Consider the following 57,671-nt stretch of genomic DNA (forward strand, 5'->3'; position numbering starts at 1 on the left):
TGAGTTTGCAACATTCTTCAGTTCATTCGGAGTGAAGACTACTATCGTCGAACTTGCAGACCATATCCTTCCATACGAGGATAGAGATGTTGCCGACGATATTCGAAAGTCATTGACAAGGCAAGGAGTAGAGATAATAGAGAGAACAAAGGTGACAGAGGTGGAGAAGGAGGAATGTACCTTCATTCTGAATGCCGAAGGTGAACAGGAGCTCTCACTCCAGGCTGAGAAAGTTCTTGTCGCAGTCGGTAGGCGACCGAGCATTAGCGAAGACGTAAGAAATCTTGGCCTCGAAATTGAAAGAGGAGTCATTACGAACAGCCGAATGCAGACAAACATTAAGGGCATTTATGCTATTGGCGACATAAGAGCCGGAACAATGCTTGCTCACGTGGCCAGCTACGAGGGGATAGTAGCGGCTCACAACATTGCTGGAGAAGAGATCGAAATGGATTACTCGGCAGTTCCCTCGATTATTTTCTCCAGCCCAGAGGTAGGATCAACCGGGATAAGGGAAGACGACATCGAAGACATGGAGAAAGTAAGTATCGCAAAATTCCCTTTGAGCGCAAATGGTAGAGCAAGAACTGTACTAGAAAACACTGGGTTTGTGAAGGTAATAGCAGATAAGGAAAGTGGAAAGGTTCTTGGTATGAGTATAGTTTCTCCTTCAGCTACAGAGCTAATAATGGAAGGGGTAATTGCGGTCAAGAACGGTTTAACGGTAGAAGAACTTGAGAACTCAATACATCCTCATCCTACGCTATCAGAGACAGTACTTGGTGCCCTAGAGGGTATTGATGGAATGAGCATCCATATCTAAAGTAGTTCCTTAGTTAAGGGCATCCCTTTACAGTCAATGCTTTGGGATGCCCACATTTGCTTTTCTAATGCTGGAAATTCTATGCTCTTCTCTACAACCTTGATTTCTTGATTATGGCTCTTCAGCCTTTTCGTAAGGTTCCTTTCTCTAAATCTTTAAGCAGTAACTAGATGAATATTATCAAAAGGATTCTGAACAGTCTTAGAAGTCTTTCGAATAAATATTCTTCGTCTGGCTGAAGACCTCTGTCTTAGCAAAAGTATGCTTGTAAAACTTCAGATCCAGCTTAATCATTATATGGCCCTCAGTCTCAAAATCGAGTTCAGCCTTAGTTTCGTTTACTCTTGCAGAGAAACCGACTGGCATCTCCATCTCCGGACGAAGGACACAGGCAATAGTTACTCCCGGATAAAACTTGAAGCCAAACTTTCCTTCTATCTCAGGGGATCCGTCAAATTCGATCTTATCAACAAAGGTTGCATTGTGGTCAATAGAGCCCCTTGAATAGCATCTGTCATGAACGCCGTAGAAGTCGATCTTTGCCTCGACTTCATAATGAAATTTCGGAGAAATCCGAATCTCGGGACCGAATTGAAGATCAATGCTTGCGACTTTTGCTTCCATTCCATAGAACAGCTTAATCGGTACGCTGATTTTTACGGGGATTCCGCATACGCTAATGCTTACCTGTGGTTCAGCAATTTTCTCCGTTTGTCCAGTCTTAAACCCTTCCTCTCCAACTATCTCGAGTATCGAAGAGAGTGTTGCCGGAAAGCGAAACGTTCCATTAGAGCTGAATTTGTTCAAAGAAAGATGAAAATCAAGGCTGATATTTGCGTCAAGGATCAGTTTGTTCTTGATTGCAGCCTTCATCTCATCCTCGTCAATGATTGATACATCCCATTCTTTTGTGATCAGGTTTGTTGTTACACTCTCTGCAAAGGCACGATCTCCTTCAGTTCCAAATTTCTGTATGATTTCTGATACATCACCCTCAATGTTCAGTATCAAAGTGCCCAGCGCCTCTTCTACAAAAGCTTCTTCAGTTCCTAGTGTTACTTTTGAAGGGTCGGTATCATTCACGGAAATAACTCTTCCGAAAGAGTCGTTCATTGTGTCAAAAATGTAATCACCGAGAGAGAAGTGAGGGATAGAAGACGTCTTCGAAAACACTATTTGGTTTTCCGATTCACAGGGCTCTTGTAAAAGAAGAGAAGAGTTGATCACAAGCGATCTGGGCACAGAATTGCTAATTGCAATGACGCCTCTTGGAAATCTGGTTGAAGAAACCATTGGCGGTTGCTGGACTCTGAAAAGAACTTTTCTGAAGGAATGAGGGCCGGAGTTCTCTTCATCTGGTATATCGTGTCTAAAGGTTAGAAGATATCCATCGCTAATATTTGGATTGTGCACGCCGGCACCAGACTGATATAAGGCACCGGAGAACAAATCAGTATCAGATAAACTCGAGAAATCCTGAGATCCTTCAGAAACCGGGTGAAAAACAGAGTCAACGCGCTTGATGATTGTACCTTTTGAATCGTAAATCAGATACTCATATTCAATGCCTGTCACATCTATGGATTTGATATAGAGGTAACCAAAGTTTCTCTCTGCAATAGAAGAACCTTCTTCAGGTGTCCACTCCATTCTAAGATCCTGAAACGCAATCAGAGTTCCTTTTCCCAAATGTGAGATCGACATGTCTGAAGGCGAAAAGAGGAGACCACCTCCATAATAAGCACCGTCGTTAAGTTCTTCAAAGGGGACCCTAACGACAACCGGATTATCCACAACAATGCACGAAGAAATAGAAAAGACAACGAAAAATGCTGCTACAAACAACAAAATCGTTTTTGTTAAGCTCTTCACAGCCCACCTCCAGGAAACAAATAAGTCAATGATAAGCTTAAATTCCGCAAGATTAAAAAATAAAGATAATGAAAAAACTATACTATTTGATCAAAAAATATCTCGGTAAGAACCAAGAACATTTATTCACAAAATTACAATATATATTTTAACACATTTTCAAGCCCACGATGAGAATAAAGATAGTCCGAATACTCAAATTAGAAAGCCTTTATTGCCAGCTCTTGCTCTCGAAGTCGCTTACTCCCTTTTCCGCAAGATCCTTGTCAGGAAATTCCTCGATTGCCTTCGCTTCATCGCGTGTATCGGTTGTGAAATATTGTTCCGCAGGAGCAAATACACAGATCTGGGCGGCTCTATATGTTCTAAACCTCATTCCACACTTATCGCAAAGCCCTATGTCCTCAACGTCTCTCCTGAAATTCACTTCCCTATTGTACCTTCTGCAGAAGGATTTGTTCCTTTCGTCGGCAAAGAAATACAAGGCTTGAGGTTGCCTCGAATTCTCCCCTCCGGACAATTCCGCTTCTTCTGAATTCAACCATTTCCAGGACGTTGCGTGAAGCCTTTCAAGATCAAGATCACTCTTTCTCAAAATATTCACCTCTCGTGGCACACCATTTCCTATGAAATGTTATCATGAATGTACCTAATACACGAGGGGGAATGATTTTGAAGAAGTTACTACTAGTTTTCCTGATGGCGATTTTCTCACTGACCCTGTTCGGAACAGAGTACGCCGTTAGGATTACCAAAGATGGGGAAGACGTTCCAGAAGAGTTTTGGATAACCAGAGAAGAAATCGAACAGGCATTTGGCGCGACCGTTGCGAACGCAAGTAGCCAGGGGATAACTCTTGATCCGTATTTCGATAGCTATTACATCCCTAGCGAGATCGGTCTAAAAACGATGATAATACCATACATAGTTGACCAGAAGCTCATCGATTTCTATGCAGAGGAAAACAATCTTCTTCCTTCTGATGAAGAAGTTGAGGCCGAAACGGATACAATGATGGAGATGTACACATCGAATCCTGGGCTGATCGAGCAAATTGAGACTATCTACGGCTCGCTTGAGACCTTCAAAGATGAAATGAGGAGTTACGTATATGCTGCCCTCAAGGCCGAACTCGTTCAGAATTCGGTTGCTCCGCTTACTGAAGAAGCTCTAGCGGTTTACTTTGAGGAGTTCAGGACCGAAATCAAGAACCAGTATGAAACGATTAGGGCACGACACATTCTTGTGACCGATGAATCCACTGCTACTGAGCTCATGAGTAGAATCGAAAGTGGAGAAATCACTTTTGGCGAAGCTGCCCTTCATTACTCCATTGATTCAGGAACGGCTGCCAATGGTGGGGAGCTTGGATCGCTGCAAAGAGGGCAAACTGTGCCGGAGTTTGAAGAAGCTATCCTTACCGCACCAATAGGTAAGCTTTACGGTCCTGTAAAAAGCGAGTTTGGTTTTCACTTAATAATCGTTGAAGAGAGAACAGAGATTAACAGTCTGGCCGATATGGTGAGCTCTCGCAGATATAATGATTTCGTTTCAGGTTATCAGAACGATTCTTACAATCGTTGGTTAGAGAGGTACATAAGCGAAAACAACTTTGACTATGTGATTCTTGATGGTGAACTGCTGTTCTACAAGGAATACGCGGAAGCAATAGGGACAGAAGAGACGGCTAATGAATTCTTCGTCGAAGTTGCCGCAAAAGTCTTCGGTGAAGGAGACTCATCTGCGCAGGTCTCACCCGTGGAGTATGCTGTCTACATCGAGTTGTCTCAAATGTTGGGATACACCGAGAGCATTGACTACGAAGTGGCCGTAAGGTCCTTGTTTGAGATAGGAGAGAAGCGAGGCATGATTGTCCAGATGATGTATGAGCTTGATAGCAACGTTCCTGAAGTTGCAGCTGCTTATTACAACTCCTGGCTAGAGGAACTAGAAATGACGTTCATGAATCAACAGCTTCTTCAGCAGCAGCTGAGCAACTACGGGCAAAGTTTCGTAGATTATGTCTTCAGTACAATTGATGAAATCGAATCGGGACTGGAAGCCACGTTAGAAAGGGAAATGTCTCAGGAAGTCAGAGCAGATATTCTTTACGTTTTGATAAGGAACAACTCTCTATCTCTAGATCTTGACTACAGCCCAGACTGGATTGAAGAGAAGCTCAGTAAAAGGCTCACTTACATGGAAGCGCTAATGGAAGTCGATCCTTCTGAAGAGGCTCAGTTAGAGATCGATTCAATAATCTCAGAACTGGAATACCTTGCTGCAGAAAGGGATAGCCAGAGCGCAACAGACTAAGTTTTCATCAATATGAGTGAAGAACCGGAGAATCAAGCTCCGGTTCTTCTTTTACCGATTTTGCTTCAGCCTGTCAAGCGCAGAGGAATCTGGGGAGGGCTACGATGATACTTGAGGAACCTATGCACCAATTCCTTCTCTCACAGGCTCGACGGCCTTTCTCTTTGAGCCATTGCTGTTATCTGTTCTCTTTTCTTCGAAGAGTCTCGACATGCCCTTCATCAGAAATACGATAGTTAGAATAGCGTTGCCAATGCATGACAAGAGCACAAGATAATGGACAGGGAATCGATCAACAGCAAAACCAAAGATCGCAGAACCTAAAGGAGTTGCAATCTGAGAGAGAATTGAGATCACGGAGAACACCCTGGATCTGTAGCTAGTAGGAACAATCCGGTGAAACAGAGTTTGAAGCGGGGTGTTAACAAATGCATTAAATACTCCCATCACGAGAATCGGCACTCCAAGTGCTGCAAAATACAACCATGAAGCGCCGCCAAAAAGATTCATGAAGTAGGGAAAGAAGAAAGCTGCCAGAACGAAATTGATGACTGTTTCCGTTGCTAGACCTCCAGCAAAGAGACTTCCCTGTCTTCTCTTAGAAAGAACAGTCCCCAGGAGAATGTTTCCTATAAGAACTCCGACCACCCATCCAGACTGAAGGAACCCATATTGTTGGCTGGAAAAACCGACCACAGTTCGCGCGAAAAACGGGAACACAACCGTAAACACCGGTGCCAAAAGGAAATTCGATACCATAGCAAATATCAGAACCATCATCAGTCCCTTTATTCTTCTGAGATAGCTGATTCCCTCAACAATATCGACAAAGACACTCTTTACGGAGACTCTAGATTTCTCAGTTGTTTGTTCGTAAACTATGAAGATCTCACTGATTGCGGATGCGACGAAAGACACTCCGTTCAGAATGAACACTACTTCGATTCCGAAAAGTCCGTAGAGCACTCCACCCAGCGCCGGTCCCACAATATAAGAGATTGAATTTACTGCTCCAAGGATAGAATTTCCTCTCAAGAGCTTGTCTTCTTCGATAATATCCGGAAGCATTGCCGCAGTTGCGGGATCGAAAGAAATATCAAGTGTCGAAATCAACAGCTGAAATATGAAAAGGATAGATATTGTAAGGGTTTCTGCATTTGCCATATAGGCCATGGCGAGAATAGCTGCCCCTCTGGCAAAATCCATGTAGATCATTATTAGTTTCCTGTTGAACCTGTCACCAACTACGCCTGCAATTGGTCCGAAGATAATCCTGGGTATCATAGTAATCACTGCGAACGTGCCCATAATTGCTCCGGAACCAGTTAGGTCAAGGATGTATAGGGGAATTGCCAAAGCCTGAACGCCGCTTCCTATGAGAGAAACTAACCTTCCAACTGAAAAGAGCCAGAAATTCCTTCCCATATCTTTCGCCGCACCACCTTGAATTTATTAAATTATTAGTACATATTATCACATACAGTGCAACAAAATCAAGCTGTAATTTAATAAATATCATTACAAGTAAAAACAATACTAATTATAGTTCAAATTCAGTTATGATTATCAAATGAGTATGAAGATGTCTGCTTTCGGACAGTGCTAAAGTCTGGATGGTCTAAGAGACCGGTGTGGCAGTCGTCACAACACATTAGCCAAATGACTTCACACATTGTATATGTGTTCTGCATCGAAGAGGTTATACCAATATGTCCGCGATTCTGTCGTGTTCTTGTATAATAAAGGCGTTCGAGTGATTTCAGGGTTTGCCTGGAAGAACAATTGAATTTTGAGGATCTGTGAAGTGCGCTTCAATACGAAAGAGATGCGATTACGAACGAAATCAACTCCAGATAAGGATTTCATTCACTACTGGCGAACAGTATGTTTGGAAGAGAATCGTAATTGTGCTGACGAAGTGAGTTCTTAGACCAATTCTTTCGACGGATCTCTGTGAAGATCAAAAGAATACAACAGGCTTTCAGGACAGAATCACTTTTGTTAGACCGACTAAGCAACAGTAACTCTTTAAATCACGTCACTTCGGACGATTCTTTTTCATATAATAGTGGAGAAAAGGCATCGGCAATTACCGCGAAATGATAAGTTTATCCATGAGAGGTGATAAACGTGAAAGCGCTTTGGAAGGGAAAAGTCATTGCAGAGAGCAACCAGACAATCGTAATTGAGGGTAATCACTACTTTCCTCCCGGGACAGTAAACAGAGCTCTTCTTGAACACAGCGATTTAACTACCATATGCCACTGGAAGGGTGAAGCTCACTATTACAACATCATTGTTGACAGCGAGAAGAACGAGAACGCTGCCTGGTACTACCCCGAACCACTTGAAGGAGCATCAAACATCAAGGATTTCGTTGCGTTTTGGAAAGGTGTAAGAGTTGAGTAGACTCTTTGGAGAAGAAAAGCGATGCTCATAGGCATCGCTTTTTTGTTCTTCCTTACAAGACTATTCTTCTGTTTTGTGTTTGGAAAAGCCCTTCTTTAAGAGGTTCAAGGCGGGACCGCCCAGAAAGACCAACACTATCAGAATAAACAGAACTAGTGAAATCGGTCTTGTGAAAAACTGACCCATGCTTCCTCCGGTCTTTATAAGGCCAACTCTTAGATTATCTTCGACCATCGGTCCAAGAATCAAGCCTAGTATCATTGGAGCTAAAGGAACTGATAACCTTTCAAAAAGGAATCCAATCAGACCAAAGATAAGCATTACATAAATATCAAAATAGCTGTTTCTTATTGCAAAAGAACCTATCATTGAAAAGAGGACTACTGCTGTTAAGACTACGCTAGTTTTCATTTTCAGAACGAAGGCGAAAGCCTTTATTCCAAGGTAGCCAATCGGAATTAGCAGAATATTCGCAAGAATCGCAATACTGAAAACGCCATTCACCAAATCGGGGGATTCCGTGAATATTAGTGGTCCAGGCTTCAGACCGTACATGAGCATAGCCCCGAGGACTATAGCGGTTATTGTGTCTCCGGGAACGCCGAAAACCAGCGCGGGAATCCATGTTCCTCCGAGAGCCGCATTGTTCGCGCTTGTTGGAGCAATTACTCCCTTGATATTTCCCTTACCAAAGTCTTCACTGTTTCTTGAAGTCTTTTTCTCTACGCCATAGGCTACCCACGACGCAATATCTGCTCCAGCTCCAGGAAGCGCTCCCACAAAAGTGCCGACAAATGCAGACTTAATAAGCGTCCACTTGTTTTGCCAGATTATTCGAAGAGCTTCGAGCGGAGATATCTTCACCTTCTCTGTAATTGGAGGTAGCTGCAGCTTTGAAGCGCCTTGTTGAACACGCTTCAATACTTCAGAAATGCCGAAGAGCTCAATCATAACTGGGCATAATGCTGAACATCTCGTAACTTGTTGACTCTTAACTGGAGCTCCAGGGCTTTCTTGAATTCTCCTTTTATCGTCTCGTTGTACAGTTCGACTACCGGTTTGGGAAGGGCGTTCGCCAGACCGCAAATCGCGGCATCAGCACCTAACGGCACTGAAGGGATAATGAAGGCTTCGGTACCGCTTATAACAGAAGTCATTCACATCCATGCTAAATTTCGCCGTAGAAGTATAGAAGATCAAACGTGCTGTCTTTTATACCGTAAAGCCCTGCCTCTTTAAGGTTCTTCAGTGTCTCGACATCGATTGTTACACCGGTCGCCTTTGGGTTGTTGTAAATGAAGACGGGAAGTTCAGACACCTCTATCAGTCTCTTGAAAAACCTGATTATGTCTGCCTGAGAATAGGGAAAGTAGAATGGAACAACTGTGGCTACCGCTTTTGCTCCTACATGATTGGCATGTCTAGCGAGTTCGAAAATGTCAGCGAGATTGCTTGCTCCTAATATGAGAAATAACCGGAACTCTTTTGGCAGCTCCTCTTACTGAAAGTTCCGTAACTTTCTTTCATTTACTGTCATGAGTGGACATGATCCATAGGTTCCACAAACTAAAAGGCCTTGAATCTTCTTGGAAAGAAAGTCTATGAGATTGAGATATCTCTTCTCGTCAATCTTTCCCTCTGAGTCAAATGTTGTTAGTACTGGTGGAATAATGCCTTTAAAAGCTCCCATGTTGAACCTCCGAGATTAGAATTTTAGGTATGATAATGATCTTCTAGATAATGAAAGTGTATCGAGTGATTTTTCACCCTCTCTTACCGCAAGGCAAGCGAAGAGCGAATCAACAACCACCATCTGAACACATCTGGAGACAATTGCGTCGGTACGCAAATTCATTTCTTCTGGTACAGATGCAATAATGCTAAGATCTGCTATTTTGGCTAATGTTGAATCCCCAAATCCCGTCAAGGCGATGATTCTTACAGAGTTTTCCACTTTCTGCAACGGTAAAACCACGTCTTTGCTTTCTCCCGAATGAGATATTGCGAAGACACAGTCGTTTTTCTTGAGCTTAGAAAGAGTGACAGCATTCGTATGTGAATCGGGGCAATAAATAGCATCCTTACCGAGAAGATTCAATTTGAAAGACAGATTGTTTGCTATCGATCCCGATACTCCGTAACCGATGCAGATTATTCTTCTGCATTGTTCGATCAGATCGACTGCATCGGGTATCATTTTTCCGATAGAGCTTTTGGTGTTTGCTCTTAAAGCCATAATGCAGCCGTTGAAGATTTTTCTCACGACATCTGACGGTGAATCTTCTATTGTGATGTCTTCGTAAGGGTGATAGAAGGACGACCCAGCGATTTCCGAGGCAAGAGTGACTTTGAATTCATGAAAGCTTTCATATCCTAGCTGTCTGTAAAACCTCACTACTGTTGATTCACTTCCCACTTTCGATCTATTCATTAGCTGAGTTATCGAAAGATTTACTGTTTCGGAGGGATTTTGAAGAATCGCATCCGCTATCCTCTTCATTGTTGGAGTGAAATCAACACTTTCCCTTGCAATTCTGTCAAGAAGATTTCCCAATTGAATCACCCTACATAGAAAAAATTTCTACTATAATCTATCACGATCCTTAGATTTGCCCAAGTCGATTAAGAGAATGTTATTGACGTTTATGAGTAATTATGAGTAATAAGGAGCAAATAATGCCACTTTTGCTCGCCAGGTTGAATTTGATGGGGCGCAATCATCAGAAAAAATTTTTTTTATGATCCGAGATTCTGGCGATTTTTGCACAGTTCTTCCAAAACTGTCGTGCTATTATCTTTGTAGGAATCGATTGCCAACTTTCCCTGGTTGTAGTGATGGACAGGTTAGGCGTTGAAATCTGTAGATTCATATAGTCATGTATTGATAGGAGGAGGATTGACAGTGTCTACTGTTGTGACTTTTGGGGAAATAATGATGCGACTTGCAACTCCATTAGGAGAGAGGTTTGAGCAAACTAAGAACTTCGAGGTTGTCTATGGGGGGGCGGAGGCTAATGTTGCTGTCGCGATTGCGCGTTATGGAGGTAAGAGCTGCTTCGTCTCGAAAGTATCGGACGATCAGTTTGGAGATGCGGCCAAGGGAAACATTTCGATTCATGGGGTGGACACCAGTCATGTTCTGAAAGGCAGCGGTAGATTAGGCAAGTACTTCTACGAACCCGGTTACTCTCAAAGGCCTTCAAAAGTGATCTACGACCGCGACGACTCGGTTTTTTCGAACTCCAAACCCGAAGATTTCTCGTGGGAAGAGATCTTCGATGGAGCGTCTTGGTTCCACTTTACTGGTATCACTCCGGCTTTAAGCGACCGGTTGATCGCCATCTGTGAGATTGCCCTAAAGGAGGCAAAGTTAAGAGGACTAACCGTTTCATGCGATCTAAACTACAGAGCGAGGCTTTGGACCAAGGAAAAGGCGAAGAAAGTGATGACTGAGCTGATGAAATATGTCGATGTTCTCTTTGCGAATGAAGAGGACAGCGAATCTGTCTTCGGTATTAGAGCCGAAGACTCAGACGTGAGCGATGGTCGCCTGAGTGTTGAAGGTTACAAAGATGTCGCAAAGAAACTCAAGAAAAGGTTCGATCTGAAGGCTGTTGCGATTTCTCTTAGGGAGAGTGTTAACGCAAATTTCAACAGATGGTCGGCTTCTCTTCTTTACGGTGAGGAATTCTTGCTTTCAACGAAATACGACATAAACATAATTGACCGTGTCGGAGGAGGAGACGCATTTGCTGCGGGACTTATCTTTGGACTTGATAGCTTGTGGGAGCCAAAGAAAGCGCTTGAATTTGGTGTGGCCGCTTCCTGTCTGAAGCACACGATAAAGGGAGACTTTAACATCGTTTCCAGAGATGAGGTTGAGAAACTACTTGGAGGAAATACCTCGGGAAGAGTAGTCAGATAGGATGGAGACCCAAGACTACCTGCAAAGGTACGACAGATGTGGTTTTGAGCACAGTAATTCGAAGGGGTTAGCACGCTGTCCGGAGTGTAGAAGAATGCTCAAATATATGTACGAAAGAGTTGGAGGGGTAGCTCCTTCTGATTTTTCCGACAGGGGTATCCGTGGACTCTGGAGGTTCATCGATTGCTGCCAGTTAGTGATCTGCGATCTATTGTGACCCTCGGATAGGATGGTTCTCCGTTGGATGAAAGTCAAAGACTCCCTAGGACGCTTGGCTTTTCGGGAAGACTCTCCCTGAAGGATGAAACACAGAATTGCACGGGTACTTACAAAGATCGCCCGGCTACCCTTGAAGTCACCAAAGCTCTTGAGAGCGGAGTTGAAGCTATCGATGTTGCTTCAGATGGCAATGCGGGGCCGCCAGTTGCCACATATTCCGCTAGAGCAGGTCTCGAGTGTATTGTAGTAATGCCGGACAACACACACCCGTCGAAAGAAATACTCAGGTGATGTTATTTGGCGCGAGACTTGTTCTGGTTAGGGATAGTAGTGTGAGTGAATGCATAGATCTGATAGAAGAGCTCACAGCTTCTTCCAACTGGGAAAACCTGACAACGGCGACTTCGGTAAACCCATACCATATCGAAGGAACAAAAACCGCCGCCTTTGAAATAGCAGAGGACTTTGGGTAATACACCCCCGATTGGGTGATAGTTCTGGCAGGCGGCGCCAGTTTGGCAGCCGCAACCTGGAAAGGCTTCACGGAATTGAGGAGCGCTGGGATTATTGACAAGGTTCCGAGAATCTTGATCGTTCAGGCGGAAGGATGCGCACCGGTAGTTAGGGCATTCGGAGGAGGAAGCGACAGGACCGAGAGGTGAGAGCACCCGAATACGAGTGCAACTGCGATAGGTGTGCCTTATTCTCTCGACGGCCATTTGGCACTCGAGGCCATATTTAGCTCTAACGGATTTGCACTCTCTGTGTCTGATGAAGAGATGGTAAAGGCAGTTAAGCTGTTGGCGAAGTACGAAGGCCTGTTTGCCGAACCAACCGGAGCCGCGTCTGTTGCAGGATTTATCAAAGCCCATCGAGCTGGAATAGTTGGTAAAGATTATTCTGCCGTTGCAATAATAACTGGGACTGGGCTGAAAACCATTTTGGCTTTCAAATCAGTCCTTGCTCATTCGAAGATTGTCGGAAGAGACAGTTCTGAGCTTAAAAGGGCCATAGATGAGAATTAAGAAAGTCGTAAAGACGGAACTCTCATGGAAGTCTGGAGTAGCCTGGACAATGAGCTGAAACAGTTATCGTACATTCTCGAGCAAAGGAGACCAGGGAATCGTGGTTTCATGAAGGAGTCGCGAAATAACGCTCCAGAGTCCTGGCTCTCGAAGAATCATCGCTTTGGGGCGGGAGGTTCACTGGTATTTTCCCGCAAGAAGTCTAGTTGATTTATTTCCATACGAAAATCGACCTGAGTGAACTGTCGGTGCTATCACATCCTATTCTTTCTGTTTTCAAGAACCTCGACTATTGCGGAATCGATGTTCGACATCCCTTTGGAGAGCAGAAGCTGAATATTCTCAATAGATCTGTCTAGAGTTGGAGCTATGAAACCCTGATCTGAGTCGATTCCAAGGTTGTTCAGTGAAAGCATCGCGGAACAATAGGCTTCATGTCCTCCAAGGCCTGCCTTCAGGGCGCAGCCTTCTTTGGCACCATCACACATTATTCCCGTTGTGCTCGAAAGGATTGTAAGCATTGCCTGTTCAATGTGCTGTCTTGATCCTCCAAGAAGATATACTATGCCCGCTGTTGCCCCCGTTCCGGCAGCTGTTACACATCCACAGATCGGGGCTACCCTTCCCAACTTCTTCTTGATATAGCCGGAAAACAGGTGGCTTATGGCAACTGCTTTAGCGATATCCTCCTTCCTTTTCTCAAAGTGCAGACCCGTGAGCGCAACAGGGAGAGTCGTAACTATTCCCTGATTCCCGCTTCCTCCGCTACTCATTACTGGAAGCGGAGCACCGGACATTCTCGCTGCCGATGCTGCAAGACAGTATCTTCGAATCTTATATCCAAGACCTTCTTCGTTGTAACTACTGCCTTCTCTTGAAGACAGGATTTTATCAAGTCCAAATCTTGCGATATCAAGATTCATATCTATCCCTTCAAAGATCTTACCTATCTCTCTGTTGTTGATTGCTTCGACCGAATCAAAAACTTCATCAGGAGTGAAATCAATTGTGGCAGAAGGTATTGCCTGCTCCTCAATTGGGAGAGGCATTCCATCGATCTCGATCATCGAGACATTGGTGTGACTACCGGATATCGTGCACCGCACTACATGGTTCTCATCTTCTACGACCGCTTGTATAAACACCCCAGTACGATCAGGATCGCACCTAACGGAGATTGCGCCGTCCTCAATCAACTTTCTGGCAGACTCCACTGACTCAATTCGGCACGGCTTAAGCGCTTCCAGCTGGAGAGCAGCATCTCCACAAATAGCTCCCAACGCAGCCGCAAACTCATTTCCCTTCTCGTTGGTCCCAGGTATTCCAACATACATCCCGTTCTTGTAGATACTCACACTTGTTACAACGCTAATTCTTCTAATGCTACCTTTCAGTTTGCTTGCCGCTGTTGCTGTGCAGAAGGCGACCGCGCCGGGCTCAGTGCATCCGAGTGCAGGCTTCACCTCAGTTTCAAGGTACTCTTCGAGAAAACGCATTCAACACCTCCTCGTCCAGATAATCAAGTCTATCACCGCCCTCAAGTCTAAGGTGACACGATGATCCTTTCATGTTATTACCTACAGAGCAATATACGTATTGTGATCATTGGATCGTAGAGGATCTGAAGCCTTCTCATCCAAGCGGAAGCTATAGAAGAAGCTTTACAACGCTGAAGTAGATGAAAAGTCCAGTTGCATCGACAACGGTTGTAATGAGAGGACTACTGGCGACCGCAGGATCAAGAGATTTATTTGGTCTTAGAGTTGCGATGATATATAATTAATTAATGACGATCAACCGTCTTTTCTGTACTTGGTGGAAGCTATGAGAGCCAATTTCTCTGATCTTTTCACTTCATTAGAGCAGATCACTGAGATCATTACTTCTGGCGGGAGACGCTTCGAGGCTCTTATGATAGCGGGCAGATCCATATCTGCGGATAGTCTGCACCTTTTTAAGGTCGAAAGCTCCCCAAAGGGCTCATATTCTATCGAGCCAGTCTGCGAATGGAGAAGTGAAGCCTCTGATGTTATTAGAGTGGGGAACGGAAGAGTAGAGAGTGGCGAGATCTATAACCTTAAGAAGGCCATCGAAGCAAAGCTTCCCGGCAATACTTCGGAGATCACAGAGAACTCTATGACGATAGATTATTCTGCAGGACAATGTAGATTAATTCTTGTATGCAGAGCTGATTCAAAGAGCAGAGAGTGGAAGGAAGAGGAGAAGAGGTTCCTCAAATTAGTACTTTGTTCAATTCTACTAGAGGCAAGAGGGCGTATCACTGAAAATCATCATGAAGACTGTGAGTTGGCTCTTCAAGAGAGGCTTTTGAGAAGCGATGAACTGCTTAAAAACTTCGAGGGAAATGTTCTTGACATTCTAGCAGTTGCGGATCAACGCTTGATTTTCAAGTATGTGTCACCTTCCGTTTTAAGTACTATGGAGTACTCCCCAGAAGAGCTTTTAGGTACCAATGCGCTTAATCTTGTCGAAAAGAACGATGTTGAAAGGGTTATTGCAGAATCGAAAGCACTTTTTCGAGAGAAGAGACACGGTTCGTTCAGGTACAGAGCAAGAACGAAGAGTGGTCAGGTAATTTGGATGGAGACGGCAGTAAGCCCGTTGTTCGAGGGGGAAAATATCGCAGGTTGGACCATGTCGTCAAGAGAAGTTACGGACGAGATGAAGCTTCAAGCGGAGCTGAAAGCAAGAGACAGTATGATGCTTTTCATGAACGACTTGTACGTTCTCGTCCTGAGCGGAGATAACCTTCAGGAAGCTGCCTCTAAGATTGCAAACCGAGCCTACGAAGAAAAGGGAGTTGTAGGTTGTCGGATTACCTTTAGCGAAGAAGAGCCCTTTGATCTCGAGGTTTCACGAGGAGACACCGAAGTCTTTCCGACAAACGTGAGAACGGACGAAAGAGTGTTCGGTAAGCTTATCAGCAACCACATCTTCGTAGATAATCTGATAGTTGAAGGGAAGGAGTCAAGATACGTCTGCATTGCTCTTGAGTCAAACGATGAAATTGTAGGAACTTTTGAGAGTCTTACAGAAAGAGTAACTGGTCTCACAGAGGAAAGCATAGACCTTTACAGATTGGTCGGCACAACGATGTCGCTCTCACTTAGCAAAATTAAGAACCTTGTTATCACAAAGAGGAATCACATCACCTCAGAGTCCTTAAGAAAGGCAACAGAGGCGATTACAAGGGACTTGAACATGAGGACAGTAATTGAATCTATCGTTGAAGGTCTTAGGCAAGTTATTCCGTTTTACAGCGCCGCAGTTGAACTTGTCGACGGGGACGAGCTTCTCATAGTAGGAGGCAGCTGGCCGGGCAGAGACTGTTTTGTTGGTACAAGATTCACTATGGAGGAGGGAAGTCCAGGTTTCGACGTAGTGAAGAACAAACTGATAGTTCTTGCTGCTGACGCTCAGAAGAAATACCCGCAGTTCAACAAACCGGATTTCTTCTTTATCAAATCGTGGATGGGTGTACCTCTGATTATTGAAGATGAGCCAATCGGGATGATCGCAGTGGACAGTGAGGAAGCGGAGGCCTTCAAGATCCGTCATCTGGAGGCCTTGAAGGCCTTTGCAGATATTGCCGCGATAGGGATAAACAACGCTCGACTCCATGAAGAGGTAAGAGAGCTCTCAATAAGGGACTACCTCACCGGTATTTATAATAGGCGTGGGTTGTTCGAGCTTGGAGAGAGAGAAATCGAAAAATCTAAGCGATACGGAACAGATATGGGGCTCATAATGTTCGATATAGATAATTTCAAGAAATTGAATGACAACCTCGGTCATTTAGCAGGAGACTTTGTTTTGAAGAGAGTGGCGCAGATTTGCAGCAGGATTCTTCGGGCAGCCGACATTTTCGGTAGATACGGCGGCGACGAATTCATTGTTCTCTTGCCGATGACGGATGCGCAAAGAACAGAAGAGGCAGCACTTAGGATATGTCATTCACTTGAAGAATCGGAAATCGTTTTCAACGGTACGCCTATCAATGTGAAAGCAAGCCTTGGAACAGCCTCTCTGAAAGAACACGAAAACGAACTCGAAGATATGATTAAGAGGGCGGACAGGAATCTGTATACATCAAAGGGGCGCGGAGGAAATCGAGTAACCGGGGAACCGGGCAATGGCTAGCAGGGAATGGTAGACTATGAGTGAAAAGCTTAGTGTCGAAGCGCAGTTAAGAGAGAGGAAGAAAGAACTGAGTCTCCTACACAACTTCTCGCGACTTGTGAATGAAGCAGAGGATTCACCTGAGCAAATACTGAAGGGACTTCTAAGGATGTTACCCGACGCATTTCTTGAACCAGAAAATACTTGTGCGGTGATTCTCTTAGAGATAGGGTCTTCGTATCAGAGGTCTTCATGAAGAGCGAACGTTTCATTCGCGAACCAATAAGGATGAGAGGAAAAGAGGTTGGAAGCATCTCTGTATTCTATCGCGGAGAGGGAGAGATAGCTTTTCTTTATGAAGAGGGTCAGATCGTACTTTCGTTGGCGGAACGACTCGGGAAGATTCTTCAAAGAATAGAATCGATGAGAGCTCTTCGTGAAAGCGAAGAACGTTATAGAGTTACGCTTTCAAGTATAGGAAATGCTGTCCTTTCGACAGACGAGTTCAAAATAGTGACATTTGCAAATGATGTTGCATGTGACCTAATCGGTCTGAATGAAGACAAGATAGTCGGCAAGAGGGTTGGAGAGATCATGGATATCTTCAGTGAAGATACTGGAGAACCTGCGAGATTCCCGTGGAGTTCGTTCTGAAAACAGGTAAGAAAATAGGGTTGGTAAATCACACAGGACTAAGATCCAAGAATGGGAAGATTTATTCAATCGCTGATTCGGCAGCACCCATAACAAGGAAAGATGGGGAGACTGCCGGGATAATACTGATCTTTAGAGATATCACTGAGGATAAGAAAGATAGAAGATCAGATCATTCAGAGCGAAGCCAGATATCGCGAACTGATAGAGAAGATGGATGGTGGTCTTCTGATTCTAACAAGTGTAGATGGCGAGACTTTCTTCCTGAAAGACTTCAAATCTCCAAGTAGCGAGAGGAAAGAAGATAATTTGAAACCCATTGGCAGAGAATTGAAGGCCGTCTTTCAAGGTATCGAAAGAACCAAACTGTTTGAAGCTCTTAAGAGAGCCTGGGAGACCGGTATACCAGAGAAGGTTGAAGCTGAGAAGTATCACATGGAAGAGAGCGAGGGCTGGTGGACGAATTACATATATAGACTATCTTCAGGATAGGTTGTACGCTTTGTTACGTCGTAACTGAAGCCATGAGACTTCAGGAATTCAAGGACGAAGGGCACAGTCATCTTTTGAAGTCTTCGAAAGCAGCAGGCGGGAAGGATTTTTCGCTTGATGAATTCATGAAGAAAGTTTTTGAGATTGTGGGTTCTTTTCTGCAGGTTGATCGAGTAGGGGTGTATATGCTGACCGATCTCGGTGAAATTCAACTTGCAATCAGCTTTGACGTCAAGAAAGATAAAGTCAATACAGAGAAATACCGCGCAATGAACAGAGAGTATGCAAATGAATATCTAGATCTGATTAGACAAGACAGAATTCTGAGTGTGTCAAATCTTGAGATTGAGGGAATTAGCCCGTTCATCGATGGTCTTAAGAAAGTCAGAGTACGATCATTGATCGACATTCCTTTGAAGAGAAGGGGTAATATAATCGGCTCTCTATTTTGTGACATGAATACGAATAGAGAATGGACTCCTGATGAGAAGCAATTTGTTGCATCCGTCGGGGATATTCTTACGCTTGCACTTGAAGAAGACGAGCTGATTACCAGCGAGCAGCGTTATGGAGACTTCTTCAGAATGAACGAAGCACTTATACTGCTTCTAGATGCACCTACGGGAGCCATTATCGATGCAAATGCTGCAGCCTGCGAGTTTTACGAGTTCTCAATTGACGAACTGAAAAAGTTTTCCATTGGGGATCTCGCAACGGATAGCAAGGCGTTGGCAGAAGTAGAAAGACTAGCCACTGGAGAGACGCTTCATGCGGTTACCCGACAAAGACAAGCAAGCGGTACTGTCATAGATGTTGAGATCTTTGCCTCGCCTCTAGGTTCTCCTGGGTTGGAAATGCTTATCCTGATTGTTGTGGACATTACAGAAGCGCTCGCCGCAAAGAGCAAACTGGCTGAAGCTCTTAGACAGGTAAACGTTGCTCTGGAGGAGCAGTTGAGTTGGTTAGCAAAGTAGTAGAAGTAAGAGATCCCTATACTGCCGGTCACCAGGAGAATGTTAGACGATTGGCAACCGAAATAGCAGAGAGACTAAGGCTTGGAGAAGATTCCGTCAGAGCTGTAAGAATCGTCGGTCTGCTTCACGATGTGGGAAAGGTTTCTATTCCGGCTGAGATTCTATCTGAGCCTGGAAATCTAACCGATCTGGAGTGGTCTTTGATAAAACGCCATCCAGTGATGGGTTACAAAATCCTTCGCGATGTGAAGTTGGGAGGTCCAATAGCCGATATCGTTAAGCATCATCACGAGAGGGTCACGGAACCAGTTATCCTGAAGGCCTCGCAGGATCTGAACTCTCGTTGGAATCCAAAATCGAGGCTGTCGCCTATTTGGTGGAAGTTATGGTGTCACGCAGACCATATAGGGCATCAAAAGGTTTTGGGGAAGCAATCGAAGAGATAATGAAGAACTCAGGGATACTCTACGACAAAGAGGTAGTAGCAGCCTGTATTGATTTAATAGAAGCCGGGTTCAACATTAAAAGGTCTAACTACAGTAAACTCTAGGTGATATGGAGGTAATGGCATGGATGTAGCGATACTGATTCTTGCGATTTTCGTAGGGTTGGTTTTTTTAGGTCTTGCTGTGAAGCTTGCTTTGTTTGGTCTGCGTGTTATCTTCAGCCTTGCTTTTGTCGGGCTCTTGGTCTTTGCTGTGATATGGCTGCTTTCAAAGATCCTTACACTGTTTTAGAAATGATCGTAGCCACAAGAGTTCTATAGATCTTCATCCGTCCTGAAGAGGTTACTCTCCTTCATGAGTAACCCTTTGGCTAGCAGGCCACGAAACTTTTCCATCCGGTTTTTCTTAGAATAGGTATGCGAATTGGTCTTACTTTTCCTTTTTTCAGGGATCATTCAGGAACCCCATTTTGATGATCGTTTTGTTGAAGGCCGTGAATAACCGAGAAGTAGATGCAACTCCTGATGCCCTCCGTTTCATATGAGTTGGGTACTGTATCTCTGGTGACTGGACCATGCTAGAAGATAGTAGGAAAATGTTGAGAAGAAAGGGAAGAGCAAATACCTGTTTGATCATTCCTGGAATTATAGCTGCGAGTTACACAGCTGGTACCGCGTATTTCTTAATGCCCTATGAGGCAGTGGGGAGAGTCACAAGAGCCTCTCGTGAGTTCCGATGGTTTTGAATGCAGATTTGACAATAAGATTTCTATTGACAAAGTGGCAGGTCGAGACTGGGACTGTTTTCTATCTTGGCGGTCGGAGGTAAGAACCGTTGTCTCAGCTTCTGAATAGGCTCAAGTTGAAGGTATCGTAAGCTTTCTTGTAGAGATGCCGCCAAGTCTGGCTGTTCTTTCTTTGAACATGACTAAGAAAGTTCTTGATAGGAGTTTCCGGATCAACTTTAATTTCGACAGGCCGTTCTCTCGACGGTTCGATGACTTTGGTCTGCGAGTAATGGGGAATCTTTACAGAGCCGACGAATCCTAAAGTAACTTGAACCGAAAACATCTTTGTAAGCAATTCAGTGCGAGTTATCTGTAATCCACTACCGTGGTTCAGAATTCGTCGTTAGTCCCTGTTCTCACAATAAGGATGTGAAACCATCTCTGGTTAAACCTTGCCGACCCTCAGCGATCAAAAGTCAACGGATGTCCAGTTTGCTTGTCTTCCGTTAATTTCTTCTGATATCACGCCCACAACTAGAAGCGTATCCGAATCGATCTCCGTAAATGATCGTGGTTCGAACAACCTAGTACTGAATGCATACTCATCAACTACTTAGCCATTTCCGTCTATCCTAAGCAATCCATAACCTTCATCATTAAGTGCATTATATAAGAGCAGAGCCACGTAGCTCTCATTGCTTTTGAAGAGTGAGATCTTCGCGGGAAATCTCTCATCAAGAACAGTTTCTCTTATCATTTCTCCAGTTGTGTCTATCCATGCGAGAAATCTAACTCCAGCTAAGTCGCTTGCAACTCCCACTACAAGAACAGCGTTTTCAAATTCGATAATTGCCTTTCGTTCAAGATTCAGATACTCAGCACTCACGATCGATTTCTCCAGACAGTCTTTCCAGACTGATCCAGGAGCGCTAACCAGAGTGATTGACTGTCATCCTTCCAGGAATAACTTGTAAGGAAAATGCTTCTGCTTGAATCTGTGCTAACATCGAGAGCCGCATCGAAATTTTTCTTTCGGAAGTCTCTTTCCCACAAAAGCTTCCCCGAACTGTCGGTCTTGATCAGAAAGGCTTGGAAGTAATTCTTGTCGGTCAAGCATTGATCGGCAATCAAGAAGTCATCTCTCGTGGTACATGCCTTCCTTGGCAAATAGTCTCTGTTCTTACCATAGAATGTCTGTCAAATTTGATCCCGTCTTTCTCGACAAGAGTTGCCATAAGCCTTTCACTGCCTGCATTTTCGACACGCGAAACCAGAAGAATACTGCCTTCGTCAGTGACGGTTAGGCATCTGCCGATATCATCTCCGGGAGTTCCGTACTTCTTTACCCACAAGACTTCACCCGAGAAATCGATCTTCAAAACAAGAGTCTCTATATATGGCTCATCGTATTTCTCGAAAGACCGATCATGACTAATCTTTCAGATACTCTGATAACACCGTTGATTTCTTCGGTTCTTGCCGTCTCAAAACTTCCCGAAAAAGCGAGAGTTGTGCGAACAACCGCTGTTGCGTACATAAGCAAAGCGAGTATTCTCATCTTTCGCCTCTCATCAAAGATAGATTACACGCCACATGACTCTTTCTATCTAGAGGTAGTAAAGAACAGCCTCATTATCGGATTGTGATGACTTCTCGTTTGCAGTGAGAAAAACCAGTATGGTAGCGACCTAGAAGCGGCTCTTGCTTATGTATCAAAAGTGGAGTTTTGTTCGCAAAAAAGAAGATATCTGGAGCCGGTAACAAGAATTTCAGGTCTTTGGTAAAGAGTTTCTTGGATTGGGTTAATGAGTAATATAATGGGTCTATAGCCTGTTGATTCCATTTTGAGAGGGTGATTCTCAATGCTTCAGCTGAAGGAAGTATCAAAAATCTACGAAACCGGTGAACTCAAACAAGAAGCACTGAGTGAAGTCTCAGTTTGTTTCCCAAAAAGTGAGTTCGTTGCCATACTCGGTCCCAGCGGTTCAGGCAAAACTACATTACTGAATATTATTGGAGGTTTAGATAGATGTGACTCGGGTGATCTGGTTGTAGAAGGCAAATCAACCAAGGAGTTCAAGGATTGGGAACTTGATTCATATAGAAACAAAAGCGTTGGGTTCATTTTTCAGAGTTTTGGCTTGATTCCTCACCTTTCCATCCTTGACAATGTTGGGTTGGCTATGACTCTCGGTGGAGTGTCGTCTTCAGAGCGAAAGAAGAGGGCTCTCGGTTTGCTTGAAAGAGTAGGCTTGAGCGATCAGGTTCACAAGAAGCCAAGTCAGCTCTCAAATGGGCAGATGCAGAGAGTGGCTATTGCAAGGGCTCTGGCAAACGACCCTGAGATAATCCTGGCCGACGAACCTACTGGATCTCTAGATTCTGTGACTGGCGAACGGACGATTAGGCTAATAAAGGAAGTAGCCAGTGACAAGTTGGTAATCATGGTTACTCATAACGAACAGATTGCAGAGGATTTTGCTGACAGAATCATCGCGCTTCAGGATGGTCGAATTGTTTCAGACACAAGACCATGCTCGGAAGATGATCCCAAGTCAGAACTCAAACTTAAGAAGACGAGTATGGGTTTCTCGACAGCTCTCAAGCTTTCCGCAACCAATATTCTCACTAAGAAGTGGCGAACGGGGCTCACGGTTCTAGCTTCAAGCATTGGAATTATCGGAATTTTTCTTGTTCTTTCGCTTTCAAGCGGTTTTGGAAAACAGCTATCGGGTTTTGAAGCTCAGACTCTATCTACGTTTCCAATAATGATTAGTCAGACAACTATTGACATTGAGTCCCAGAAGCCCCAATTGCTAGAGTATGACGGTCGGTTCGTCTATCCGTATGATCCAAGCGATGAGATCTTGATTCACAACAACGATCTGTCCGAAGAGTATTTGAACTACGTTGAGAGCATAGATCCAAAGCTTCTTTCGGGGTTCACTTACACGCGGCACGTTAACATGAATCTGGTTGCGAGATTCGGAGATATGGCGAAGACGGTAGATCAAACACAGGTGAACTTCACAGCATATCCGGAGAACCGGGATCCCGACACCCCTGGGTATCTGGAAAGCAATTTCGATCTGGTAGCCGGCTCACTCCCAGTAGAGCCAACTGATCTGCTGCTAATAGTAGGCCGAAACAACAGGTTGTCTAAGGAGGTCCTTCAGGCCATAGGAATTGACTATGAAAGAGAGAGAATCGATTTTGGAGATATTCTTGGACTCGAGATTAAGGCAATCTACAACGATGACTTCTACGTGAGGAATGGAATGCGTTTTTCTCCCAGGACGTCTTTGAGCGATCTGATTGAACTGTACTACGGTGACTATGGAATCACTTTACGGATTGTAGGAATTATTAGGCCAAAGAAGCACATTGAGTTCTCGGTTCTTGATGAAGGAATTACTTATTCCGATCGACTGGCTCAGATGTTTATTGAGAATGCACGGCAGTCTGAAATAGTACGAACTCAGAAGGATCTCTACATCAATGTTTTCACTGGAGAGCAATTCGCTTCAGATCTCTTCAACGTTCTTTCGGTTATCCCGCCCGATATCACGGCCCGTCTTGTCGGGGGGATTTCATTGCCTGTGACAAAGAGAAATACCCTTCAGAAGCTCGGAGCATTTGAGACACCGGTTTCCGTAGTACTTTATCCGAAGGACTTCAAATCCAAGGAAAAGATTCTCCAGCATCTTGATGCCTGGAACGAAGGCAAAGCGGAAAATGAAAGAGTTGTCTATATTGATCTCGCATCAACAATTTCAAGATTGCTGGATGGTGTGTTGAACGCCTCGACACTAGTACTGCTTTCGTTTGCTGCGATTTCACTGGTAGTCTCGTTAATAATGGTAGGAATCATAACGTTCATCTCAGTGACAGAGAGAACAAAGGAGATAGGCATTCTCAGGGCGCTTGGAGCAAGGAAGAAGGACATCGGTGCTGTATTCAACGCAGAGAATTTCGTTATAGGGTCATTTTCGGGCGTGATTGGAGTAGCTATCGGCTCATTGCTGGTGCCGGCGATGAATTCGGTAATCGAAAGTTTAACGGGTCTTGCCAATGTGGCTTGCCCGGATCTGATTCATTTTTTTGGGCTCAGTGGAGCAACCATTCTGCTGACAGTTATTGGAGGGTTGATACCCTCAAGGATAGCTGCCAGCAAAGATCCTGTGGAAGCTTTGCGTACTGAATAGGACTCTGCGGTTGAGTCTTAGTCATTTGCGGATGGTCTTCTCCATTTGTTTGGAGTGGTTTCAAGGGCTCTTCGTGGAAAACGTTTGCTGTTACACTTCGCCCAAGACTTCCTTCAGAATGGCTTGAACGAGAGTTGGATGATCATGATCCGGGTATATACAGATTCAGGTCCTTTGAAAGATTTGTGATCTCGACTGAGGGCATCCTGACAAGTTTGCCCGAATCAAATCCGAAAAAAATGAGATAGACTGATTCCGGTGCACCTGCCCTTAGGTAGGCGTCTTTTCCGACCATGATTGTATACTTGGTCTCTACCTCTGGATTCTTGAAGTAGTAGAACTTCTCTTGAGAAAGGCCTGGTTTGAAATTCTTCTGAAAGAAATACCCAGAGTCAGTAGAAGCTTTTTTTATTCCAACCCAGATATCTTTGGTGCCCGTTACGAAAACCCTGAAATACGGTCTATCGCTCGCTTTCTGAGCCTCTGTGATTATGGCTTCCAGATCTACCGTTGTGTTCGAGAGAAAGTTCTTTGCAACTATATACTGCTCCAGTGTCCCTCCCGATCCAAGAAGTCTTTCAACACTTGCGAGCTTTGCCTTGAAATCATCTTCTATTGACAGCAACTCCTGATCATACTGCTTGCGCATTTGAGTAAGCTCGGCTTCCATCTGTCCAACTTTGTTGATGGCAATTAGCGAGAATATGAAACCGATTATCGCCGCCATTATCAGGAAAAGACCGATAGCGAGCGCAGGGGAAGTTCTTCGTCTCTTTGCCATTCTTCACCTCTTTCTCCCGCAAAAGAAGAGATGCTCGGAACGGGCAAAAGTCTCGCGGTTTCTGCAGTATTTGTATTCCCAGTCTGCCGCCGCGCTTATTCTTGAGGCCAGTGCCCTCTCATCATACGGATAGAAGGCAACAACCGATGCTGTGTCAATTAGATCGAACCCACTCTCGCTCAGGCGAAATTCAACTTCGCCCGGAAAGAAAGGTCTGGTCACAAAGACCTTTCTGCTGAGTGAACTATCTCCTATGGGGACCTCTCCACCTTCAATGAGAGCCTTGGCCATCGAATACTCTCCCCTTGAGAGGAAATCCTGCAAGAAGGCCCAAGCATTATCAACGGTAGCTATAAGTACCCCATCTTTCTTAAGTACCCTGCACGCTTCTTTGAGTACTTTCGTCGAGTCTTTGACATAAGAAAGAAGATCGCCCATTGCAAGAACGTAGTCAAAACTCTCCCCTTCAAATGGAAGGTTATCTGCGTTCGACCTGAGAAACCTCACGTTGAGTTCGGCTATCTCGGCCTTCATGGACGCGACCTTCAACATCTCTTCGGCGAGATCCACTCCTGTGACTCTATGGCCTTTTTCTGCAAGATACAATGCCCATCTTCCTGTTCCAGTACCGATATCAAGTACCTCTCCCAAGGTCTCGACATGGTCGGCCAGAAGTCTTTCAACAATGACGTGGAAAAGCCTCCAGTAGGGTTCTTCGTACAAATAATCATATCTACCTGCAATTTCGTTATAGTATTCCCATGACTCCCTCAAACCGGCGCACCTCACAAGAAGAATTACGGCAAATGAGCAATTAACTATAGTATAATACATACTTGCCTGGGATTCAGAAGTTTGTTGACCATAAGAGGAAGTACGATCTGTGAAGATCCCCATGAAACTTCTCAAAGAACCCTTTGAACTCATTAGGGCCAGCAGGAAGACGGTTGAAGTGAGACTCAACGATGATAAGAGAAAGAAGATTTCGGCCGGAGATGTAATTGTCTTAACAAAAATCAGTAGCGGAGAGACTTTGTAAGTGCAGGTCTTGGGGGTAAGATCATTTGCGACTTTTGAAAAATTGTTTGATTCGTATGACGTTGAAAGACCCGGCGAGGATGTTGATAGCTTGCCGAAGGGAATCAGATCTATATTTTCAGATAACGACGAACAAAGATTTGGTGTTCTTGCTATCGAAATTGAGCTTGTCTTAGGGACCTAGAATCGTACTCTCTTCGCTAAAAAACTCTCCAAGCTTCTTTCCCATATCCTTCACGAATGTGTTTATGTCCTTCGACCTTTTTAGGTACCACCAGAAGACCAGTATTCCGATCGTTGCGCCGATATTGTTATATATGAGATCAAGCATTGTGTCGTCGAGACTATTTTCCTGAGCCATACGGTAACCGGGATAACCGCCAAAGATCTTGTCGGAGATGAACTCACCTATTTCCCAAAATACACCTATCATATTGACAATTGATATTCCGGAGAGCCAGACCTTCCACCTAACTGCCTTTTGGGGAAGGTTCGACCAGGCGATCGCCGAGCCGAAAATAAACGGAAAAAGAAAAAAGGCCCCCCAGAATCCACCGAAAATGTGAAGGAAATCGTCGAAAAGGGCGAATTTGTTGTAGAATTCATGCCACAAGCCAAAGAAACTATGAAGAGTGAGGTGCATCAATATGAGAAACCGCGTCTCCTCGTAAATCGGAACTCCTGTAATACCCTGGAATATCCAGGTAGAGTAGCCCAAAAACGCCATGATGAGGTAACCTAGCATATGAGGTAGATGGAAATCGCCAAGAGATCCAAATACCGGTACGAAAAGGAGAAACGAGGAAAGTATATTGATCCATTTAAGTGTGGTATAGAACTTTATGTTGGTTGACAGCATGGACTTGTTTAAAGTTGGTTTGTCGATTAGAGTCTCCCCAAAACTCCACGCGTATGCTCCAAGGATTCTAAGGACGTTCTTTAGAGTCATCAAAGGCCTCCGCAAATTGTCATTTTGTTCCCATTATACACTTATACACAAACTTGCCGGTTCACTATCGATATAATTTAACATAGCAGTTTACAAGTGAAACAGACTGCGGATATTCGCGCGGCTTTGTCAAACTCATTTGTTAGACTATTCAAGAGGTGAGGTTATATGAATTCGAGAAAGAGCTTTGACTTCGATAAGTTAGCCACAATATACTCTCAGCACAGATATCCCAACGAGAAGTTGGTTGAGCACATTTTCAACAGAGTGCACTACGCCGACAGAATACTGGAAGTTGGATGTGGGACTGCTGATTACGTGAGCGTCCTATCAGAACTGCTCTATGCGGATGGTTTTGGATTCGATATTAGTCCATCAATGATTTCCGAGGCTGAAAAGAAGAATCGAACCGTCGATCTGAGAGTAGCTGATGCCAATAAAGCATTTCCTTACGAGGATTCTCAGTTTGATTTTGTTTTTAACATAAATCTTGTCCACTACATTTCCGATCTTGAAAACCTCTTCATGGAGAGCTACAGAGTTATGCAAATCGATGGAAGTGTTCTCACGGTAACTGATTCATGCCAGGACATAGGAGAGAGAACTTTGACTCAGTATTTTCCTGAGACATTGGAGATAGATAGGGAAAGATATCCTGGAAACTCAGCTATAATGTCGGCTATGAAGAAGGCTGGATTCGAAGGCATCTATACTACAAAAGTGAAGACCACCTTTGAGTTCAAGAAGCATCACTATGACCAATACAGAAGCAAGGCCTATTCAGCATTGAGATTGGTATCCGAAAGGGGTTTCAGAGAGGGAATGAAGAAACTTGAAGCGGACATGAACAAAGGACTTGTGATGGGAAGAAAGGCTTATACTCAGATTTGGGGTATCAAGGTAGCGAAGAGAGACTTCGATCTTCCAACGATATTTTCAACAAGGTTCGATGGCAGAGAAAGAAGCAGTTAACAGATGGAGGTATTGTTGTGAGGAAGACGGCGATTAATACTCTGGTCGTAGCTGTTGGTTCATGTTTCTTTTCGTCTGCTATGAGCGGTGGAAAATGAGTCACTTTCTCTGTTCTAAGTGTGGCCGGAGGTATCCTGCAGATACGAGGCAATTCAGGTGCTCATGCGGAGGGACATTCGATCTCGATTTTAGATCTCGGTTTCCAGTGCATGAGATTGAGAAACGCTCTCACAATATGTGGCGCTATCGTGAAGCTTTACCAATCGAGTTTGATTGCTCTATTGTCTCTATGTCTGAAGGGTGCACTGCGTTAGTCGAAGAGGTAATTGGAGGAAGAAGCGTTTTTATCAAGAATGACACACTGTTTCCGACGGGCTCATTCAAGGATAGGGGAGCAAGTGTTCTCATAAGCTATGCGCGCGAACATTCAGTGAAATCGGTAGTCGAAGATTCGTCGGGTAATGCTGGTTGCTCAATCGCTGCTTATGCGTCCAGAGCTGGTATGCGTTGTGAGATATTCGTCCCTGATAGCACATCTCAGAGCAAGTTGAACCAGATCGCGGCCTACAATTCGAGAGTGAAGTTGGTCAAGGGATCTAGAGATGATGTGGCGAGGGAGATTCTCGAAACTGCAAGTATGGAGTTCTATGCTAGCCATGTATACAATCCATTCTTTCTTCACGGGACAAAGACATTTGCCTTCGAAGTATGCGAGCAGCTTGGTTGGAAGAGTCCAGATGCAGTAGTCGTTCCAGTGGGCAATGGGACACTTCTCCTCGGAGTGGCTATAGGATTTGACGAATTGCGTTCTGAAGGCGTAGTTAACAAAGTTCCGAAAATCATTGCGGTTCAATCGAAGAATTGCTCTCCTCTTTTGCAAGCGTTCAATAAGAAGTCTGATCTGCCGTTGCCCCTGAAGATCGAGAAGACCATTGCTGAAGGAATCGCAATTGAAAGGCCAGTTAGGGGAGCGCAAATACTAAAGGCCGTTACCAGAAGCAATGGAACATTTATTGGTGTTGCTGAAGACGAGATTGTTGAGGCGGGAATCGAAATGGCAGGACGTGGGTTCTTCATTGAACCAACTGCGGCAGCAACGATTGCAGGCCTTAAGAAGTATGTCACGTCCAGTAGTTCTCACGAATTGATTGTTTCAGTCTTCTCCGGTCATGGCCTGAAGACGGATCGATAACTCTGCGTACTTCCTTGGTGAGTGTCTTAGTTGAATGTGAGCCTGCTTTTTTTTCAGCTCCTTGAAGCAACTGAGATTCTACTGAGTTCTCTCGATTCGCCAAAGAAGGTTGAACTGGAAGTTTGAGTGAAGATCTTCATTCACGTCGCAGGTTAAGAAGCATCAAGATCACTGTCACTCTTCAGAACTGCGGCTTGCGAGTCAATTATGAATCCAGGTAGAGATTGTGTTACGTTGACCACCCGATTCACTGGTTATATAATTGAGTAAGGAGGTGGTTGAGTTGTTTTGGGATCCAACGTTCATCATACTTATTCCTGCAATCATCCTGGCAGCTTACGCCCAGTTCACCGTCAGTTCTCGCTTTTCACAGTATTCGAAGATCAAGTCGAGCTTTGGATTCAACGGCACTCAGCTTGCTAGGCAGCTATTGGACAACGCCGGTCTACATGACGTCAAGATAGAGAGAATCAGAGGCAATCTTACCGATCACTTTGATCCAAGGAAAAAGGTGGTGCGTCTGTCTGATACTACTCACAACAGCACATCGATAGCTGCGCTGGGTGTGGTTGCGCACGAAATAGGCCATGCAATTCAGGACAAAGAAAAGTATGCACCCCTTGTTGTTCGAAATGCTGTTGTTCCTGTTGCCCAGTTAGGTTCTTCTCTTTCCTGGATAATTTTCATCATAGGTCTCCTCATGGTTTCTCAGATCCTTATAAGAATTGGGATAGTTGTATTCTCTGCGTTCGTGTTCTTTACACTGGTTACGTTGCCGGTGGAGTTCAACGCAAGTTCAAGAGCAAAAAAGCTGCTTTCGTCCATGGGGATGCCTTCGAATGAGCTTAAAGCCGTGAGTTCTGTTTTGGGAGCTGCTGCAATGACGTATGTGGCTTCTGCGGCCACTGCTATTCTTCAGTTGTTGAGAATGCTTATCCTATCTGGATCAGGAAGAGATTAATGCAGGGGGCACGTTCCATAGCCCTCCAGACACTATCCTTTTTTGATACTAACGGGTATATTTCTTTTAAGAAGGTGGAGATGGCACTCTCCACCCTTTCTTCGAGTGATAGGTCCTTCTGTGTGAACCTGATCTACGGAGTTCTTAGAAAGAGGATTCGAATAGACTACGAGCTCTCGCGGTTTCTGAGAAAACCCAACAAACTTCCTGTGGCGGTAAGGAACGCCTTGAGGATTGGTATATTTCAAATCATGTTTCTGGATACCGTACCTGAATATGCTGCTGTAAATTCTTCAGTGAATTTGGTGGGAGTAAGGGAGTTCAGGGACCTTGTCAACGCAATTTTGAGAAAGATTTCCGATACCGGCTATTCGAAAAATCAGCCGCTGAATGTTTTTTACTCCCATCCTGAGTGGCTAGTAGAATACTGGAGAGAAGTAGAATGGATAGACAATGTCGAGGAGCTTCTCGAGTACAATCAGACACCTCCGACTCAAACAGTCCTGGCTTCAGGCAAAGAGGATGAGCTGATAGAGAAGGGTTTCATCTTTGACAAGAGTGAGTATTCTGAGCTTTGCACTGTCTTTCAGAAGGGAAGCTCAATTGAGAACCTAGAGACTCTGGATGAAGTCGAGTATATACTTACAGAAGTGGGAGTTCCTGTGGCCAAGCACAGTGGCAGCCTAACCGGCAGAATCAACGCAATGCCGTGGCTTCTTCATACGCTGACTCGCGACTCGCTTGATACTGCGTCTCATAAGGCCAAGACTCTTCTGAAGAGCTTCTCAAAAGAACATAACGATTTCATCTACTATAGTAAGGCGATCACTAGAGAAGAAAACGATATGGCTATTGGGGTTCTCGGTGAATTCAAATCAAGCAAAATGGGCCACTTTTTCTCGGAAAGGAATATAGTTGCCAGATTCGATGGAAGAGGGTACTGGTTGCAGCCATGGAAAGCTCCCCTTGTCTGTTATGTGGCAAGACTTAGGAGGAAGAAGTGAAGGACGTACTTTCTTTTAGTTTGGACGAACTAAGAGAGGAAATGCTTTCCTTAGAAGAAGCAACATTTCGAGCAAAGCAGATCTTTGACTGGATTTACAGGAAGAAGGCGGTGGACTATTCGGAGATGACAAATCTTCCCGTTAGTCTTCGGGAAAGACTCTTCGGGCTTCTTCCCTTTCCGGTTATGAAAATGGAGGAAAGACAGGTGGCCGATGATGGCACTGAGAAGTTCTTGTGGAAGCTGGAAGATCGCAATCACATTGAATCAGTGCTTCTGAGGCATCCAACTCATACTACGTTCTGCATCTCTTCACAGGTTGGTTGTGCGCTGAACTGCTCCTTCTGTGCTACGGGAGCCGGAGGTTTCACTCGAGACCTGTCTGCAGGCGAAATTGTCGGCCAGGTTGTATTCATGGAAAAGATCAGTGATAAACCTGTTGACAACATAGTTTTTATGGGTATGGGAGAGCCTTTTCTGAATGAGTACAATGTATTTAAAGCGATAAGCATTCTCCACGATCCCGTAGGGAGAGACCTTGGAACGCGGCGATTCACCATATCAACATCCGGTATTCCAGAATCGATAAGGAAGTTGGCCGATTCGAAAATGGATGTTAGACTGTCAGTATCGCTTCATAGTGCAAGAGACGAACTAAGGAGTAAGTTGATGCCTGTTAACAGGAAGTACCCGTTATCAACTCTTAGAGAGGCTCTAGAATACTATCAGCACATCACCGGTAACAGGATAACCGTTGAATATGCAATGATAAAGGGAGTGAATGATTCCAAAGAAGAGGCGCAGCACCTTGTGGAATATCTACGAGGGTTGAAGTCATTCATAAACATAATTCCGGTGAATCCCGTCAATAAGATCTACGACAAACCTTCAGAAAATGTAGTAGTTTCTTTTGTTGAAACTCTAAGAAAAGCAGGGTTTGAAAGTGCCCTGAGGCATGAAAAGGGAAGTGATATCGATGCAGCTTGCGGTCAGCTCAGGCAAAGAAGGAGGTAGGGCTTGGATAGAAGAAAAGGAGTAGTCGTTAGATTCGGAAGCAGAAATATGGAAGTAGTCGATAGCGAAACAGGAGGAAGACTTGTTTGCACCATGCCTGGGCGTTTTAGAATGCAGGGGATAAGACCTATTGTTGGAGATAGGGTTGAGTATACATTGAGCGGCAACGGTCAGGGTCGAATAGAAAGCATTCTTCCCAGAGAGACTGAACTATTAAGACCGCGAATCTCCAATATTGAGCAGATACTTCTTGTACTATCGTTGAAGGAACCGGCTGTTCAGAATACGGTTACTGACCGTTTTCTAGTTCTGGCAGAGTTCGCAAAACTTCCGGTAGTAATAGTTGTAAACAAAGTCGATCTGCTGCACGGAGACGAAATAGAGAGTTTCTGTGAAATCTATGGAGAATACTACGATATCTGCCACGTCTCTTCAAAAGAGCAGATCAACATTGATAGGTTACGAGAGATTCTGAAGGGTAAGGTAAGCGTTATGGCGGGAATGTCGGGCGTTGGTAAGAGCAGTTTGCTTAACACGTTGAATCCCGGTCTAAAGTTGAGGGTGTCAGAAATATCTCGAGGTCTTGAGAGAGGGAGACACACAACATCGTATGTTGAACTGCTTCAATTCGAATTTGGAGGACTGATTGCTGACACTCCAGGTTTTGCTAATCTTGAAATGCCCGAGATAACTCCGGAAAACCTGAAGAGCTATTTCTTGGAGATTACTCAGGAAAATGAAATGTGCGCATTTTCCGATTGCAATCACATTGATGAGCCCGGTTGTTATGTCAAGGAGCTGGTCGAAGCTGGGAGTATTCATAAGAGTCGCTACAACAGTTACCTGAATATGTATAATGAACTGAAGGAAAGAGAAAGAGAGAAGGGAGGAAGAAAACATGGCTAAGATATCTCCCTCTATTCTAGCTGCAGATCTTACAAATCTGGCCTGCGAAGTAAAAAAAGTACGCGAAGCAGATTTTCTTCACATAGATGTTATGGATGGAATGTTTGTCCCCAATATTACTTTCGGAGTGCCTATTATGGAGGCACTTGGAAGACTTGATCATCCTCCATTGGATGTACATTTGATGATAGAGGAGCCCTCAAAGTATGTTAAGGATTACGCATTACTCGGTGCCAAAAACCTCCACGTACATGTCGAGGGAAACTATCATCTTCACAGACTGCTTGGGGAGATAAGGGAGAATGGGGCTAACGCATTCGTTGTGCTGAACCCTTCAACGCCTGTTTCTTCGCTCGAAGAAGTGTTTCCCTTTGTGGATGGTATTCTGGTTATGACAGTCAACCCGGGCTATACAGGCCAGAAATTCATCCCCGAAGCTGCCGCAAAGATCGGAGTTCTCGACCGAATTCGTTCTGAAAAAGGTTTCTCATTCGTTATTGCAGTAGATGGGGGCGTGAGTCTGGGAAACGCGAAGGATTTGGTTGATATGGGAGCGGACATTCTTGTTATGGGGGCAGCCGTATTTAGAGCGAAAGATCCATCGATTGTTGTTGAAAGGATTAAGGAGATTAGACGGTGAAGCTGTATCTTGTGACTTCAAATGAGAACAAGCTTAGGGAGGTGCGGTTACTTTCGCCGGAGAATATCGTGATTGATTCTATTGCAACTATTGTAACGGTTAGAGAGGTTATAGAGAATGCGGAGACCTTCATGGGTAATTCTCTTAAGAAGATCGAAGCATACAAGGAATTGGGTGTCCCTTTGCTTGCAGATGATTCGGGCCTAGTAATTGATTCTTTGGGAGGCTTTCCCGGGATTAGCTCAGCCAGATTCATGGAGGGTAAAGATTATCCTCGAAAGATGGAGGCAATTCTTAGCCGAATGAAAGGCAAAGAAGAAAGGACTGCCAGATTCATCTGTGCAGCCCTCTTCTATGATCCTTCAAGAGAGATGTTGCTTGGTGTAGAAGGCAAGGTTGAAGGTTCCATTGCCCTAGAGATTTCGGGAGAAGATGGTTTTGGCTACGATCCGATATTTATCCCTTCTGGTTTCTCCGAAACATTTGGTATCCTAGGCGATTCAGTCAAAAATGAACTTTCACACAGATCCGATGCATTTAGGAAGCTGTTTTCACTGGTCTCCCTTTATAACGAGAGACAATGAGCAGAATGATTCCAGCAAACAGCAAAGCAACTGAAACTACCTTGGCCGTTCTTATGTCTGTTTGACCTATGTAAAGGCTGTCGAGTCTCAGTCCTTCAACAAAGAATCTAACGATAGAATAGAAGATCATGTACAGCGCAGTGACTTCACCGTAGTTCTTCCTCTTACCAAGATACCAATAAAGAAAGGAAAAGATGGCGACATTTGCGAGGCTCTCGTAAAGAAAAGTCGGATGGAAAAACTCATCTCCAGAATACCCTGGCATCCGGTATCTTAACGGAACAAACATCTTCCATGGGAGCTCGGTAGGTGCGCCATATGCTTCATAATTGAAGAAGTTTCCCCAACGTCCGATAGCCTGAGCCAGTGGCAAAACGGCAGTGAAGATATCCGTGGCCTGCAGAAAGGATAGCTTAGCCTTTTTTCTTAAAGTTACATACAAAAAAACCACAATCAGAGCTGCAAAGAAAGCTCCGTGGATGGCAAGACCACCATCCCATGTTCTCAAGATACTCCAGAAGTCGCCCCTGTAGAAATCGAAATTGAACGCCACGTAGTAGAGTCTTGCGCCCAAAACTCCGAAAATAATCCCGATAAAGACTGCTTCTATCATGTAGTCTTCCTCTATTCCTTCTTTGAGACCCTGGTGTCTTCCTATAAGGTAAGCAACGATGATCCCTGCCGCGATCATCACTCCGTACCATCTGATTGAAAAGGGGCCGAGATTTTCGACTATTACTGGATTAAGTATTAACTCCCCGCTGAATACCGCTTTCAAAAGAAAAAACAACGCAACTACGGAAACAACAGCTACCGATATCAGAACTACTTTCTTCTTCATGTAAACCCCCTGTTTCCAGTTTTCGAAAGGCTTTGGCTTCAGGACGTATTTCACTTACGAAAAACTTGAGCATGCTAATCTTGAGAGGAGTTCTCGTGCAAATCAGCGGCCTCCTGTTGCTCTTCTTCAGATTGGGGTTCCATCTCACTAATAGAAGCCTTTTCTACAACAGCATCCAGAACCTTGTTTCTGATGATCGTGGAAACGATATCACTTCTAACGTCTTCACGAGTGCTCACCATTTCTTTTGCTCTGTCGGCAGAAATCCCCCAATATGGAGCCATCTCTTCAGCAAAGGCTTCAATTTCCTCTTCTTCTGCCTCAAACCCTTCTTTGGATGCTATCTCATGAATGAACCTCGTCTTCTTTATCTCATCGAATACACCCTTTCTGAAGTTATCGACAAGCTTATCTTCGCTTCCGGCCTGATTCAAGTAGTTCTCATAACTCTTATCCTTCTTTGAATTCTCTATTGTTCTCTGAACGAAATAATCAAGTGTCGAATCTGAGATCTCTATCTCTACGAGGTCATTGATCTTATCCATTGCCTGTTGCCTGAGGAAGTCTTTCTGCCAATTGATGAAAGACTCCATTCCCTCCTTTTCGACGATTTCTCTGAGTTCCTCAAGTGAGTTCGCTTCAGCATTCACTGTCTTCGCAAATTCGTCATCTAGATCCAGAGGGTTCTTCTTAAGCACTTCCAAAATCCTTACAGAATAGAAGTACTCGTTATCGGAGTCTTCAAATGTTCTCGTAAACTCAACCGATTCTTCCTTCATCTTTCCGATCACATTTTTCACTATAGGTCTATCGTCTTCTGGGGTGATATTCAACTCCTGGACCTTCTTGTCGGCTATCTTTTTTCCATCTTTTACAATAGTATACTCGATTTTGATTATGTCTCCATTCTCGACTGGGCCGTCCTTAGGTTCTAATATTGCATGCTCATTTCTAAGTTCTTCCAGTCTGTTGTTCACATAATTTAGAACAACTTCGTCTTTCTTTGGTATTTTCAGCTCGAGGTTTGCATAATCGAGAATCTTGATCTCCGGATCTCTGTGAAGCATGACTTCGATGGTTGCTCCCTCTCCCTCCATCTTCTGATCGTTTATCACAGCAGGTATAAGAAGATTCTCATCCTTGATCGCATCCTCAATCTTGTCTGACAGGACTTCGAGGACCATTTCTTCAAAGCTCTCTGCCAAAAAGTTCCTCACTATGTTCAGCGGTACCTTTCCCTTTCTGAATCCTGGTATTGAATATTGTTGGTTCACATATTTGGCTACATCCTTCTCTGCCTGTCTTACTTCTTCTGAATCAAAGGAAAAGAGAAATGTCTCAACATTCTCTTCCTTCTTAACGAAATTCTTTTCCACCGGTAATTACCTCCATTCAGTCGCAAACTGTATTTTTGCTGTCCAATTATACGTATCTGCCTGCTGTTCGGGGTTAAAGTGATGTTATATTAAAGGCTGTGATTACTGGAGTTCTATTAGCTCATACTTTAGGCTTTCCGGTTCGATTATTACCACTGTTGGTCTTCCTGTGAGGTAGCCGCAGCATTCCCCAGGATTGATTATAACTGGTTTGGAATCAAGTCTTATGTCAAGATTATGAGTATGCCCGTAAAGCAAGAAATCTGCTCTAACAGTATCTTTAAGCCCAAAAGGTTCATGCATCACAACCACGCTATAACCCTGGATCTCGATTTCATTGGGGCCCTTCACTAACGAATCACCAAGCATACTTTTTAAGCCAATCAACTCTCCGTCGTTATTTCCGACTACTACGTGAAGCTCCCCGCTGAACCTCAACAGCTCTTCTGCAGCAAACGGCGAAATAAGATCTCCGCAGTGAATAAGAACATCTACCTCGCGGTCTATTGCCACGCTTACAGCCTCGGAAATTCTTGTAATGCTGTCATGAGAATCCGACATTATCATCCATGTCATTCCCCTCACCTCTTGGCATCTTGTATCGTTGAAAACTTAAGGTGAATCGAATACAATTATAACTGCACAGGACCCATGGGACAAAGGGTCTGATATGCATCAGGTGCCTTCGGAGGTTTGATTGATTAAGAAGAGATTGGTAATTCGTTTCTGCTGTGGAGGTCTTCTAAGATTTCTTTCGCATCAGGAGACGGTTACGGCAATAGAAAGGACAATCAGAAGATCGAAATTGCCCGTTACTTACACTCAGGGATTCCACCCTCGGGTCAAAACAGGTTACTCTCAGGCAGTTCCAACAGGGGTGGCAAGTTTTGCGCATTATGTTTTCCTCGAGACAGAGACAGAAGTCTCTGACCCAGTGAAAGCCCTAAACTTTTCCTCTTGTTTCACTCTAAAGGCTCAGAAAGCATGGTATATTCCTTCGAGTTACACAAGAATAGATAATCTGATTGATTCCTACAGATTATCGCTTTCACTTCCGAAAGAGCGCTATGTTCCAGATTCGTATGACAGCGAGCTCAAAGTTTCTAAGAAGACTAAGAGAGGTTACAAAGAATTCAGAGCAGGAGATGTATTTAAGGACCTCACAGTGACTCCCTTGAGAACCGTCTATATGGTAAAATATTCCCAGCCAGTAGACTCAATGGTTTCAGCGGAGGAAATACTCAAGATTTTTTCGAAAGATGGTACCGCTTCTTACGAAGGGGTGTTTGTTTTTGTGGAGGAAGCTCTCGTAAAAGGGAAGCGGACTTCAGATATTCTGGATGAAATAGGAGGGATTCGAAATGTCTGGTCACAATAAGTGGGCGAATATCAAGCACAGGAAAGGCGCTCAGGATGCCAAGAGATCCAAGGTTTTCACGAAAATCATCAGAGAACTAATGGTTGCGGCAAGAGAAGGAGGATCAGATCCTAATACGAACACTTCTCTGAGGGCTGCTATAGAAAGGGCTAGAGGCGCGAATATGCCAAAAGACACAATGGAGAAGGCAATCAAGAAAGGCGCCGGAGAACTTGAGGGGCAAACGTTCTCCGAAGCTCTTTATGAAGGGTATGCTCCTGGAGGGGTAGCACTTCTTATAAGATGTCTTACTGATAACAAGAATAGGACCGCTCAAGAGATCAGGCATACCCTTTCGAAGTACGGTGGCTCTATGGCAGAGAGTGGCGCGGTTAGTTGGATGTTTGAAAGAAAGGGAATCATTACTGTCTCTAAAGAGCAGATTTCCGACCTTGATGAGTTCCAGCTTCTTGCAATCGAGGCAGGAGCCGAGGACATAAAGGACGACACCGATCCAATAGAGATTATAACCCTTCCTGATTCGGTATCTGATGTCAAAACGGCGCTCGAAGAAAACGGGTATTCTCTTTCTTACGAGATGAGCTATATACCAAGCAATAGTCTGAAGGTTGAGGGTTCAGAAGCGGGTAAGCTTTTTAAGCTCCTTGACATTCTTGAGGACAACGATGATGTTCAGGAGGTTTATGACAACTCGGATATTGATGAAGCCGAAATGGAGGCACTTGCCGATCAGTTTGGCTGATATGAACTGCCCGTTTAGGCGACACTTGGAGTGATAACAATTGCCTTCTCTTCTAGGAATTACCCTAGCTCTGATTCTTGATCAGGTAAGTAAGTACTTTGTTGAGAATGAAATGACGTATTTTCAGCGAATAGATTTGGCTGGCGACTTCTTCGGCTTAAGATATGTCAGAAATACGGGTGTTGCGTTCGGTCTATTCAAGAACCAAGAACCCTGGCTTCTGGCTCTTATAGCTGTTGCAATTGTCGTAACGATTGTGATCCTTTCTAATGCAAACTCATCGAAGTTGTCAAAATGGGAGTCCTTCTTCATTGGTCTGATTGCTGGAGGTGCGCTCGGAAATAACCTGATAGACAGACTGAGACTCGGCCATGTAGTTGACTTCTTCGAGCTGAGAGGGTTTCCCGCGATATTCAACTTCGCAGACATGTGTATAGTGTTCGGTGCAGCATTGCTAACTCTTTCAGTATACCGAAGGGAGAAAAGTGCTTCAAGAGATAACAGTCTCCAGGCGTGAAGACGGCTGGAGGCTTGACAAGATAGTAGTTGAGAAAGCCCCCCCGTGGATTTCACGTACTTTTGTGCAGCGGCAGATTATGGAGTCTAAAGTTTTTGTTGACGGAAGAGCTAGAAAGCCGGCGTACAAGGTGAAGTCCGGAGAAATAATAACTTTCGAACTGCCGGACAAGCCCCAAATACTATCAGTAGAACCAGAAGATATCCCTCTAGACATAATATTCGAAGATAGAGACATAATCGTTGTCAATAAGGAACCAGGTATTATTGTTCACCCTCTTCCGAGAAAACAAACCGGCACACTTGTAAACGCTTTGCTTAATCATTGCGGCGATCTTCAAGGTATTGGTGGTGTAACAAGACCCGGGATAGTTCACAGGCTTGACAAAGACACTAGCGGCGTAATAATCGTTGCAAAGAATGATCTTGCTCATGTCTCCCTCTCCTCACAGTTCAAGAACAGGCTGACCTCAAAAGATTATCTTGCTCTCGTTAAGGGTAAGACACCCGCATCTGGCAAGATAGATTACTCCATTGCACGTCATCCCGTAAACAGACTGAAGATGTCAATAAATTGCAACGGTAAGGAATCTCTTACGAATTTTCGGACACTAAGGAACTTTTCTGAACTTGCCTCTTTAGTTCTTGTGAGTCCAAAAACTGGCAGAACTCATCAAATAAGAGTTCATATGAAAGAAAAGGGCTTCCCTCTTCTGGGTGATGCAGTCTACGGAAAGGCAAGAGATGACGAGATATTTGGAGTGAGAAGGCAGATGCTCCATGCACTAAGACTAACCGTCTTACACCCTCGGTCCGGGAGAAGAATGACTTTCTTGGCAACACTTCCTGAAGACATGAAGGAAGCGATAGTTAATCTAAGCGAATTGGTGGAGAAGAAGGCATGAAGACTGCTTTTCTAGTCACGAAGTACGAGTTATTCGGTTCTGTCCTCGAGCTGGGCGAGACGATTGCTGAGTTGAAAAAAAACGGATATGAAAGATGTGTCATAGTTGACTCTTCATTGTCGTCTTTTGTGAAATGGCATACAGCGCTTTCCCGTGCAGGCATAGTAACTGTACCGGGTTTGCACAAAGGAAATGATTATTGGATTGCCAGAAGCGAAAAAGGGTTCAGAGAACTTATGAAAAGCGAGATTATCGAATCCGACGACTTGGTGCATGTTTTGGGAAAACCTCGCAATCTGGATCCCTCGTCAAAGAACCCAATCTGGGAGTGCCGTTATCTTGATCAAAATAGCGAAAGGTTCAGAACATACACATCCTTGGGGGATGTCCTCGAAACGTCCGACTACTCTTTGCCTGATGAAAGACGCTATCTGGATATGGAGAAAGACCTTGGCAAACTCCTTTCTGAATTGCCTCAGGAGTTTGCTATACGGAAGCTGAATCACGTTTTTCCTGTTAGATCAAAGCCTGAGGATTTCTCCGCGTTGCTCGAGAAAATTATCGGATCAAAGAAACTTGGAGCTAGTTACGCTATAAGACTTGAAAGGGAACTTTCGGTGATTCTGGCAAAGGGAATTCAAGATTATTTCATGACTGTCTCAAAGATCGTTGAGATAGCAAAGACCGGTGGTTGTTGGATTGGCCCTGGAAGGGGATCGGCCGTTGGTTCACTTGTAAGTTATCTGCTTGGAATAACACGTATTGATCCCGTTGAAGAAGAACTCTTTTTTGAAAGGTTCTTGAGTTTGAAGCGCGAAGATCCACCAGATATTGATCTTGACGTTGATGATGAATCGAGGCAAGCACTTCTAAGGAGTTTGAAAGACCACTTTGGAAGCGATCATCTATGCCTCATTAGGACGGCATCTACTTACGGATTCAAGGGGGCGGCTCGGGAAATTGGCAGAAAGCTCGGTATTGATGGTCAAAGAATATCGAGGCTAATCGAGTGGAGCAAAGAAGGGCAAAGATTTCCCTACGCGTTTGAAGGGGACGTTGACATGAAACAGCTCTTTGATATGTCAAGAAGCATTGTAGGTCTGTACTCAGGTTTTTCAATTCATGCAGCGGGCCTAATTCTGTCTGATTACCCTATTTCCGGATTGATTCCACTCGATTCAGGCGGTGATCTTCCTGTCTCTCTATGGGATATGAATTCTCTCAGCATCATGGGTTTGCAGAAGATCGATCTTCTGGGACTCAGGAACCTTTCGCTTCTTAAGAAGATGGCGAAGGGCAAGGAGCCCTGGCATTCCCCTACGAACGATGCTAGAACGTACGAAATACTGGAAAAAGGCTACACTGCCGGCGTGTTTCAGCTCGAGGCCCCGTACGCCACGAAGGTTGTTAGATCAGTCAAACCTATATCGTTGAAAGACTTGTCGATATCGATCGCCCTCAATAGACCTGGACCAATCAAATCGGGAGTCACGGAACGCTTCCTCAGACTATCCAGAAATCCCTCTGATCTGGAAAGAATTAAAAGAAAGGTTCCAGTGCTTGCGGAGACCGGTGGCCTTCTAGTTTATCAGGAACAGGTTCTCAAAATCGCTTCCAGTTTGCTTTCTCTTGAAGCAGACGATGGAGAGCTTTTGAGAAGAGCTCTTTCAAAGAAAGACAAAGAGGTTGTGAATAGCTTGTTCAGAGCTTCACCCGGGTACAGCAAACTCACTCCTGAAAGAAGAGAGAAACTGCTGTCCTTCCTTATGGACTTCGCTGGATATGCATTCAACAAGTCTCACAGTCTAAGTTATGCAATGATCTCTTATTGGTTGGCATACTTCAAAGCGAATCACCCCGAAGTCTTCTATCCGCTTATCTTAGTTGAATTACCCAGAAACTCTCTCACGCGCATTGTTGCTGAGATAAGAGACAGGGGATTTTCATTACGTACAGAAGATAGATCAGTGCAAAGTCGAGATTATGTGACAGTTTCGATTCCCAGGCTGCTAAATATCGACTACTTGAAACCGGTTCCAGACGAGAATTCCTTTTTCACTTTTGTCAGAAACAATAGGTCCCGTTGTCAGGCGAGGGACCTGGAAAAACTAATAAAGAGTGGCTACCTCGATCGCTTCGGTCCAAGAAACGAGTTGTTGAAGAGAATGAATGATGCACTGGCCGGAGTTAATCCAGAACTGAAATCGATTCGTTCGGTGTTCGGGTACAAGGAAGATGAACAAGAAGCAAGGGAGAGCGATACAGATATTGATAGAGCGATGATGGAAGTTGAAGTTCTTGGTTTCAATTTGACGGAGATACAGCCGCCGGACATTTCCCGAAGACCGACTGATTTCGAACTAACAACGGCTCTTGCACGTTTGAGAACGGGAATCGCTGCGTTCAAAAGGGTAGACTACCTCGGCAGAAGCTTTGTAACTGATGGGAGGTCCTTTGTGGAGATAGCCGGGCAAGCGCCTCTTCAGGGCTATGTGCTGTTCAAGATCGGGAGACCAACGGAAATGAAAGAGCGCATTACAGAGGTGAACAGAGTTTTCCACGGTCAAATTGATAGGAGGTTTCTTGCTGCAGGCTCCGATTACGAAAAAGTCATAATCAAATCTAAAGACTCTCAGACAGTGGTCCCCAATGCAAAGCCTTCGGAAATTGACTCAGATGAGATAATCTGGAAGTAGTACATGGAGGAGATAATGGAGATCTATTTCGTCAGGCACGGAGAAACTGAGTGGAACAACAGCAATCGCTGGCAGGGAAGATCGGATATTCCACTTTCAGAAAGGGGCAGGAACCAGGCTATACAGACTGGAGAGTTTCTCAGGAAGATTGGTCTAAGACCGGCGGCTCTCTATGCCAGTGACTTGAAGAGAGCAAAAGAGACGGCAGAGATTATTGGTCAAACTCTCAGGATCAAGCCAATCGTCAATCCGGTCCTCCGCGAAGCCGATGTTGGTTTGTGGAATGGCCTCGAAATTAGCGAGGCTTTCAGAAATCACGGCAATCTAATTGAACATTGGCAAAAGGATCCGTGGGCTGACATTGCAAAAACAGAGTCCCTTGGCGAAGTGCAGAGAAGAGCGGTGAGCTTTCTTAAGTTCGTATCAACCGCTTTCGCGGGAAAACAGGTAGTTGCCGTCTCTCATGCTTTGCTAATAAGGACTGTCATCTGCTACTCAATGGGCCTGCCTCTGGAGAACCATTACAGACTCTCAATGCATAACTGTTCAGTGTCTTCGATCATTGTTGAGGGTGGGGAAACAAAGGTTCATGAACTGAATCTCTGGCGTCATCTGGAAGAAGAGCAGGTATTATGAATCTGAGAGTGAACTTCGTTCCCCGTGTCCTTGACGAACAAACCGATATCGCAGTTGTAATTGATGTCTTGCGGGCGACCAGTACTATCACGACGGCGCTTCATCTTGGCGCAAAAAAAGTGATTCCTGTGGAATCGGTCGAGGAGGCTTTGGAGTGCAGAAAGCGGGATCGCGAGGTGCTTCTTGGAGGAGAGAGAGGATCGATGAAGATAGAGGGATTCGATCTGGCAAACTCCCCAGTTGCTCTCTGCAAGAAGATGATCTTTGGAAAAGAGTTGGTTATGACGACAACGAATGGGACAAACGCTGCACTCTTGTCGAAACGTGCCGGAAGGCTTGTTGCTGCCTCCTTTTTGAATCTTGAAAGTATAAACGGGTTTCTTGAGAGTGAAGGCGGCAGGATTGAGCTCCAGTGCGCCGGCTCTAGTGGAAGAGTTTCACTTGAGGATGTCTTGCTTGCAGGTGCAATTGTATCCGGATTGGGAATGGGTTGTACCGATGATGGTTGCTCGTTAGCTTCGCTCCTGTATGAATCGGCCAAGAGTGATTTGGAGAGCTTTTTAATTGAGAACGGCTTTCACGCGAGAAGACTTCTCTCTCTAGGGTTTGGTGATGATATAAGCTTTTGTGCTAGAATCAACATGTACAATCTTCTCCCGTTGTGGCGGGACGGTGGGTTCGTACGGGGGTAGTTTAATGGAGTTTGTTTCAAATTTCTTTTTTGTTATCGCGATGGGAGCGCTCTTTCTGTCACTGATTTTCTTCGAAATTGGAACTAAGAAGGTGCGTAGGCCGAAGAGCGAGGTGAAGCCTGAAGATTACAAACCTTACGATAGGAAAGGCTGGTACTCTCTGTTGGCAGCAGGAGGGTTTCTAGGTCTATCTTTGTTGTTTGCATTGATTTTCTGATGGTCGAGGGGGTTGATTGAATGCCTAGCAAGCTAGCAGTTGACAGTATCGTCTCGAAACTGCCGGGGGTGCACAGCGCCAGAATAGTTTATGACGAAAACGGCGAAATGGTCGAGATTCACGTTTTGGCGGACATTTCCAAACCGGCAAAGCAGTTGGTAAGAGATATTGAAACGGCAATATACGCTTCAACGGGTGTCAAGATCGATAGGAAGATCGTATCTATTGCACAGATATCCCTAGATTCAGACGATGAAGAGGAAGCTTCGGTTGTAAGACCTTACCAGAAGGAAGAAGTCCAAGGTTACAACTTCCAACTTACAATTCTTGAGACGCGCGCAACGATGCGAAAACTAGACATTACGGTAATGCTAGATTATGAGGGAAGAGAACTTGAGGGTTCGTCAATTGTAGATATTGGTGACGACGAGAAGTACATGGCAATCGTGGAATCAACTGTTGCAGCAATAAGGGATGTCATTCCAAGTTTCAGAATAGAGTTCATCGAAAAGCTGGAGTACGGGATGACTGAAATTGTAATGGCGGTAGGTTCTGCATTGGTAAATGGAAAGAGAAAGAGAGAAGCCGGCGCTAGACTGTGCAAGAAGGACAGTCTTAGTGATTTCGCACTAGTGGTTCTCGAGATAATCAATAAGATCTGAATGAGGATACTAACTAATACTTCGGAGGTGTTCCAATGGTTTTGTCGCGCTTTGTCTCTTCTGTAACGCCTTCGGCGACCTTGGAATTCAATAAGAAGGCGTTGGAACTCGCTCGATCAGGAGAGGATGTTGTAAAGTTCACTGCTGGTGAACCGGATTTTCCTACTCCCCGCCCAATTGTCGATGCAGCAATAAAAGCTCTCAATGAGGGAAAAACGAAGTATACGAACGCCGCTGGAATAGATGAGTTGAGAAAGGCGATAGCTCTGAAACTTCAGAAGGAAAACAACATGACTTACTCACCCGAAGAGATTGTTGTTGCGAACGGTGGAAAACAAGCTATCTACAACGTTCTGAAGGCTTTGCTCAACGTTGGCGATGAGGTGATAATCATTTCGCCTGCATGGGTAAGCTATGAGGCGCAGATTCTTCTCTGTGGTGGTGTACCGGTCATAGTGCAGGCTGATGTTGAGAGAGACTTCATTCCTGAGATCGGCGAAATTGAGAGTTCCATTACCGACAAAACGAAAGCGATTATGATAAATTCTCCGAACAACCCGACCGGGGCAATCTATCCAGAGAGTTTCCTAGGGGAACTGGCAGACCTTTGCATAAAGGAAGATCTCTTTGTCATCTCCGATGAAGTGTATGAAAAGCTTGTATTCGATGCTTCTCACTTATCAATAGCCTCGATGAATGGAATGAAGGAACGTTCAGCGGTCATAAACGCTTTCTCCAAGACATACGCAATGACGGGCTGGAGAGTAGGCTATTCCGCCACATCCACTAAGCTGGCAAGAGAGATATCTAAAATCCAGAGCCACCTTACATCAAATGTTAATACTATGGCTCAGTATGCAGCCTTGAAGGCGTTTGAGGTCGATACCTCTTCCATGGTTGAGGAGTTTCGGAAGAGAAGAGATCTGGTTGTATCAAGGCTTTCTGAGATTGGACTCAAATTCAGCAAGCCTGCGGGAGCTTTTTATGTATTTATAGATATCAGACCATTCCTTGGCCAAAGGTATGTGAATTCCAACGAATTTGCTCTTGGGCTTCTCGAGGAGCAGAAAGTGGGGATGGTTCCGGGAAGTGCGTTCAGTTGCGAAGGCTTCATAAGAATGTCTTACTCCAGTTCGGTTGAAGAACTGAAGAAGGGAATTGACAGATTTGGGAGATTTCTCAAGGCGATTTGACTAGCGGCCAGTCCAGTCCAGGCTCCATTTAAACGATTGAGTTAGAAGCTGGACACTTTCTAGATCGGATTTTGAAAGGTCGTCCAGCATTCTGTTCATAGCATCTCTAAAGGCGTATTGTGTGTTTCCTGAACGGATCTCCATGAGACATTCTACAGTAGCTGCGAACTGATCGGCTGCCCACACAATTCTGCCTTCCAATGATTCAAATGGATCCAGCATTCTGAGTTTAAGCTCTTTGATAAGTTCATCGGGCATTCCGTCCAGCAGGTTCTCGGTAACCATCTGCTCTTCAACTTGAGCGATCACCTCATCAAATCCAGGGACTTTCTTCTTTGTTGGTGTGATTATGTCACCGGTCATGCTTTCTGGAATGTCGTGCAGAAGGGCGCGTTTTACAGATTCAACGGGGTTTATTGCAGTGCCTTTCTCCTCCTCAATACAGGAAAGAATGTATGCAGTTATTGTAACATAGGATGAATGGGCTGCTACAGTGGTTGGAACGTTTCTATTCAGCCGATTCCAGCGGACAGCTCTTAACAGAACGATCAAAGCGTTAGTGTAGCGTTCAAGCCATGGGGTGTCCATGATAAGGCGGTATGGTTCGAAGTCTCTGAAGATTTCGATTCGTTTCTCGAGCCCTTTCAATGGTCGGCTGAAGAAGTCCGGGAAACTCCTTGCATGTAGGCCCGCCTCTAGTCTGGCAGACAAGAGATCTCCCGTCTGGATTATTTTGCCCTCGACAGAATCATCTTTTGAATTGACCATAGACAGATAGAATGGGTTGTGCCGTTCTTCGGGCAAGTATTGAACGATTTCCTCAACGGTTCTCGAAAAAACATCGTTCCATTTATCTGGTGAAAGAGATTTTATCAGAACCTTGGTGTCAACAGAGATGTCGGAAAGAAGGCATTTTGGCAGTTCCTTCAGAACCAGTCTCTGAAAGAGTTCCTCCTGGTTGATATCGAGGCCACTCAGCCTGGCCATCTCTGACATCAGTAAACTGTATTGGGCGGAGATGAAGGCATTCTCTGCTTCGTTAGTCCTTAGAAGAGTGGGTGTGTTGTTCCACCTATACATTGTGAAGAGATTTGTTGCGAGTTCTAGTAGCTTCACGTATCCTTGAAACACGGAGACACCTCCCCAGCAGGGTCAAAGATCACACTGATACAATTATAATTGTTGTGTTGAGTAAAATAAAGTCTTTAGCAGGGAAAGAGGCGGTTTTATGAACATTTGCAAATGGACAAACAGGACTTATCCACTGTTTAGTGATGACTGTACTGTAGGTGAGATTTTGAGCGACAGAAAGTCGGCTGGGCTCACGTATATAATCTCGGTGGATAGTGACGGGCGACTGGCAGGCGTTGCAAAAGTGGATGATATCAAAGATGTTGATCCTGCAACGCCCGTTTCAGAGGTTATTACAGAACCGGTCTTCTACTGTCGAGACTCTGATTTCATTGAAGATGCCGCACTAATGCTTATCGAGAGTCATGACTATGTTCTTCCTGTAGTTGACAATGATTTTTTGGTGGTGGGAGCTATCGGAGTCTTCGAGATTCTTGAAGGCCTGATGGAGTTCACTGCAATGGACAAGCCAGGAACAAGAGTCTCTGTCATTCTGGAGGACAAGCCAGGAGCGTTGCGAGATGTTGTAGATTACCTTGCCGAAAGAGAGGTAAATATCCTTTCGATAATCACGTCAGCGGCAGAATCAGATGATGAAAGACGGGTCGTTATCAGAACAGATGAGTCGGACATAGGAATGATCGCTGAAATACTTCAAGAAAAGGGCGTTTCTTTTGAGAGCATAAGTGAAGAGGAGGGTTTTGGTGTCTGATTTTGCAAGTTACCTCATTCTAGGTGCGGTTCAGGGAGCAACTGAATTTCTTCCAGTTTCGTCTTCTGGACATCTGACTATTTTTTCAAGTTTTCTTAATGTTCCGCTCGATGTTGAATCTAAGGCGGCGTTTTTTGCTGTATTGCATCTTGCAACATTCTTTGCCGTTTTGTTGTTCACATTTAAGGATGTATGGACCATATTCTCTGGTTTGGGTAAGCCAGAAAAGAGGGACTCTTCAATCAGGTATATATTGTTGCTTCTGATTGCGACCATTCCGGCAGTTATAGCTGGTTTTCTGCTGGAGGACGAGATAAAGCTACTGTTTTCAGATGTAGCCTTTGCATCTACCATGTTGTTTGTGACCGCGACTATGTTGTTCATATCGGATAGGCTTAAGGGTGATCGCAAGATATTGGATCTCTCTATTGCAGGGGCTCTTTCAATCGGTATCTTTCAGGCGGCGGCTATAGTTCCGGGGATATCCAGGAGTGGTTTCACCATCTTCGGAGCCTTACTTGTCGGTATGGTTAGAAGAGACGCCGTTAGATTCTCGTTCCTCTTGAGCCTCCCGGTTACTCTAGGAGCAGGTCTTCTGGAGCTTTCAAGAGTTAATCTTCCTGTCAGTACGGTTCTATTGTCTTCCATTCTTGCTTTCCTGACCGGAGTAATGGGACTGTGGCTTCTCAAGAAACTTGTTCTGAAGCGACGTCTGAGTTTGTTTGCCGTTTACTGTATAATTATAGGGACAGTAGGTTTGATTTTTCGAGGAGTGATGTAACTTGGACTTGAATCTCCTCTTTCCCGGCAGTTTGGTATATGTGCCGGGAATGCTGGATTCTCCAACGAGTAGCTGTGTTCTTCTTGTGGAAGATGAAAAAAAGATTCTCGTCGATCCGGGCGGTTTCCCTTCTCTAGAGATTCTTGAAGATAGACTGACTTCTCTGGGTCTTTCCCCAGATGGAATTACCGACATATTTCTGACTCACTTTCATCTAGACCACGCCTTCAACAGCATGTTTTTCCCGAACGCAAAAGTTCATCTGCATGAGAGTTACAGTAGCAGAGACTACGGTTCGTTTGGTCCAATAGTTGGAGCCATGTACCAGAAGATAGTTCTCTCCTGGAATAGAGTCGAGCCGTTCAGGAATGGAGACATGCTTCTAGATTCAGTAGAAGTTCTGGAGTCTCCTTTTCACTCGAGAGATCATGTTTCTTTTTTTCTTGAAACAAGTAATTGTGGCAATGTCTTTATTTGTGGAGATATATGCACAAGGCAAATACAGTATCACGAAATGCGAAAAGGTATGCGGACAGACGAGGCCGCTGCTTTCGTAATGAAGTACTTCGACATGGCAGATACTGTGATCTTTTCTCATGACCTGCCGATATTCAAGAGGTGATTACATGAGAGTGCTGTTTGTTTCTTACGAAGTGTATCCATTAGCAAAAGTAGGAGGTCTTGCTGATGTAGCTGGATCCCTTCCGAAGTACTTGAAAGAGCTGGGAGTGGATGTTGATATATTAATGCCTCTTCATGGATCGATAGATAGAAGCGTTTTATCAAAGACGGGAAGGGTCCAGAAGACAAGATTCTTAAGAAGCCCTCGCTTCTTTGATATCTATAAGACTAAATTGCCTCAAAGTGAAGTGAGTGTCTTTCTGCTGAGAAATGAAGATCTTATGGACTCCAAGGAGGTCTATGGCTCATCCGATTTAGCTCTTCAAGCAATGAGCTTTTCCGATGCAGCCACGTCCTTTGCGATTGAGCAAGGTTATGATATCGTTCATCTCAACGACTGGCATACCGGTCTCATGGCAGTCTATCTTAAGCAAGCCGAAGCCGGAATTAAAACAGTCCTCTCAATTCATAACTTAGCTTATCAAGGTGTCTATGAAGACAGTTATTTTGAACTCTCGGGGATTAAGAAAGATTATCAAAAAGATATTTCGGTGCAAGAAGGCCTCAATTTCCTTAAGGCGGGCATTGAATTCTCCGATAAGCTTAGTACGGTCTCCCCTACCTACGCAAAAGAAATCCAGACTCCTGAGTACGGTGCGGGGCTGGAGGCAATCCTTTCCAGAAGGAACAATGATCTGGTTGGAATATTAAATGGAATCGATTATTCCGAATACGATCCCGAAAACGACAAGCGTTTGTGGGCTAACTTCGGTCTTGATAATCTTAAGAACAAGAAGAGAAACAAATGCAATCTGCAGAAATTGGTAGGTCTTCCCAGAAACAATACGGCAGTTATTGGATTGATCTCAAGACTTGTTGATCAGAAAGGGCTCGACCTAATAGAGGAGATTAAGGATGATCTGATGAAGCTTCCCGTCCAACTAATAGTTCTGGGGACTGGTGAGAGGAAATACGAACTCATGTTTAAGGAGCTTGAAGAAGCTTATCCAGATAGGGTAGCTGCAAAGCTAACCTTCGATTTGGATCTTGCCCAGAAGATTTACGGGGGCGCAGATATGTTCTTGATGCCTTCCAGATATGAACCTTGCGGCTTGGGTCAGATGTTTGCCATGCGGTATGGGACGATCCCTGTAGTTAGATTCACCGGTGGATTGGCAGATACAGTGAAGGAATTTGACGGTTTGAATTCCGGAAATGGTTTTGGTTTTTCTGATTACAAAGCTAGTAGACTTCTTGAAGCAATTGAAAGAGCTATCGAAGTATACAGTCGGCCGGACTGCTGGAGGAAAGTAGTGTACAATGCCATGAGTGAGGACTTTTCTTGGAACGCTTCGGCGAAGAATTACATATCTCTATACAGCGAGATGCTGGAGGTCAAAGGTAATGCCTGAATTAAGAAAGGATCCGATAATAAAGAGATGGGTAATAATAGCTACTGAAAGAGCTAGAAGGCCTCATGATTTCATAAATGCCAGAGAGAAAGCGGAATCGGCTTTCTGTCCGTTTGATTACGGAAATGAGCACACCACTCCACCTGAAGTCATGGCTTTCAGACCTGCGGATACTACGAAAGACAGCCCGGGATGGTGGGTTAGGGTAGTTCAGAACAAGTTTCCAGCTCTTGATTCAAGTACAGAACCGGATCGCTTTGGCCATGGAATGTACGATGTTATAAAGGGTTTTGGAACGCATGAAGTGATTATCGAGACACCTGATCATAACGCATCTATGGCTACTCTATCGTATGAGCAGGTTAGGGAAGTGATCTGGGCATACAAAGAACGTCATCAGGTGCTTGAAAAGGATAATAGGATCAAATACGTGTTGATATTCAAGAACCATGGAAGAGAAGCTGGGGCATCCCTGATGCACTCCCACAGTCAGTTGATAGCTACTCCAATTGTGCCTAAGAGAGTTGCTGAAGAGATCGCTGGTGCTGCAGACTACTACCGTTTCAGAGAAAGATGCGTTTACTGCGATATGGTTAACCAGGAAGGACTGGAAGGGACGAGAGTGGTTGAGGAGAATAATGATTTTGTTGCTTTCGAACCATTTGCTGCAAGGTTTCCTTTTGAGACCTGGATCGTTCCGAAGGTTCATAAAGACAATTTCGGAGAGATCTCTGCTTCTCAGATCGATAGTTTTTCTGTGATACTTAAGAATATGTTGCTGAGGATTCACAAGGCTCTCGATAATCCGCCCTACAATTTCATGTTGCATACGGGAATCAAGGGTATGGAGCAATCCGCTCACTATCACTGGCATCTGGAGATAGTTCCAAGACTCACAAGGGTCGCTGGTTTTGAGTGGGGTTCAGGCTTCTACATAAACCCTATGCCTCCCGAGCATGCTGCGATGTATCTTCGAGAGGTCAGGATTGAGGAGGAGTAGAATGGAAACCAGAATAAGTGATGAACTGCTGAAGCATCTTGAAGGACTTGCAAAATTCGAACTGAGTGAACAGGAGCGCGTGAGTCTTAAGAAGGACATCGAAGAGGTTCTGCAGTACATGACGCTTCTAGATCAAGTTGATCCCAGTGCCGATGAAATGATATCTCCAGTCGAGAAGAGTCTTGAACCAAGAGAAGACGCTCCGATGGAATTTGAAGGTGCAAAGCTAATTCGTGATCTTTTTCCTGAGCGGGAAGGAGACTATCTCAAAGTTCCAAGGATATACAAAGGGGAGAAATGAGCAACGCTTCTGGTAAAAGATATGAAGAACTTGCTTGCAGGTATCTTAAGAAGTCAGGATACAAGATAATTGCGAGAAATATCTCGTATAGATTTGGTGAGATAGATATTGTTGCATTTGAAGGAAGGACGATGGTCTTTGTTGAAGTCAAGGGAGGGAGTTCTTTCAGATTGCCGAGATACAGAGTTGACGAAAGAAAGCTAAGGCGACTCGAGTTGGCTGCCCAGAGATACATATCAACTGAAAAGCCAACCTTTAGTGAAACAAGGCTTGACGTTATTGAGGTTTTGAATGATGGGGAAGTAAATCATTTGAAAGCAGTTGGAAGGTGGTAGTGTGCTTAGAAATAGCCAGAGAATCTTTGAAGAGTACGAAAGATGGCTTAAGAATTCTACGGAAGAGATGAAGGAAGAGCTCAAGATGCTTTCACCGGAAGAAGTTAGGGATAGGTTTGCTCTGGATCTCGAGTTCGGTACCGGTGGAATGCGAGGGGTTCTTGGTGCCGGAACAAATCGTATGAACATTTTCACAATAAGAAGAGCTTCTCTTGGCTTCGGTCGCTGGATTTCTGATAAGTACATAGATCCGTCAGTAGTAATAGCCTTTGATACAAGGCACAAATCTTCTCGTTTCGCTGAAGTGTCGGCCGAGGTCCTCTCCTCAATAGGTATCAAGGTTCACATTTTTGCTGAGCCAATGCCTGTCCCAGTCCTAAGTTTTGCGGTTAGGGAGCTTAAGGCAAGTGGAGGAATTGTAATTACTGCCAGTCACAATCCACCTCAGTACAATGGCTTTAAGGTCTACACTTCAGATGGAACTCAAGCGGTTCCCCGTTACGCTGAAGAGATAATTCAAAGCGTTAATGGATCAGACTTTTTCGAAAACTACTCGCCGAAGAGAGAGATAATTTATAACATACCGAACTCTGTTCTTGATGGATTTTTGGAGATTGTGAAGGAAAACGTTCTCCACCTTTGTAACGATTTTGAATCAATTAGCGTTGTTTATTCCCCTCTTCATGGAACCGGCAACTACCCTGTCTACAAGACACTTTCCGATCTTGGCCACAGAGTGAAACGTGTCGAGGAGCAGGCTATACCTGATGGTAGCTTCCCAACCGTGAAGAGTCCAAACCCGGAAGATCCGAAAGCATTTTCTATGGCTCTTGATGTTGCAGGTGAAACCGATGCCGATCTTCTGATTGCGACGGATCCGGATTGCGATAGGTTGGGCATAATGGTAAGGCAAGATGGAAAGTACATCGCGATCAATGGAAATCAAACAGGCGTGATAATGACCCATTTCATTCTTGAGAGATTGAAAGGGTCCCTGCCTGACGATGCGTTTATTGTGAAGACGATAGTTTCAACGGATTTGGTTAAGAGTATCGCTGCTCGAAGCGGTGTAAAAGTAAGAGAGACCCTAACCGGGTTCAAGTACATTGGAGAGATCATTGAGAAATCAGAAATCGAAGGAAGAGGAAAGTATCTTTTCGGTTTCGAGGAGAGCTACGGCTCTCTCTACGGAAGGCATGCAAGAGACAAAGATGCTGTTAGCGCTGCTGCTCTTGCCTGTACAATCGCGGGCTTCTTGAAGCGGTCAGGACTTTCATTGATAGAGTATCTTGAAGAGATCTATAAGGAGTTCGGTTATTATCTCGAGGCACTCGTTAACAAGGATTACGAAGGCATAGAGGGAAAGGAAAGAATAGAAGCAATCATGAAAGGGCTTAGGGAAAGTAGGCCATCTGCAATTGGGGGTTTTAGGGTAAGAAAATTCAAAGACTATATGGAAGACTCGGGTGATCTCCCCACGGCCGATGTGATTTCTATGGAGATGGAGGATGGTTCTAAGATTATTGTAAGACCTTCGGGGACAGAACCAAAAATCAAATTCTATCTCATGGCAAAGGGAGTAACCAATGATGAAGCAAGAAGAAAAATCGATGAGCTAAAAGAACTGATCGAAGGGATTGTAGGCCTATGAATTACAGGTACGCTCACATTTTGTACCGTGGGGATGATTTTCTCTCTCCAAAGAGAGCAACATTTGATCACAGAACTAAGACAGGCTTTATGACCACGTGGTCCACTGAGCATTCAACCGATTTACTCAAACACAAATACTGGAGTTGTCTTAGCGCTTATGGCCTTGAAAGTGCTACTAGACGCAAGATCTCTTTCGAAAGAAAGCACAGTGATGCGAACCTTCTTTACTTCAAGTACGAGCTGGAAGTTCCTGAAGCGCTTGAAGGTTACTTCGATCCAACGATACTCGAAGTGCTTTCTAAGAATCTTTCCGTAAGAGAGACAACTGAGGAAGTCTATAAAATGCTTAAGGATTATGAAGAGGGAACTCTGAGATTTAATGATCAGGGCTTTTCCTCATGGCTTGCAGGAAAAGTTGGAGGCCTTCTGCTAAGTGATGGCGAGAAGAAGGAGCTTGAAAACTCCTTGATAAAGTACGTCGAGACCATAGTTGGAAGGGTTTTGTGGACTGTTTATAATGGGGATTTACAGAGAATGGGAAAGGACCTCTCTTCAATGGTTTATCTCTACACCGAGATGCTAGATCTTACGGGTTCAAAATGACTGTGAAGAGATTCGCTGCAGTAGTGTCGTATGACGGGACCGATTTCTTCGGTTTTCAGAATCAGCCGGATATGCGAACTGTACAGGGCATCTTCGAAGAAGCTCTGGAAAGAATTCACAAGTTCAGAGTCTCGAGTCAGGGAGCCGGTCGAACAGACACGGGAGTTCACGGCTATGGTCAGGTAATCGCTTTTGATTCGAACCTCGATAGATTGGATGCTCCAACAATGAAAGCTGCGCTCAACGCGAATCTTCCGGCGGACGTGTATGTTAGAAAAGTGTATGAAGTAGCGGAGAATTTCAGCCCAAGATTTGCTGCGAAGAAGAGGATCTATCACTATTACATTCTCAATTCAAGCGAACCGGACATCTTCAGAAGAAGGTTTGTCTGGTGGTTCCCGTATACTCTGGATATTGAATCGATGCGGAGAGCAGGGAGTCGACTTCTTGGAGAACACAACTTTACTGCTTTCAGGACTGGCCGGGATGACAGAAATCCAATAAGGACCGTTTCAGCCATTAGAATTGTCAGGACGAGCCCTCGTCTTATACTCATTAGGGTCGAGGGAGTCTCCTTTCTCAAGAGAATGGTAAGGAATATCGTCGGTACGCTTGTGAAAGTTGGCACCGGGAGCACTTCTGAAGAAGCCGTCTCTGAATTCCTTTCTTCACAGGATAGATCAACGCTTCCAGGAACTGCCCCTCCTCAGGGACTTGTATTCTACAAAGCGGTGTTTGATGAGTTTGAAACGTAGACTTGATGAACTATTGTTTGGGCTTGGGCTGTCTGAGAGTAGAACGAAAGCAGCAGAACTGATCAGGAGCGGAAAAGTTACTGTAGATGGTATGATTGTTCTTAAGCCGGGTTACAAGGTGGATTCTGACAGAGAAATAGTCGCCTCGAACTCCTTTATGCCGGTAGGGCGAGGGTATTACAAACTGAAGAAAGCTATCGATGAGTTCAGAATAAAACCTGAAGGTAGGAGAGTACTTGATGTTGGTGCATCAACCGGTGGCTTTGCACAACTTCTGCTGGAAAATGGTGCAGCCAGTGTGATTTGTGTAGATGTTGGGAAAGACCAGATCAGTAACAAACTTAAAGAGGACAGCAGAATCTTGTCAGTTGAGTCAACTGACATAAGAGATTTCTCTATTGAGCAGTTTGGGGGCGAAGTTGATCTATTGACCGCGGACTTATCATTCATCTCTACAGCAGGTTTGGCAGAGCTCTTTAGGATGTTTCTGAAAGACAACGGAGAAGCGGTGGTCCTAATAAAGCCACAATTTGAAGTTGGTCCGGGTGTTGTTAAGAAGGGATTGGTGCGCTCACGTATGGCTCATCGCGAAGTTATAGAAGTATTTGTAAAGGCTTTTGTTAGTAGTGGCATGTTTCCCGTAGGAATAACGTTTTCTCCAATCAAAGGCAAAAGAGGTAACATCGAGTATCTTCTCTATTCGGTTGCTGGGGAGACATTTGTTGAGTTAGACTATGACTATTTGATTGAGAAGGCTTTCGCGTTTTTCGATCGGGATAGCAACCAATTGGTTTGAAGGGAGGGAAAACCCCGGTTCACTTGAGTGATCCGGGAGAGCTTGAAATCCTTACTCGTTTTTATGCTGGTGCTTGTTTCTTTTTCCGCATTAGTGGCACAAGATATTTTCGATTTCGTTCCTGAAGATGTCGGCTATTTTCTCATTCTTCGTGGGTTGAGATCAACGATGGAAGTTCTCAGGGACAGCACCAATTTTTTCGGTGCCTATCTCGGGGATGACGGGTTCGGTGCTGAACGAGCCTTTTATGGGATAATCGATGCTGCTGGATACAATGCGGAGGTCGATACGAGTTTTCTTAAGAACGCTTTGAATAATGACATTCTTCTCGTTGGCGAAGGTATCGATCTCTCTCTTGATGATCTGCTGATGTTTGATCCGTTTTATCTCCTTGAGAAACTGAAGCTCACCAGGAACAGAGTTTTCATAGCTTGGAGAACCTCTAATTCCTTTCAGTTATTGAAAGCTACGGCAGCCCTTCTGGATATGGCAATATTCGTTCAACCTGGAGAGACAGTTAACGAGTTGAGGAGCAGTACAGGAACTCTCTTCTACAATGCCGCAGATGACTACCTAATAATCGGCGGTAATAAAGAGGCTGTTACTCTGGCTATGAAGACATATGCTGGAGAAGGTGGTAGGTTACTGGAGTCAAACGGTAAGGGCAGAGAGGTTGCGGAGAAGAGTTATGACTTCACTCTTGCCGGTTATATTGATGGAGACCGATTTCAGCTTGATCTGGGACTTGAGTCTACCTTTTCAATCGAAAGTACTGTGGTTTTTGCTCGTCCGGAAGGACATACACTTACAGCTACGATTGTTCAGGATACGATGTTTGTGGACAGTGAAGAGCTTGAGAAGATGATTTCCTTGTCTGATGCCAAGGAGGTAGAGGCATCAAAGGCAACTCTTGGTGACTACACGGTTTTCTTTCCTTCCTCATCTGTAGAGACCTTGAGGAAGGAGCTCGCTCACTGGTTTGAGCTTGATCTCGAACCTTACAGAGAACTTGCGGATTTTGTTGTCCTTCTCTCGAGAGAAAGCACAGGAAATACAAGGATATATGGTGATTTGGTCTCTGAGACTCCGAGAGTAACAGCGGTGTTTACTAACAGAAGCCCGGATACCGAAAGACTCGAAGGACCGCTCAAAGAGTGGGGTGCGGTTCAGTCCTCGTACAGGGGCAGCCGTATCTACGAACTTGAGAATGATTTTGATACCATATATTTCATTTTCTCAGCCGAGACAACCGTGCTCACTTCGCTTACACCCGACGAATACTACAGATTGCTTTCTAATGCAGAGGTTTTGAGTAGTAACACAAGTTACGAATTCGTCAGAAGATTGGGCATGGACAACGATATCTTGCATGCATTTATTGACATGAAGAAGGTTTTTAGATCTCTCATGGGGATTTCTGTAGATAGCGCTCTCCTCTACCAGCAAACCT

General features: G+C 44.5%; 61 protein-coding genes and 4 pseudogenes (2 of these 65 running past the window's edge). 46 read left to right on the plus strand and 19 right to left on the minus strand.

The window, feature by feature from the left end; genetic code table 11:
- Positions 1-823 carry the 3' portion of a dihydrolipoyl dehydrogenase gene (gene lpdA, locus Q502_RS02690; protein ID WP_099828835.1) on the plus strand. It extends 539 nt beyond the left edge of the window, so only the last 823 of its 1,362 coding nucleotides appear in the window; its start codon lies off the left edge, out of view; its stop codon occupies positions 821-823.
- Positions 824-1,024: 201 nt separating this feature from the next.
- Here the strand turns inward: lpdA and Q502_RS02695 are convergent, their stop codons facing one another.
- Together Q502_RS02695 and Q502_RS02705 are read right to left on the minus strand one after the other, a co-directional pair.
- Positions 1,025-2,695, minus strand: coding sequence for a hypothetical protein (locus Q502_RS02695; RefSeq protein ID WP_099828836.1), 1,671 nt, complete (start codon positions 2,693-2,695; stop codon positions 1,025-1,027).
- A 211-nt stretch (positions 2,696-2,906) separates the two neighbouring features.
- Positions 2,907-3,290: a hypothetical protein gene (locus Q502_RS02705; protein WP_099828837.1), complete on the minus strand. Its 384-nt coding sequence runs from the start codon at positions 3,288-3,290 to the stop codon at positions 2,907-2,909.
- A 71-nt stretch (positions 3,291-3,361) separates the two neighbouring features.
- On the opposite strand from Q502_RS02705, the gene Q502_RS02710 reads away from it, so the two are divergent.
- Positions 3,362-5,011 carry a peptidylprolyl isomerase gene (locus Q502_RS02710; RefSeq protein WP_243392217.1) on the plus strand — a complete coding sequence of 550 codons (1,650 nt, stop codon included), beginning with the start codon at positions 3,362-3,364 and terminating at the stop codon, positions 5,009-5,011.
- A 120-nt stretch (positions 5,012-5,131) separates the two neighbouring features.
- On the opposite strand, the gene Q502_RS02715 is transcribed toward Q502_RS02710, so the two are convergent.
- On the minus strand, positions 5,132-6,436 hold the full coding sequence (locus Q502_RS02715) for an MFS transporter (RefSeq protein ID WP_099828839.1): 1,305 nt from the start codon (positions 6,434-6,436) through the stop codon (positions 5,132-5,134).
- Between the two features lie 705 nt (positions 6,437-7,141).
- On the opposite strand from Q502_RS02715, the gene Q502_RS02720 reads away from it, so the two are divergent.
- Positions 7,142-7,420, plus strand: coding sequence for a DUF427 domain-containing protein (locus tag Q502_RS02720; protein ID WP_099828840.1), 279 nt, complete (start codon positions 7,142-7,144; stop codon positions 7,418-7,420).
- 60 nt (positions 7,421-7,480) lie between these two features.
- On the opposite strand, the gene Q502_RS02725 is transcribed toward Q502_RS02720, so the two are convergent.
- The 4 genes and pseudogenes from Q502_RS02725 to Q502_RS02745 form a co-directional block, all read right to left on the minus strand.
- Positions 7,481-8,371 carry a tripartite tricarboxylate transporter permease gene (locus Q502_RS02725; RefSeq protein WP_099828841.1) on the minus strand — a complete coding sequence of 297 codons (891 nt, stop codon included), beginning with the start codon at positions 8,369-8,371 and terminating at the stop codon, positions 7,481-7,483.
- Positions 8,368-8,577: a dihydrodipicolinate synthase family protein gene (locus Q502_RS02730; RefSeq protein WP_099828842.1), complete on the minus strand. Its 210-nt coding sequence runs from the start codon at positions 8,575-8,577 to the stop codon at positions 8,368-8,370. The genes Q502_RS02725 and Q502_RS02730 overlap by 4 nt, the downstream gene beginning before the upstream one ends.
- Positions 8,578-8,588: 11 nt before the next feature.
- A pseudogene (locus Q502_RS14555) lies at positions 8,589-9,110 on the minus strand (dihydrodipicolinate synthase family protein).
- 15 nt (positions 9,111-9,125) lie between these two features.
- Positions 9,126-9,974 (minus strand): MurR/RpiR family transcriptional regulator, encoded by an 849-nt coding sequence (locus tag Q502_RS02745; RefSeq protein ID WP_165775323.1) that lies wholly within the window; start codon positions 9,972-9,974, stop codon positions 9,126-9,128.
- Between the two features lie 348 nt (positions 9,975-10,322).
- Between Q502_RS02745 and Q502_RS02750 the strand changes: the two genes are divergently transcribed.
- The 5 genes and pseudogenes from Q502_RS02750 to Q502_RS02770 form a co-directional block, all read left to right on the plus strand.
- On the plus strand, positions 10,323-11,345 hold the full coding sequence (locus Q502_RS02750) for a sugar kinase (RefSeq protein ID WP_099828846.1): 1,023 nt from the start codon (positions 10,323-10,325) through the stop codon (positions 11,343-11,345).
- Positions 11,346-11,585: 240 nt separating this feature from the next.
- The gene (locus tag Q502_RS02755; RefSeq protein WP_099828847.1) at positions 11,586-11,855 is read left to right on the plus strand and encodes a pyridoxal-phosphate dependent enzyme; all 270 of its coding nucleotides are present in this window, start codon (positions 11,586-11,588) and stop codon (positions 11,853-11,855) included.
- Complete coding sequence (locus Q502_RS02760; RefSeq protein WP_103133957.1) at positions 11,855-12,037, plus strand: pyridoxal-phosphate dependent enzyme; 183 nt, start codon at positions 11,855-11,857, stop codon at positions 12,035-12,037. Before Q502_RS02755 ends, Q502_RS02760 begins: the two co-directional genes overlap by 1 nt.
- A gap of 42 nt (positions 12,038-12,079) precedes the next feature.
- A complete protein-coding gene (locus Q502_RS02765) occupies positions 12,080-12,226 on the plus strand; it encodes a hypothetical protein (RefSeq protein ID WP_165775325.1) in 147 nt (48 codons plus the stop codon).
- A gap of 15 nt (positions 12,227-12,241) precedes the next feature.
- Positions 12,242-12,589: pseudogene (locus Q502_RS02770) on the plus strand (pyridoxal-phosphate dependent enzyme); the annotation flags it as partial.
- A 254-nt stretch (positions 12,590-12,843) separates the two neighbouring features.
- Here Q502_RS02770 and Q502_RS02775 read toward each other — a convergent pair.
- Both Q502_RS02775 and Q502_RS14990 read right to left on the minus strand, forming a co-directional pair.
- Positions 12,844-14,085 carry a serine dehydratase subunit alpha family protein gene (locus Q502_RS02775; protein ID WP_099828850.1) on the minus strand — a complete coding sequence of 414 codons (1,242 nt, stop codon included), beginning with the start codon at positions 14,083-14,085 and terminating at the stop codon, positions 12,844-12,846.
- Positions 14,086-14,236: 151 nt separating this feature from the next.
- A pseudogene (locus Q502_RS14990) lies at positions 14,237-14,332 on the minus strand (magnesium transporter); the annotation flags it as partial.
- 81 nt (positions 14,333-14,413) lie between these two features.
- On the opposite strand from Q502_RS14990, the gene Q502_RS02785 reads away from it, so the two are divergent.
- The 6 genes and pseudogenes from Q502_RS02785 (at position 14,414) to Q502_RS14215 (ending at position 19,586) form a co-directional block, all read left to right on the plus strand.
- Positions 14,414-16,750, plus strand: a complete 2,337-nt coding sequence (locus Q502_RS02785; RefSeq protein ID WP_099828851.1) for a diguanylate cyclase — start codon at positions 14,414-14,416, stop codon at positions 16,748-16,750.
- Between the two features lie 231 nt (positions 16,751-16,981).
- Positions 16,982-17,383 carry a PAS domain S-box protein gene (locus Q502_RS02790; protein ID WP_099828852.1) on the plus strand — a complete coding sequence of 134 codons (402 nt, stop codon included), beginning with the start codon at positions 16,982-16,984 and terminating at the stop codon, positions 17,381-17,383.
- A gap of 213 nt (positions 17,384-17,596) precedes the next feature.
- A complete protein-coding gene (locus Q502_RS02800; RefSeq protein ID WP_133117309.1) occupies positions 17,597-17,875 on the plus strand; it encodes a hypothetical protein in 279 nt (92 codons plus the stop codon).
- A gap of 74 nt (positions 17,876-17,949) precedes the next feature.
- Complete coding sequence (locus Q502_RS02805) at positions 17,950-18,849, plus strand: GAF domain-containing protein (protein WP_165775327.1); 900 nt, start codon at positions 17,950-17,952, stop codon at positions 18,847-18,849.
- Positions 18,834-19,399, plus strand: a pseudogene (locus Q502_RS02810) (HD-GYP domain-containing protein). Before Q502_RS02805 ends, Q502_RS02810 begins: the two are co-directional and overlap by 16 nt.
- 19 nt (positions 19,400-19,418) lie before the next feature.
- Positions 19,419-19,586: a DUF4175 domain-containing protein gene (locus Q502_RS14215; protein ID WP_146024480.1), complete on the plus strand. Its 168-nt coding sequence runs from the start codon at positions 19,419-19,421 to the stop codon at positions 19,584-19,586.
- A gap of 1,049 nt (positions 19,587-20,635) precedes the next feature.
- Here Q502_RS14215 and Q502_RS02820 read toward each other — a convergent pair.
- The 3 genes from Q502_RS02820 to Q502_RS14255 all read right to left on the minus strand — a co-directional run bounded on the left by Q502_RS02820 (position 20,636) and on the right by Q502_RS14255 (position 21,580).
- A complete protein-coding gene (locus tag Q502_RS02820) occupies positions 20,636-20,908 on the minus strand; it encodes a hypothetical protein (RefSeq protein ID WP_099828858.1) in 273 nt (90 codons plus the stop codon).
- Positions 20,909-21,149: 241 nt separating this feature from the next.
- Positions 21,150-21,401, minus strand: coding sequence for a hypothetical protein (locus Q502_RS02830; RefSeq protein WP_099828860.1), 252 nt, complete (start codon positions 21,399-21,401; stop codon positions 21,150-21,152).
- A gap of 11 nt (positions 21,402-21,412) precedes the next feature.
- Positions 21,413-21,580: a hypothetical protein gene (locus tag Q502_RS14255; protein WP_165775328.1), complete on the minus strand. Its 168-nt coding sequence runs from the start codon at positions 21,578-21,580 to the stop codon at positions 21,413-21,415.
- Between the two features lie 304 nt (positions 21,581-21,884).
- Between Q502_RS14255 and Q502_RS02835 the strand changes: the two genes are divergently transcribed.
- Complete coding sequence (locus Q502_RS02835) at positions 21,885-24,227, plus strand: ATP-binding cassette domain-containing protein (protein WP_099828861.1); 2,343 nt, start codon at positions 21,885-21,887, stop codon at positions 24,225-24,227.
- Between the two features lie 142 nt (positions 24,228-24,369).
- Here the strand turns inward: Q502_RS02835 and Q502_RS02840 are convergent, their stop codons facing one another.
- Together Q502_RS02840 and Q502_RS02845 are read right to left on the minus strand one after the other, a co-directional pair.
- Positions 24,370-25,008 (minus strand): hypothetical protein, encoded by a 639-nt coding sequence (locus Q502_RS02840; protein ID WP_099828862.1) that lies wholly within the window; start codon positions 25,006-25,008, stop codon positions 24,370-24,372.
- Between the two features lie 3 nt (positions 25,009-25,011).
- On the minus strand, positions 25,012-25,782 hold the full coding sequence (locus tag Q502_RS02845) for a class I SAM-dependent methyltransferase (protein ID WP_099828863.1): 771 nt from the start codon (positions 25,780-25,782) through the stop codon (positions 25,012-25,014).
- A 109-nt stretch (positions 25,783-25,891) separates the two neighbouring features.
- Here Q502_RS02845 and Q502_RS14260 point away from each other — a divergent pair, with 109 nt between their 5' ends.
- Positions 25,892-26,047, plus strand: coding sequence for an ASCH domain-containing protein (locus Q502_RS14260; protein WP_165775329.1), 156 nt, complete (start codon positions 25,892-25,894; stop codon positions 26,045-26,047).
- A gap of 171 nt (positions 26,048-26,218) precedes the next feature.
- Here the strand turns inward: Q502_RS14260 and Q502_RS02855 are convergent, their stop codons facing one another.
- Complete coding sequence (locus tag Q502_RS02855; RefSeq protein WP_099828865.1) at positions 26,219-26,995, minus strand: hypothetical protein; 777 nt, start codon at positions 26,993-26,995, stop codon at positions 26,219-26,221.
- Positions 26,996-27,163: 168 nt separating this feature from the next.
- Between Q502_RS02855 and Q502_RS02860 the strand changes: the two genes are divergently transcribed.
- The 8 genes from Q502_RS02860 (at position 27,164) to rdgB (ending at position 34,267) form a co-directional block, all read left to right on the plus strand.
- The gene (locus Q502_RS02860) at positions 27,164-27,967 is read left to right on the plus strand and encodes a class I SAM-dependent methyltransferase (RefSeq protein WP_099828866.1); all 804 of its coding nucleotides are present in this window, start codon (positions 27,164-27,166) and stop codon (positions 27,965-27,967) included.
- 235 nt (positions 27,968-28,202) lie between these two features.
- Entirely contained in the window at positions 28,203-29,159 is a 957-nt protein-coding gene (gene thrC, locus Q502_RS02865; RefSeq protein WP_243392218.1) for a threonine synthase, read from the plus strand.
- A gap of 283 nt (positions 29,160-29,442) precedes the next feature.
- Positions 29,443-30,120, plus strand: a complete 678-nt coding sequence (locus Q502_RS02870) for a zinc metallopeptidase (RefSeq protein ID WP_099828868.1) — start codon at positions 29,443-29,445, stop codon at positions 30,118-30,120.
- Positions 30,120-31,124: a transcription antitermination factor NusB gene (locus Q502_RS02875; protein WP_099828869.1), complete on the plus strand. Its 1,005-nt coding sequence runs from the start codon at positions 30,120-30,122 to the stop codon at positions 31,122-31,124. The genes Q502_RS02870 and Q502_RS02875 overlap by 1 nt, the downstream gene beginning before the upstream one ends.
- Positions 31,121-32,137 (plus strand): 23S rRNA (adenine(2503)-C(2))-methyltransferase RlmN, encoded by a 1,017-nt coding sequence (rlmN, locus tag Q502_RS02880; protein ID WP_099828870.1) that lies wholly within the window; start codon positions 31,121-31,123, stop codon positions 32,135-32,137. The genes Q502_RS02875 and rlmN overlap by 4 nt, the downstream gene beginning before the upstream one ends.
- Positions 32,138-32,140: 3 nt before the next feature.
- On the plus strand, positions 32,141-33,043 hold the full coding sequence (rsgA, locus tag Q502_RS02885) for a ribosome small subunit-dependent GTPase A (protein WP_099828871.1): 903 nt from the start codon (positions 32,141-32,143) through the stop codon (positions 33,041-33,043).
- Entirely contained in the window at positions 33,036-33,683 is a 648-nt protein-coding gene (gene rpe, locus Q502_RS02890; RefSeq protein WP_099828872.1) for a ribulose-phosphate 3-epimerase, read from the plus strand. Before rsgA ends, rpe begins: the two co-directional genes overlap by 8 nt.
- The gene (rdgB, locus tag Q502_RS02895; RefSeq protein WP_099828873.1) at positions 33,680-34,267 is read left to right on the plus strand and encodes an RdgB/HAM1 family non-canonical purine NTP pyrophosphatase; all 588 of its coding nucleotides are present in this window, start codon (positions 33,680-33,682) and stop codon (positions 34,265-34,267) included. Before rpe ends, rdgB begins: the two co-directional genes overlap by 4 nt.
- Here rdgB and lgt read toward each other — a convergent pair.
- From lgt to Q502_RS02910, 3 genes are all read right to left on the minus strand, one after another.
- A complete protein-coding gene (lgt, locus tag Q502_RS02900; RefSeq protein ID WP_099828874.1) occupies positions 34,221-35,108 on the minus strand; it encodes a prolipoprotein diacylglyceryl transferase in 888 nt (295 codons plus the stop codon). The two genes, rdgB and lgt, sit on opposite strands and share 47 nt — an antisense overlap.
- A gap of 74 nt (positions 35,109-35,182) precedes the next feature.
- The gene (gene tig / locus Q502_RS02905; protein WP_099828875.1) at positions 35,183-36,484 is read right to left on the minus strand and encodes a trigger factor; all 1,302 of its coding nucleotides are present in this window, start codon (positions 36,482-36,484) and stop codon (positions 35,183-35,185) included.
- 102 nt (positions 36,485-36,586) lie between these two features.
- On the minus strand, positions 36,587-37,060 hold the full coding sequence (locus Q502_RS02910) for a metallophosphoesterase (RefSeq protein WP_243392220.1): 474 nt from the start codon (positions 37,058-37,060) through the stop codon (positions 36,587-36,589).
- A gap of 121 nt (positions 37,061-37,181) precedes the next feature.
- Between Q502_RS02910 and Q502_RS02915 the strand changes: the two genes are divergently transcribed.
- From Q502_RS02915 to aspC, 10 genes are read left to right on the plus strand one after another with little or no spacing between them, the layout of a single operon-like run.
- Entirely contained in the window at positions 37,182-37,862 is a 681-nt protein-coding gene (locus Q502_RS02915; RefSeq protein WP_099828876.1) for a TIGR03936 family radical SAM-associated protein, read from the plus strand.
- On the plus strand, positions 37,846-38,604 hold the full coding sequence (locus Q502_RS02920; protein WP_099828877.1) for a YebC/PmpR family DNA-binding transcriptional regulator: 759 nt from the start codon (positions 37,846-37,848) through the stop codon (positions 38,602-38,604). Before Q502_RS02915 ends, Q502_RS02920 begins: the two co-directional genes overlap by 17 nt.
- A 40-nt stretch (positions 38,605-38,644) precedes the next feature.
- Entirely contained in the window at positions 38,645-39,121 is a 477-nt protein-coding gene (gene lspA / locus Q502_RS02925; RefSeq protein ID WP_099828878.1) for a signal peptidase II, read from the plus strand.
- The gene (locus Q502_RS02930) at positions 39,090-40,025 is read left to right on the plus strand and encodes an RluA family pseudouridine synthase (protein ID WP_099828879.1); all 936 of its coding nucleotides are present in this window, start codon (positions 39,090-39,092) and stop codon (positions 40,023-40,025) included. The genes lspA and Q502_RS02930 overlap by 32 nt, the downstream gene beginning before the upstream one ends.
- Positions 40,022-42,721 carry a DNA polymerase III subunit alpha gene (locus Q502_RS02935; protein WP_099828880.1) on the plus strand — a complete coding sequence of 900 codons (2,700 nt, stop codon included), beginning with the start codon at positions 40,022-40,024 and terminating at the stop codon, positions 42,719-42,721. The genes Q502_RS02930 and Q502_RS02935 overlap by 4 nt, the downstream gene beginning before the upstream one ends.
- A 15-nt stretch (positions 42,722-42,736) precedes the next feature.
- Positions 42,737-43,357 (plus strand): histidine phosphatase family protein, encoded by a 621-nt coding sequence (locus Q502_RS02940; protein WP_099828881.1) that lies wholly within the window; start codon positions 42,737-42,739, stop codon positions 43,355-43,357.
- Positions 43,354-44,049, plus strand: coding sequence for a 2-phosphosulfolactate phosphatase (locus Q502_RS02945; RefSeq protein WP_099828882.1), 696 nt, complete (start codon positions 43,354-43,356; stop codon positions 44,047-44,049). Before Q502_RS02940 ends, Q502_RS02945 begins: the two co-directional genes overlap by 4 nt.
- A gap of 4 nt (positions 44,050-44,053) precedes the next feature.
- The gene (locus Q502_RS02950) at positions 44,054-44,266 is read left to right on the plus strand and encodes a hypothetical protein (RefSeq protein WP_099828883.1); all 213 of its coding nucleotides are present in this window, start codon (positions 44,054-44,056) and stop codon (positions 44,264-44,266) included.
- 20 nt (positions 44,267-44,286) lie between these two features.
- Complete coding sequence (locus Q502_RS02955) at positions 44,287-44,928, plus strand: hypothetical protein (protein WP_099828884.1); 642 nt, start codon at positions 44,287-44,289, stop codon at positions 44,926-44,928.
- Between the two features lie 35 nt (positions 44,929-44,963).
- Entirely contained in the window at positions 44,964-46,121 is a 1,158-nt protein-coding gene (aspC, locus tag Q502_RS02960; protein WP_099828885.1) for an aspartate aminotransferase, read from the plus strand.
- On the opposite strand, the gene Q502_RS02965 is transcribed toward aspC, so the two are convergent.
- On the minus strand, positions 46,122-47,252 hold the full coding sequence (locus tag Q502_RS02965) for an HD family hydrolase (RefSeq protein ID WP_099828886.1): 1,131 nt from the start codon (positions 47,250-47,252) through the stop codon (positions 46,122-46,124).
- 97 nt (positions 47,253-47,349) lie between these two features.
- Between Q502_RS02965 and Q502_RS02970 the strand changes: the two genes are divergently transcribed.
- The 12 genes in view from Q502_RS02970 to Q502_RS03025 are tightly spaced (at most 42 nt apart) and all read left to right on the plus strand, a layout consistent with a single transcriptional unit that may run on beyond the window.
- Entirely contained in the window at positions 47,350-47,964 is a 615-nt protein-coding gene (locus Q502_RS02970; RefSeq protein ID WP_099828887.1) for an ACT domain-containing protein, read from the plus strand.
- On the plus strand, positions 47,957-48,745 hold the full coding sequence (locus tag Q502_RS02975; protein ID WP_099828888.1) for an undecaprenyl-diphosphate phosphatase: 789 nt from the start codon (positions 47,957-47,959) through the stop codon (positions 48,743-48,745). Before Q502_RS02970 ends, Q502_RS02975 begins: the two co-directional genes overlap by 8 nt.
- A 1-nt stretch (position 48,746) precedes the next feature.
- Positions 48,747-49,367: an MBL fold metallo-hydrolase gene (locus Q502_RS02980; RefSeq protein WP_099828889.1), complete on the plus strand. Its 621-nt coding sequence runs from the start codon at positions 48,747-48,749 to the stop codon at positions 49,365-49,367.
- Between the two features lie 4 nt (positions 49,368-49,371).
- Positions 49,372-50,778: a glycogen synthase gene (locus Q502_RS02985; RefSeq protein ID WP_099828890.1), complete on the plus strand. Its 1,407-nt coding sequence runs from the start codon at positions 49,372-49,374 to the stop codon at positions 50,776-50,778.
- Positions 50,771-51,778: a galactose-1-phosphate uridylyltransferase gene (gene galT / locus Q502_RS02990; RefSeq protein WP_099828891.1), complete on the plus strand. Its 1,008-nt coding sequence runs from the start codon at positions 50,771-50,773 to the stop codon at positions 51,776-51,778. Before Q502_RS02985 ends, galT begins: the two co-directional genes overlap by 8 nt.
- A gap of 1 nt (position 51,779) precedes the next feature.
- Positions 51,780-52,079, plus strand: a complete 300-nt coding sequence (gatC, locus tag Q502_RS02995) for an Asp-tRNA(Asn)/Glu-tRNA(Gln) amidotransferase subunit GatC (RefSeq protein WP_099828892.1) — start codon at positions 51,780-51,782, stop codon at positions 52,077-52,079.
- Positions 52,076-52,414 carry a YraN family protein gene (locus Q502_RS03000; RefSeq protein WP_099828893.1) on the plus strand — a complete coding sequence of 113 codons (339 nt, stop codon included), beginning with the start codon at positions 52,076-52,078 and terminating at the stop codon, positions 52,412-52,414. Before gatC ends, Q502_RS03000 begins: the two co-directional genes overlap by 4 nt.
- A 1-nt stretch (position 52,415) precedes the next feature.
- Entirely contained in the window at positions 52,416-54,065 is a 1,650-nt protein-coding gene (locus tag Q502_RS03005; RefSeq protein WP_099828894.1) for a phospho-sugar mutase, read from the plus strand.
- A complete protein-coding gene (locus Q502_RS03010; protein WP_099828895.1) occupies positions 54,062-54,670 on the plus strand; it encodes a hypothetical protein in 609 nt (202 codons plus the stop codon). Before Q502_RS03005 ends, Q502_RS03010 begins: the two co-directional genes overlap by 4 nt.
- 2 nt (positions 54,671-54,672) lie before the next feature.
- Entirely contained in the window at positions 54,673-55,425 is a 753-nt protein-coding gene (truA, locus tag Q502_RS03015; protein ID WP_180977910.1) for a tRNA pseudouridine(38-40) synthase TruA, read from the plus strand.
- Entirely contained in the window at positions 55,409-56,221 is an 813-nt protein-coding gene (locus Q502_RS03020; protein ID WP_099828897.1) for a TlyA family RNA methyltransferase, read from the plus strand. Before truA ends, Q502_RS03020 begins: the two co-directional genes overlap by 17 nt.
- A gap of 42 nt (positions 56,222-56,263) precedes the next feature.
- A protein-coding gene (locus Q502_RS03025; RefSeq protein ID WP_099828898.1) for a hypothetical protein crosses the window boundary here: on the plus strand, positions 56,264-57,671 show its 5' portion. Its footprint extends 44 nt past the window's final position; the window shows 1,408 of its 1,452 coding nt (coding positions 1-1,408); it begins with the start codon at positions 56,264-56,266; the stop codon falls past the right edge of the window.

This window comes from Mesotoga sp. Brook.08.YT.4.2.5.2., assembly GCF_003351125.1.
Taxonomy (GTDB): domain Bacteria; phylum Thermotogota; class Thermotogae; order Petrotogales; family Kosmotogaceae; genus Mesotoga.

Bases quoted from the DNA above. Each gene is read 5' to 3' on its own strand.
- gatC (WP_099828892.1), top strand. From the start codon at position 51,780: ATGGAAACCAGAATAAGTGATGAACTGCTGAAGCATCTTGAAGGACTT.
- Q502_RS02835 (WP_099828861.1), top strand. From the start codon at position 21,885: ATGCTTCAGCTGAAGGAAGTATCAAAAATCTACGAAACCGGTGAACTC.
- Q502_RS02785 (WP_099828851.1), top strand. From the start codon at position 14,414: ATGAGAGCCAATTTCTCTGATCTTTTCACTTCATTAGAGCAGATCACT.
- galT (WP_099828891.1), top strand. From the start codon at position 50,771: ATGCCTGAATTAAGAAAGGATCCGATAATAAAGAGATGGGTAATAATA.
- Q502_RS02955 (WP_099828884.1), top strand. From the start codon at position 44,287: ATGCCTAGCAAGCTAGCAGTTGACAGTATCGTCTCGAAACTGCCGGGG.
- Q502_RS02935 (WP_099828880.1), top strand. From the start codon at position 40,022: ATGAAGACTGCTTTTCTAGTCACGAAGTACGAGTTATTCGGTTCTGTC.
- Q502_RS02855 (WP_099828865.1), bottom strand. From the start codon at position 26,995: ATGACTCTAAAGAACGTCCTTAGAATCCTTGGAGCATACGCGTGGAGT.
- Q502_RS02950 (WP_099828883.1), top strand. From the start codon at position 44,054: ATGGAGTTTGTTTCAAATTTCTTTTTTGTTATCGCGATGGGAGCGCTC.
- Q502_RS03010 (WP_099828895.1), top strand. From the start codon at position 54,062: ATGAATTACAGGTACGCTCACATTTTGTACCGTGGGGATGATTTTCTC.
- Q502_RS02985 (WP_099828890.1), top strand. From the start codon at position 49,372: ATGAGAGTGCTGTTTGTTTCTTACGAAGTGTATCCATTAGCAAAAGTA.
- Q502_RS02910 (WP_243392220.1), bottom strand. From the start codon at position 37,060: ATGACATGGATGATAATGTCGGATTCTCATGACAGCATTACAAGAATT.
- Q502_RS02790 (WP_099828852.1), top strand. From the start codon at position 16,982: ATGAAGAGCGAACGTTTCATTCGCGAACCAATAAGGATGAGAGGAAAA.
- Q502_RS02970 (WP_099828887.1), top strand. From the start codon at position 47,350: ATGAACATTTGCAAATGGACAAACAGGACTTATCCACTGTTTAGTGAT.
- aspC (WP_099828885.1), top strand. From the start codon at position 44,964: ATGGTTTTGTCGCGCTTTGTCTCTTCTGTAACGCCTTCGGCGACCTTG.
- Q502_RS02800 (WP_133117309.1), top strand. From the start codon at position 17,597: ATGGATGGTGGTCTTCTGATTCTAACAAGTGTAGATGGCGAGACTTTC.
- Q502_RS02940 (WP_099828881.1), top strand. From the start codon at position 42,737: ATGGAGATCTATTTCGTCAGGCACGGAGAAACTGAGTGGAACAACAGC.
- lgt (WP_099828874.1), bottom strand. From the start codon at position 35,108: ATGAAGAAGAAAGTAGTTCTGATATCGGTAGCTGTTGTTTCCGTAGTT.
- Q502_RS02840 (WP_099828862.1), bottom strand. From the start codon at position 25,008: ATGGCAAAGAGACGAAGAACTTCCCCTGCGCTCGCTATCGGTCTTTTC.
- Q502_RS02945 (WP_099828882.1), top strand. From the start codon at position 43,354: ATGAATCTGAGAGTGAACTTCGTTCCCCGTGTCCTTGACGAACAAACC.
- Q502_RS02860 (WP_099828866.1), top strand. From the start codon at position 27,164: ATGAATTCGAGAAAGAGCTTTGACTTCGATAAGTTAGCCACAATATAC.
- Q502_RS02715 (WP_099828839.1), bottom strand. From the start codon at position 6,436: ATGGGAAGGAATTTCTGGCTCTTTTCAGTTGGAAGGTTAGTTTCTCTC.
- rpe (WP_099828872.1), top strand. From the start codon at position 33,036: ATGGCTAAGATATCTCCCTCTATTCTAGCTGCAGATCTTACAAATCTG.
- Q502_RS02875 (WP_099828869.1), top strand. From the start codon at position 30,120: ATGCAGGGGGCACGTTCCATAGCCCTCCAGACACTATCCTTTTTTGAT.
- Q502_RS03000 (WP_099828893.1), top strand. From the start codon at position 52,076: ATGAGCAACGCTTCTGGTAAAAGATATGAAGAACTTGCTTGCAGGTAT.
- Q502_RS02920 (WP_099828877.1), top strand. From the start codon at position 37,846: ATGTCTGGTCACAATAAGTGGGCGAATATCAAGCACAGGAAAGGCGCT.
- Q502_RS14215 (WP_146024480.1), top strand. From the start codon at position 19,419: ATGGATGTAGCGATACTGATTCTTGCGATTTTCGTAGGGTTGGTTTTT.
- Q502_RS02710 (WP_243392217.1), top strand. From the start codon at position 3,362: ATGATTTTGAAGAAGTTACTACTAGTTTTCCTGATGGCGATTTTCTCA.
- Q502_RS14255 (WP_165775328.1), bottom strand. From the start codon at position 21,580: ATGAGAATACTCGCTTTGCTTATGTACGCAACAGCGGTTGTTCGCACA.
- Q502_RS03020 (WP_099828897.1), top strand. From the start codon at position 55,409: ATGAGTTTGAAACGTAGACTTGATGAACTATTGTTTGGGCTTGGGCTG.
- thrC (WP_243392218.1), top strand. From the start codon at position 28,203: ATGTGGCGCTATCGTGAAGCTTTACCAATCGAGTTTGATTGCTCTATT.
- Q502_RS02730 (WP_099828842.1), bottom strand. From the start codon at position 8,577: ATGACTTCTGTTATAAGCGGTACCGAAGCCTTCATTATCCCTTCAGTG.
- Q502_RS02725 (WP_099828841.1), bottom strand. From the start codon at position 8,371: ATGATTGAGCTCTTCGGCATTTCTGAAGTATTGAAGCGTGTTCAACAA.
- Q502_RS02760 (WP_103133957.1), top strand. From the start codon at position 11,855: ATGTTATTTGGCGCGAGACTTGTTCTGGTTAGGGATAGTAGTGTGAGT.
- Q502_RS02775 (WP_099828850.1), bottom strand. From the start codon at position 14,085: ATGCGTTTTCTCGAAGAGTACCTTGAAACTGAGGTGAAGCCTGCACTC.